Here is a 57,237-nt window from a genome sequence, read left to right on the forward strand (position 1 = left end):
ACTTCCTCGGGGAGGATCAGTTCGGGGTGGAAGCCCTCGAGCCCGAGCAGGATGGCGGTCATGGTGCCGTGGCCGTGGCCCGTGGCAGCGAGGGAGCCGTAAAGGTCCACCCGCACCGACGCCACCTCTGCCAGCTTGCCGAGGGACTTGAGTTCTTCGGCGAAGACGGCGGCGGCCCGCATGGGGCCCACGGTGTGCGAGCTCGAGGGTCCGATTCCGATGGAAAAAAGGTCAAAGACTCCAACTGCCATGATGCGTACCTTCCGCGGAGAAAGAGAATGATGGTCAATGACTAGAGGCGGGGCTCATCGCACCGGTCCCGGCCCCCCAATGACCCGGGACCGGTGCGATGATGCGCCCGTTGAGCCCTAGGCGAGGTTCGCAACCGAGGGGTAGAGCGGGTGGGCGGCGGCGAGGGCCTCCACCCTGGTGCGCAGGCCGGACAGGTCCGCGCCGGCGTCGGCGGTCAATGCCTCGGCGATGATGTCCGCCACCTCGGCGAAGGCCGCTTCGCCGAAGCCGCGGGTGGCCAGCGCCGGGGTGCCGATTCGAAGCCCGGAGGTGACCATCGGCGGGCGCGGATCGAACGGGACGGCGTTGCGGTTGACGGTGATGTCGATGTCCGCGAGGCGGTCCTCGGCTTCCTGCCCGTTGAGCTCGCAGTCGCGCAGGTCCACCAGGACCAGGTGCACGTCGGTGCCGCCGGAGATCACGTTGATCCCCTTCGCGGTCACGTCCGGCTGGACCAGGCGCTCGGCCAGGATCCTGGCGCCGGCCAGGACACGTTCCTGGCGTTCCCTGAACTCCGGGGAGGCGGCGATCTTGAACGCCACGGCCTTGCCGGCGATCACGTGCTCCAGCGGGCCGCCCTGCTGGCCGGGGAACACGGCCGAGTTGATCTTCTTGGCGATGCCGGCGTCGTTGGTCAGGATGATGCCGCCGCGCGGACCGGCGAGGGTCTTGTGCGTCGTGGAGGTGGTGACGTGGGCGTGCGGCACCGGTGAGGGGTGCAGCCCGGCCGCGACCAGCCCGGCGAAGTGCGCCATGTCCACCATCAGGTAGGCGCCCACGGAATCGGCGATCCGGCGGAACTCGGCGAAGTCCAACTGCCGCGCGTACGCGGACCAGCCGGCGACGATGAGCTGCGGCTTGTGCTCCAGGGCCAGGCGCTCCACCTCGGCCATGTCGATCCGGTGGTCCTCCTCGCGGACCTGGTACGGGATCACGTTGTACAGCCGGCCGGAGAAGTTGATCTTCATCCCGTGCGTCAGGTGCCCGCCGTGCGCCAGGTTCAGGCCCATGATGGTGTCCCCCGGACGGATCAGGGCGTGCATGACCGAGGCGTTGGCCTGGGCCCCGGAGTGCGGCTGGACGTTGGCGAACCCGGCACCGAACAGGGCCTTGACCCGGTCGATCGCGAGCTGTTCGACCACGTCCACGTGCTCGCAGCCGCCGTAGTAGCGCTTGCCCGGGTAACCTTCGGCGTACTTGTTCGTCAGCACCGAACCCTGCGCCTGCATCACGGCCCTGGCCGTGTGGTTCTCCGAGGCGATCATCTCCAGACCGTCCCGCTGGCGGGTCAGCTCGTCGTCGATCTTCGCGGCGATCTCCGGGTCCACCTCGGACAGCTCGGCGTCCAGGGACGGCGAGACTACCTGCTCAAAAACGAGTGTCCCTGTGCCGGCGGCGGCGCTCACAGCTCGCCGCCGTTGGCTGCTGCGTACTCTTCGCCGGACATCAGCGGCCCTTCTTCGGTCACGGCGACCTTGAACAGCCAGCCGGCACCGTACGGGTCGCTATTGATCAGCGCCGGATCCGAAACAACGGCATCATTGATTTCCACGACCTCGCCGGTCACCGGGGCATACAGGTCCGAAACGGACTTGGTGGACTCGACCTCACCGCACGTCTCCCCCGCGGTCACCGCGGAGCCGACCTCGGGCAGGTCCACATAGACAATGTCGCCCAAGGCATCGGCGGCGACAGCAGAGATGCCGATCCCGACAGCGCCGGATCCGTCAGCAGCAACCCACTCGTGCTCTGCGGAGTACTTCAGTTCAGCAACAACCTTGCTCATGCTTTTTTCCTTTGCGTTTTTAGAAATCTGTGGTGGTAGGAGGGGCCAGCTGACCGGCCCGGACGGGCCCCGGCAGCGCCGGTAGCGCCGGTAGCGCCGGGCTACTTTTGACGCTTGTAGAACGGCAGTGCCACGACTTCGAACGGCTCGGCCTTGCCGCGCAGGTCGATGTCCAGGGCAGTGCCCGGAGTTGCCTGTTCGACGTCGACATAGGCCATGGCGATGGGGTATCCCAAGGTGGGGCTCGGCTGGCCCGAGGTCACTTCACCCACAACGTTGCCGTCCTTGAGCACCGGGTAGTGGCTGCGGCCGGCGCGGCGGCCCAGGCCTTTGAGGCCCACCAGCTTCCGGCCCGTGCTGGCACCGGCGCCCGCCGCCTTCAGCTCGCTCAGGGCTGCCTTGCCGATGAAGTCCGACTCCTTGGCCAGCGAGACAACAGGGCCCAAGCCGGCTGCGTAGGGGTTCCCTTCGCGGGAGAGTTCGTTGCCGTACAGCGGCATCCCGGCTTCCAGGCGCAACGAGTCACGGCAAGCCAGGCCGGCGGGGATGAGGCCGCGGCCGGCACCGGTTTCCAGCAGTGCCTCCCACAGACCGGCTGCGTCCTCGTTGGGAATGTAGATCTCGAAGCCGTCCTCGCCGGTGTACCCGGTGCGGGCCAGCAGCAGCTCCTGGACAGTGCCGTTGACGGTGATACCTACCTCAACTGCAGCGTAGTACTTCAGTTCGGTGACCAGCGCGTGCTGCTCCGCCGGGACCAGCGTCAGCAGGATGGCCTCTGCGTTCGGCCCCTGGACGGCGATCAGCGACGTCTCGGCGGAAACGTCGTTCACCGACACGTCGAAGCCACCCTCTTTGCCGGACCCGGCCCGTACGGCCAGTGCTGCGGCGACCACCGCAGCGTTGCCGGCGTTCGGGACCACCAAGTACTTGTCAGTGCCGTCGGCCCCCGCCGGCCGGCGGTAGGAGATCAGGTCGTCGATGATGCCGCCGTCTTCCTGGCAGATTAGCGAGTACTTCGCTTTGCCTACGGCCACGGCCGACAGTTTGCCGGCCAGCGCGTAGTCCAGGAACGCTGCGGCGTCGGGGCCGGTGACCCAGACTTCGCCCATGTGGGAGAGGTCGAACAGCCCGGCGGACTTGCGGACGGCGTGGTGCTCGGCCAGTTCGGAGTTGTACTTCAGGGGCATCTGCCAGCCGCCGAAGTCGGTGAAGGAGGCGCCGGCCTTCTTGTGCTCTTCGTAGAGAGCGGTGTAGTTCTCAGTCATCAGAAATCCTTAGTTCTCAAACTCGGAGAGGGGCGGGCAGGAGCAGACCAGGTTCCGGTCCCCTGCCGCGCCGTCGATCCGGCCGACGGGCGGGAAGTACTTGTCCTGCCGGAGCGTGTGAACCGGGAACGCGGCCTGCTCACGCGGGTACGCCCGGTCCCAGCCGGAGGATACGACGGCGGCAGCCGTGTGGGGTGCGTTGCGCAGCGGGGAGTTCTCCACGGTGAAATCGCCGTTGGCCACCTGGTCGATTTCGGCGCGGATGGAGATCATCGCCTCTATGAAACGGTCAATCTCCGCGAGGTCTTCGGACTCAGTGGGCTCCACCATCAGGGTGCCGGCCACCGGGAATGACAGCGTGGGGGCGTGGAAGCCGAAGTCGATCAAGCGCTTGGCCACGTCCTCGGCGGTCACGCCGGTCCTGGCCGTGAGTTCACGCAAATCCAGGATGCACTCGTGCGCCACGAGTCCGCCCTCGCCGGTGTAGAGGACCGGGAAGTGCTCATCCAAACGCGAAGCGACATAGTTCGCAGCCAGCAGCGCTGACTTGGTGGCCTCGGTCAGGCCGGTGCCTCCCATGAGCTTCACGTAGGCCCACGAGATCGGCAGCACGCCGGCGGAACCGTAGCGCGAAGCGGAGATGGGAGCACCAGTTCCTGGTTCGATAGCGTCCGAGTCCGCCTTGTTCGCGTCACCTGGCATGAACGGTGCCAGGTGGGCCTTGGCCGCGACCGGGCCGACGCCGGGGCCGCCGCCGCCGTGCGGGATGCAGAAGGTCTTGTGCAGGTTCAGGTGCGAGACGTCGCCGCCGAACCGGCCGGGCTGGGCGAGCCCGACGAGGGCGTTGAGGTTGGCGCCGTCGATGTAGACCTGGCCGCCGGCCTCGTGGATCGCGTCGCAGACCTCGCGGACGTCGGCGTCGTACACGCCGTGCGTGGACGGGTAGGTGATCATGATGCAGGACAGTGCGTCCTTGTGGGCCTCGATCTTGGCGGCGAGGTCCCCGTGGTCGATCGTGCCGTCGGAGGCCGTGGCCACGACGACGACCTTCATGCCGGCCAGCACGGCGGAGGCGGCGTTGGTGCCGTGGGCGGAGGCCGGGATCAGGCAGACGTTGCGCTGGGCGTCCCCGCGGGAGTGATGGTAGCCGCGGATGGCCAGGAGGCCGGCGAGCTCACCCTGCGATCCGGCGTTGGGCTGGATGGAGACCTGGTCGTAGCCCGTGATCTCAGCGAGGTCAGCTTCGAGGCCGCTGATGAGTTCGCGCCAGCCCTCGGTCTGGGAGTCCGGGGCGAAGGGGTGGATGGAGGCGAACTCCGGCCAGGAGATCGCTTCCATTTCTGCGGTGGCGTTCAGCTTCATGGTGCAGGAGCCCAGCGGGATCATGGTCCGGTCCAGCGCGAGGTCCCGGTCCGAGAGCTTGCGGATGTAGCGCAGCAGCTGGGTCTCGGAGCGGTGGGTATTGAAGACCGGGTGCTGCAGGAATTCGGAGGTGCGCAGCACCCTCTCGGGCAGCTCGAAACCCTTGGCCTCCACAACTGGACCGGCACCGAAGGCGACGACGACCGCGGAGATGACCTCCGCCGTCGTCGTCTCATCGACTGACACGCCAACTGTGTCCGTATCGATGAGGCGCAGGTTGATGCCCCGGGCTTCGGCGGCGGTGATGACCTTGTGGGCTTTGCCGGGCACACGGACCGTAACGGTGTCGAAGAAGGAGTCGCTCACCAGTTCCCGGCCCGCGATCTTCAGCGTGGTGGCGAGGGTGCGGGCGTTGTTGTGGACGGTCTCGGCGATAGCCTTCAGTCCGTCGGGGCCGTGGTAGACGGCGTAGAACGAGGAGACGATGGCCAGCAGTGCCTGCGCGGTGCAGATGTTGGACGTGGCCTTCTCGCGGCGGATGTGCTGCTCGCGGGTCTGGAGGGCCAGGCGGTAGGCGGGGACGCCGGCGTTGTCCTTGGAGACGCCGACAATGCGGCCGGGGAGCGTGCGTTCCATGCCGCTCCGGACCGCCATGTACGCGGCGTGCGGGCCGCCGAAGAACAGCGGGACACCGAAGCGCTGGGCCGAGCCGACGGCGATGTCCGCGCCCTGCTCGCCCGGAGGGGTGATCAGGGTGAGCGCCAGGAGGTCGGCTGCCACTGTGACCAGTGCGCCCCGGTCCTTGGCCTCTGCGATCACGCCGGACTGGTCCCACACCCGGCCGGAAACGCCCGGCTGCTGCAGCACGACACCGCTGATGTCGCCGTCGGGCAGTCCCTTGGAGAGGTCCGCGACCTCCACCTCGAAGCCGAGGGCCTCGGCGCGGCCCAACACGATGGCGATTGTCTGCGGCAGGCAGTCGGCGTCCAGGACGGTCTTGCCGTGCTGGGCCGGCTTGTTCTTGTTGGCGCGGCGCATCAGGAGCACGGCCTCGGCGACGGCGGTGGCCTCGTCGAGGAGCGACGCGTTGGCTACCGGGAGCGCTGTGAGTTCCTGGACCATGGTCTGAAAGTTCAGCAGCGCCTCGAGCCGGCCCTGTGAGATTTCCGGCTGGTAGGGCGTGTAGGCGGTGTACCAGGCGGGGGCTTCGAGGATGTTCCGGCGGATGACGGCCGGGGTGATGGTGTCGTAGTAGCCCTGGCCGATCATCTGGACCGCGGTCTTGTTCTTCGCGGCCAGCATGCGCAGCTCGGCCAGTACCTCGACTTCGCTGAGTCCGCTGTCCAGGCTGAGCGGCTTTTCCTGGCGGATGGAATCGGGAACCGCATTGTCGACGAGGCCGTCAAGGCTGTCGTAGCCGACGGCCTTGAGCATGGTGTCGATGTCTGTTTGGCGGCGCGCGCCGATGTGGCGGTCTGCGAACGTGGACGGGGACGATTGAACCGTCATTGAGGAACTCCATAATTCAGGTGGCGCCAAAGCGTCACGATGATTCGGGTTCCTCCCCGCTCTGTATTGGACCTGAGAGTTTCCGCTTTGCCTGCTGTTAGCAGGGCGCCACTTGCACCGTCGGTGAGCCCGGTTTCCCGGACTGCTTTCCAGAGTTGCCTTGCCGCGGCGGTACGTGGGCCTGAGAGATTCCTGGGGAGGATTTGCTCCTACGGCGCCTGCTGAACGTACCGGCAGGACTCTCCCGCCGCAGATCATAAGCCGTGCCACTAAATGGGTGACACGGCTCACACTTTACCTGCTGCTTTGGCGGGATGCAACAGCGGGTCTCATAAGGCGGTAGTACCGCGGGACGATAGTTTTGGAGGATGACGGCTAGCTACAGGTATGACGTGGAGGTCCTGCACCTGCTCGTGTCGCCGGCGCACGCCTACTTCGGGCGAGCCCGGGAAGGCGCGGCCGATGTCCCTACCACCGATGCCGAGCACGTGGAGCTGGTGGCCGGCAAGGGCATCGTCGGTGATCGGTTCTTCGGCAAGGCAGCGCACATGGATGCCGCAGTGACAGTGTTCGCGATCGAGGCTCTCGAGGAGATCGCCGCGGAACTGGGCACGGTACCCCTCGACCCGCTCCTGACGCGCCGCAACGTGGTCCTCAGGGGAGCCCACCTGGCGCCGCTGCTCGGGCAAAATTTCGCACTGGAATCGCGCGGTGACCTCGTGCGGCTCAAGGCCGGGCGGCCTGCCCATCCTTGCGTCTGGATGGATGAGATGCTCGCCCCGGGTGCCCACAAAGCCATGCGCGGGCGGGGCGGCGTGCGCTGCCAGGTGCTTTCCGACGGCATCCTGCACCGCGGACCGGCAGTGCTGATCAGCCCCGTGCCGCTCGACCCCGGACGCGCAGGCGACGCGACCCTGTTGCGCCCGTCGCGGTTGCCCTAGCCTGCCGCGGCGCCTCGCTGATCAGGCGTGCTCAAAGGACGACGGCGGGAGGTCCCGCCGTCGTCAGCTACCCGCCGCTGGCTGCCTGCTCGCCGAGGTAGTCACCATGGCCGCCGGGGACCACCAGCAGTCGGGCGCCCGGGACGGCGCCTGCCATCCGCGCGGCATACTCGGCGGCGACAACGTCGCGGTCGGCGCTCACCACCAGCGTGGCGGCCGTGATGGTGCCGAGCTCTTCGTCGGGCCATCCGGGGGAAGTCCAGGATCCGCCGGCGGTCCAGCTCGAAGAGCCGCCCCAGGTGGCCGGGTTCGGGGTTGAGGCGGCGGTCGGCGTCCTTGTAGGTGTCCGGCATGTCATCGAGGGTGGCCTTCGCCATTCCGTCCCAGAACTCGGCCGGCACGGCGCCGCGGCTCGCAAAGGTGGAGGCGGCGATGAGCCGGCGGACGACGGCGGGACTCCCGAGTCCCAGCGCGATGGCGGTGTGGCCGCCGGCACTGAATCCCAGCACGTCCACGGTTTCCACGTTGAGTTGGTCCAAAACAGCGAGGACGTCGCCGGCGGAGTTCTCGGCGGTGAGTGGCCGGCTGGTGGGCTGGGTGCGGCCGTGGCCCTCCTCCTCGACGGCAATCACCTGGCGTTGGTCTGCCAGCAGCGGGATGAGTTCCGACCAAAAAAGCCAGGATTTGGCCTCGCCCCCGGGGCTTCTTGGCACCCCTTCCGGATTACCCTCGCGCGGCGGCGCGTACGTGTTGGACGTTTCTTGTGGCGGGCATCCCGATAACGGCGACGACGGTGAGTACGGCACCGATCATTACGGCCAGGAACACGGCGGCGGAGGCTGACACGATCGTATGGGGATCCGTGCCGCCGTTCGGAGTTCCGGAATAGACCGCGTTCGCTATCGCCCCGAAAACGGCGACGCCGATGGCGCTGCCGATCGATCGCGCGAAAAGGTTGGTGCCAGTGACCACACCGCGCTCGTTCCATTCGACGCTCGACTGGGCGGCAATAAGGGTTGGGGTCGCGACGAGCCCGAGCCCGAGTCCGACGATGAAGCAACTGGCCGCTACCAACCCAATGCTGGGGGCGGAAGCGGTGAGGGCAAGTACTGCTGTGCCGATGACCGTGACTGCAATGCCGATCAGGGCGGTCCTCCGGAACCCGATTCGAAGATACAGGCGGCCCGATTGGGACGCACTGATGGGCCAACCGATCGTGAGCGCAGCCAGGGCGAGCCCGGCCAGGATGGGAGAGGTGGAGAGCGCTCCTACGAGGAACGTGGGAACGTAAGAAGTGAGGCCTAGCATGACCGCTCCGACGCCGAACGACACCATCGCCGTCGTCGCGAGCAGCCGCCGAGACGCAACCCACGGCGGCAGGACCGGCTCCGTTGCCCTCCGCTCGACAAGGATGAACGCGGCGAACAAGACGGCACCGCCTGCGAACACTGCGTAGCTGATGGCGGAGTTCCATGCCCAGGCCTGGCCGCCTTCGAGGGCCCCGAGGATGAGCAGGGTGAGCGAGATCGTGAGCAGCGCCGCACCCAGATAGTCGACCCGGTGCTTCGCCCGCTCGATATTCTCGTGGAACGACCGGAGCAGCATCCACCCGGCCACCAGACACAACGGGATGTTTACGAGGAAGATGCCACGCCAGATGCCGAGTGCGGCAAAAACTCCCCCGAGCGTCGGGCCAACCACTGAGGAGACCGCCCACACGCTCGCAAGGTAGCCCTGAACTTTTGCCCGCTCTGTCAGCGTGTAGATATCGCCGGCGATGGTGATGGCCATCGGCTGGACTGCTCCGGCGCCAAGGCCCTGCACCACGCGAAAGGCGATGAGGACCGGCATGCTCCAGGCGACTCCGCACAGGATCGAGCCGAGCAGGAACAGCCCGATTCCGGCGAGCATGATGGGCTTGCGGCCGATGACGTCTGAGAGCTTCGCGTAGACAGGAACTGACACAGCCTGCGCCAGGAGGTAGGCGGAGAAAAGCCACGGAAACGATGTGAACCCGCCAATATCCGCCACGATTGAAGGCACCGCTGTCGCCACAACCGTGGCATCGATCGCCACCAGCCCCGTGGAGAGCATCAAGGCAATGAGGACCGGTCCGCGTTTGGAACGGAAGCCGACTCCTTCCGCAGGCGTTGTTGTCACGTCATCCCATTCCCATCGGCGTCCAAAACGCGTTGCTCGCGAAACCCGTTTCGGCTCCGACTGCATAACTGCACCGTTCGCCGGATTAGTCCGGGGCCTGCGCATCGTTCCGCCCGTCTTCCCTGGTTTCGAAACGGAACGGTGACTAGGGCGTCAATCGGCGGACCGGGGCGCCGGCCAGCCATGCCTTGACGTCCTCGAGGGCTCCGCCGTAGAACTGCGCGTAGCTCTCGTGAGTGACTTAGCCCAGGTGCGGTGTCAGGAGAGTGTTCGGACTCCCGGAAGAGTTCATCCTTACCGACTTTCCGGACCCCTGCAATTCCAGTCTGCATAGTCGCCCGAAATTTGCTGATAGTCATCCAGAATTGCCAGCCGATATTCGGTCATATGATTTCAGTCCCCTAATTCCAAACAGGTTTCCCGGGGAGGCACATGGACTTCTGGCTGTTGGCCAGGTCCACATCCTCCGGTGCGGTCCCAGTGTAGACGGGCGCAATACGTCAGTCGCCGGAACGGTGCAACGCGTCGACTTCGCCTCGCATCACGCACCCGATTGATGCTGCGGGGGCCCACTTCCACCGTCACGCCGGGGCACTTTAGCCCGTCACAACGGACACAGGAAGCGTGTCTGGCAGTTTTTTATAGGAGGATGTTACCCACGCCACACGAGACTCGGGGAAAGTTCCAATGAAAACGAAAAATGACGGCGGTGCGGGCTGGCTCTTCGTGGGATCGATCGGGCTCGCGTTGGTTGTGGCCCTGTCGGCCTGTTCAGACGCTGCAAATTCCGCAGAGTCTGTGGCGTCGCCCAGCGGCGGCGTCGACGGGGCAGCCGCCGCGGCGCTCCCAGCCAGATACAAGGCCGCCGGGGTCATCAATGTCGCCTCGGACATACCCTTCGCTCCGATGGAGATGCTGGACTCTGACAACAAGCTGACGGGCTTTGACTACGACCTCGCGCAGGCTATCGGGCTCAAACTTGGCGTCCAAATGGAATTCCGGACCCAGGCGTTCGACAGCATCATCGAATCCCTGCAGTCCGGGGAACATGACGTCATCATGTCCGGCATGAGCGAAACCCCGGTTCGGCGCGAGACACTCGACTTCGTCGACTACCTCCATGCAGGGTTTTCCATCCTCGTCGCAAGCGGAAACCCGCAGAAAATCACCAACGTGCTGGATCTCTGCGGTAAAGATGTGGCAGTCCAAACAGGCACTGTGCAGGCCGGTATCCTGCACGGTTTTGACGCGAAATGCCTTGAGGGGGGAGCCGCGCCGATGATTATCGCCGAGCTGCCGCTCGAAACGGACGTGCAAAGCGCGGTCCATTCCGGCCGGGCCGTCGCCGAGATCGTCGATTCGCCGGTCGCAGCCTACGCGGCCCAGACCGCCGGGAACGGCACGATGTTCGACGTCGTGGAGGACGCCCGCAACCATGCCGGCTACGCGCCGGCGCACACCGGGATCGGCGTCCTGAAGAAGGATTCAGAACTCCGCGATGCCCTCCTGCTCGCCCTCCGGTCCGTCGTCGCGGATGGCACCTACGACAAAATACTGCACAAATACGCCCTGAGCTTCTATGCCGAGGAAACTGTCGGCATCAACCTGGGGTCTGCAGGCTGATAAGACCGGCTATCGGCAAGGGCCCAGCGGTGGTGGCTGAGGACCCGTCTGCCGCCTGACCTGGAGCACCGGCACGTTCCCAGAACCACTGCCAGAGATCCTCCTCCGGCATGGGCCTGCCCAGGTGGAAGCCTTGTGCGGCATCTATGCCCAGGGATTTCAAGGCCCCCATGGTGCCCTCGTCCTCGACACCTTCGGCCACGACGGTCAGGCCAAGGTCGTGGCCCAGGTCCACGGCGCTTCTGACGATCGCCGCATCGTCATGGTCGCGGGTCAGATGCTTGATGAACGACCTGTCTATCTTCAACTCATGGACGGGAAGGTTCTTCAGGTAGGTCATCGAGGAGTAGCCGGTGCCGAAATCAACGGCCAGGCGGACCCCCATGTCTCGCAGCCTCCGCAAAATGTCCAAGGCAGTTTCCGGATAGGCCATGACCGCTCCCTCGGTCAGCTCGATCGTGAGTAGCCCGGCTGCGACGTCCGCCTCGACGAGGTGCCCGGAAACCACCTCGGGGAAGCCTGTGTCGAACAGGCTGCGGGCGCTGACATTGACTGCCACAGGCAGCCGCACCCCCTGATCGAGCCAGGTTCGGCAGCAACGGAGCGCACGGGCCATAACAAAGTCTGTGAGCCTGTGGATGAGCGTGCTCCCTTCGGCCACATGGATGAAGTCGCCGGCGAGGAGCAGCCCTCGGACGGGATGCTGCCAGCGCACAAGTGCCTCCAGCCCCAGCAGTTCGCCGCTGTCCACCGCGAGTTTGGGCTGGTAGAACACCACCAGTTCCTCGCAGTCGAGTGCTTGGCGCAGCTCGCCGATCAGTGTCAGGTGATCCGACGTGCTGTCGTCAGTGCAGGCGGAGAAATGCGCGTAGCCGGACCGGTCCGCCTTCGCCTTGTACATGGCGATGTCAGCTTGGCGGAGCAGCTCCTCCAACGTCGGGTCCTCATGATCCTGGGTTGCGGCCGCAATGCCGATGCTCGCCTCGATGCCGACGGTCGCCTCCCCGAGGGTGAACGACGCCTCGAGCGCCCGGCTGATGCGGATGGCGACACTTTCGCCGGCTCTCGGTCCCCCATCGCTGAGCAACAGGGCGAACTCGTCACCTCCGAACCGTGCCACCGTGTCGCCGGGCCGCAGTACATCCGATAGCCGCAGGGCGACTTGGCGCAGCAAAATGTCCCCGAATTGGTGGCCGAGGGTGTCGTTCACTTCCTTGAACCTGTCCAGGTCCAGCATCATCACGGCCGGCTGGCTGCCGTCCCGGCGGGCGGTGGCCAGCGCCTGGGCGGCCCGTTCGGCGAACAGCAGCCGGTTCGGCAGCCCGGTCAGGGCGTCGTGGGTGGCGAGCTGGGTGACTTCGCGTACGAGTGCCTCCAGCTCCCGGTTGGCCGCCTCCAGCGCGTTGGTTCGTTCCTGGACGGCCGCTTCCAGCCGGCTCACCTTCTCCTCCGCCCGCCGTGTCATTTCCCACTTGGTGGTCAGTGCAACTGCCAGCTGCGCGACCTCGATGTTGTCAAAGGGTTTCTTGAGGATGAGCAGCCGATCCTCTACGCCGAGCTGGCCGAGGACCTCGTCCCAGGAGTAGTCGGAGTGGGCGGTGCAGATCACGATCTGCAGCCGGGGATCGGCCCGCCAGATTTCCTGAATTGTCTCTACCCCGTCCCATCCCGGGGGCATGCGCATGTCGACAAAGGCCAAGGCATACGGATTCTCGGCCGCCATCGCCTCTCGGACCTTGCCCAGGCCTTCACGCCCTTGATAGGCGGAGTCGAGGTCAAAGCTGTCCGCGGCAGGCTTGCTCACCTCGCCGAAGAGGGCCGCCTCGGCGGCGTCCATTTCCGTTCCGGCCCCGGCGCCGGACAGTATCCTCCGGAAGTCCTCGTGGATGGAGGAGGTGTCGTCAATCAGCAGGATGCGGCGATTCACAGGTGTGCTCATGCCGTCACCGGTCCGTTCTCAAGGGGCACTTCCAGGGTGAAGGTGGCGCCCGCACCGGGTCCGTCGCTGTGGACGTCCAAGGTGCCGCCCATTTCCTGCGCCGCCAGCGCGGAACTATGCAATCCGAAACCGTGTCCATCAACATGGGTGGTGAACCCGTGCGCGAAGATCCGGGTCAGGTTCTCCGCCGGGATCCCTTCACCGGTGTCGGACACCATGATCCGGACCGCCTTCCCGTCCGCAACCTCGGCCCTGATGCTGAGCTGGCGGGGCCGTTCCGCATTCCGTTTCATCGCGTGCATCGCGTTGCCGATGATGTTGAGCAGGACGAGCAGGATTCTGTGACGGTCCAGCCACAGCATCGAATCTGCGGGGAAATCCCTGGCGACTACGACTGTGTCGTTGCCCAGGACCCCGGCCATGCGCAACGCGTCCTCCACCAGTTCCCCAACGTTCACCGGCTCAGCCACGCCGGACAGGCCAGCCAGCGACTGTTGGGCGCTGACGATTTTTTTGATGTGGTCAACGCCGTCTGTCAGGCGCAGCAGCTCCTCCGCGACGCTTGCCTGTTCGATCGCCAGCGTCTTCGCGAGCTCCTCCAGATAATGTGGGAGCGCCTTGCCGCGGGCGTCGGTCGTGAGGAAATCGGCCAGGTCATCGGGATGTTCCCGCATCAGGGCGACTGCCCTGCCAAGCCCGACGGATTTGGATCCCTTGACCTTCTGGACCGCCAGGTTGGCGGAAACGTTGACGCTGTTGAGCACGTTCCCGACGTTGTGCAAAACGTTCGTGGCGATCTCAGCCATGCCAGCCTGGCGGGCGGAATCAACCAACTGTGCCTGGGCGCCGCGGAGCTCAGCCGTCCGTTCCTGCACCAGACGCAGGGCCCGGGCGCGGCTTGTCCCCAACACCAACACCAGCACACCGAGCATGAGGCTCAGCAGGATGCCGCCGAGCAACAGCGCAAGGGCATTCCCGTCCGCTGCTACCCCGCCGCCGAGGACGGGGCCGGTGGTCAGCACCGTCCATCCGTTCTTTAGGTCGATCCTCGCCGACTGGGAACCCTGTGGCGCGGTGCCGCTGGAGAAGAGCACGGCCGAGGGCCCGGTCCCGTACTGGAAGGTGACGGCAGTATCCGGATGGCCCTGCAGTGCCCGGTCCAGGATCAGCTTCGGCACGGTTGTCATACTGAACCACCCCAGGAACGCGGCCCGGCGCCCCTCGAGCGTCGGCGGGACGAAGCCGCCGCGATAGTACGGGGTCGCCACGCCGAGTGCCGGATCGGCTCCGACGGTGAATGGAGCGTACGAGCTTCCGCCGGTGTCCCTGGCCTCCAAAAGCGCCGGCCCACGCCCGCCCGCACAAAAGTCCTGACCGACGGGGGCCCCTGTCTGGGCACTCCGCACCCGGCCTACCGTCCCGAGGCAGTAGTACGCGCGGTCGCCCGGAGGATCAACCTGGAATTTTCCCGTGGAGGTCAGCGACGCCCACGGGTCTGCCTGCGCCTGCTCCGCGAACGCGGCCAGGGCCTCGGCCGGGACAAAGACGGCGTTTCCGTAGTCGTGCAGCTCGGGGTAGCGTTCCAGTGCCCGGATCGAATCGGACCACTGAAGGAATTGGGCGTTGGAGCCGTCCGGGTTCCCGGCCAGATAGGCCGCGCCGCTGAGCGACAAGTCGTCCTCGTGCTGGACCGCCAACTGCAGGGTCGAGGCAATCTCATCCGAGGAACTCTCGAATGCCGTGCGGGATTTCTGCGCATTGTTATGGGCCTCCGTGACGGCCGCGAAGGCGGCACCGCACGTACCTCCGAGAATCAGGACCGCCGCGACCAGGGCCCACACAAGGCTCCGGCGCCCACTTCCCGCATCCGCGCGCAGGAGCGGCGGCACCTTTTTCGGCTCCTGCGGGGCCCCGGCCGCAGGCATGGCGGCTCCGCTCCCGCGCACACCGGGACCGGCGTTTTCGGAATCTCCCTGGTCGTGTGGACTTGGTTGTTCCGCCTGCTGGCTGCCCGTCCCCGGGGCGTGTTTTTGCAGGTTTCCTAGCATCTGGTCGGTCCTATCCCCCGGTAGGCCGGCTGCCCGAGGGCCTCGTGCCGTTCCGACGCCGCCTCACGACGGGCCTGCCTCTTGCTGCGACGTGAAGAGCCGGCGCGCCCGTGACCAGACGGCCACCCGGCATGCATGATACAGACCAGTAGTGCCAATTGATGCGCACGGGGACGGGATTGTCAAAAGCCGACGACGGCGTGGCGGAAGTGTGCTTCCGGATACGTCCGCGTTCGTTCCCCCCGGCGGCTGTTCCGGGAGCCGGCTGATGCTGGCCCCGGCCAGTAAATCGCCTTAGTGAGCCGTTACCTTTGGCTTCCGGCGCAGGGACGGCGTCGCTGCGATGAGGAGGCCTGCAATTGCCACGGCAACGCTCAGGATCAGGCCCGGGCGGTACTGTTCCAGCATTGCCGCAGCATCCAGGCGGGCGCCGCCGTCGGACGCGTTGCCGTGGCCGCTGACCATCGCCGTGGTGACGGCGAGAACCAGGGCGGCCCCCACCTGGGGCTTACTTCAGGCCAAGAATCACGACGGCGACCGCCACCGGTACCGAGACCAGGAACATCCACCGCCAGCTCATGGCAGTCATGAGGCCTCCGACGAGGAGGCCGAGTGAGAAGCCGCTCGCACCGAAGGTGGTGAAGATGTCTACGGCGCGGTTTCGTTCCCGCCCTTCCGCGAAGTTGGCGGTGATGATGGAGAAACCGGCGGGAGCGGTGAAAGCCGCCGCAAGCCCTTTGACGAACCGGGTGGCGATCAGCAGGGCAGGGTCATCCACCAGGCCGCCGGGCAGGGACGCGGCGGCGAAGACGCTGAGGGCGATGAGGAAGATGCGCCGCCGGCCGAGGAGGTCCGCCATCCGGCCGCCCAGCAGAAGGAGACTTCCGTAGCCGAGCACATAGGCGGGCACAATCCACTGGAGGGATTCGGTCCCCAGGTTCAGTTCGGTGCCGATCGAGGGCAGCGCCACGCCCACCATGGAGACGTCCAGCGCGTCGAGCGCCAAAACGGTGCACAGGACCATAAGCAGCATCCACTGCGCACGGGTCCGGCGGACCGGAGCAAGCCGAAGTTCAGCATCGGCCTGACTGAGTTTGAAATCCTGGATCTCGTGGCCGAAAGCGCCGACGCCGTTTGCCGGATGAAGCAGCTGGGTGAGCGCACGCCCATGACCCAGAGCGCCATGTCCAAAGTGGTGGACAGGCTCGAAAAAGCCGGACTCATCTCCCGTCACTCCTGCGAAGATGACCGGCGCTCACTCTTCCTGGAGCTCACCGACGCCGGCTGTGCGCTCCACAGGCAGGCCGTCATCGAACACCGGGCCCTGCTCAGGGAACACCTGGGCGGAAACTAGCCGTCAGCCGTGCCGTGGCCGGGCAGTAGCCCGCGGGCGCTGACTAAGGACCGAAAGCACGTAAGCGGACGACGGCGGGACTTCCCGCCGTCGTCCGCTTACGTCGAGAGCTTCTCCCCCGGTTTCCCATGGCTGCATCAACAGCTTGTTGACAACATGATGTTGATGCCAGAAGGTGGTGGTGCAGGCGGGCGCAGCGCCGTCGGGAAGTGGAGGCCGGAATGAACGACACCGACGGATCCGGTGGCGGGTCCAGCGACGCCGCGGAGGCGCTCCGCCACAGCCAGGCGACGCGGATATTGCTGGACAGGGGCGCTTCCGAGCTGCCGCCCCGGCCCTGGCTGGGTGAGCGGCAACCCCCTTCCGCGAGCGACCTGCTGCAGCACGTCCTGTGGCGGGCCAACGGGACCGGTCGCGGAGCGGCGGTGGACGGCGCGGACGTGCGGTCCGGCCTCACCCTGATTTCGGCCGCGCGGGCAGAGATGGATGGTCTGGAAAGCGCGCTCCTGTTCCTGGCACGGGCCGAGGGGCTGACCTGGGCGGAGATTGCCCAGACCCTTGGCCTCCGCTCGGCGCAGGCCGCGCAACAGCGGCTCGACCGGCTGTCCGGCAGGCCCGAGACGGGCGTGGTGGGCTGACGTGGATTTCACTTCCCCGGCCAAGACCGGAAGAGAAAATATGGATCATTTCAGCGCCGTGCTCACCGGAATCGGCGCCAGCCCGGGTACCGCCTCCGGGACTGCGCGGACCGTTCACAGCCTCGAATTCCCCGCGGTGAGGCCTGGCGACATCCTGGTCTGCCGCACCACTGACCCCGCCTGGACACCCCTGTTCGGGATGGCCGCTGCAGTGATCACGGAAACGGGTGGAATGCTTTCGCACGCCGCGATCGTGGCCCGCGGATACGGAGCGGATCCGTGATGAGCCCGCAGCAGCCATCGATGCTGCTCACCCTCCACGCCCTGCGGCTGCATGGCTTCGCTGACACAGAGTCAGTCGCGGAACGTTTCGGCCAGGATCCGCACCACGTCGAAGGTCTCCTGATTGAGGCCGGCGCGAAAGGGTGGGCGGTGCACTCCTCCTTCGGGGCAACCCGGGGCTGGTCCCTTACCGTCGCCGGCAGGACTGAAAACGAACGGCTCCTGGCGGCGGAGCTCACCAGCGCGGGCGGGCATGCCGAGGTCACTGCCGTGCACGCGAGGTTTGCGCCTCTGAACACGGAGGTCGTGGCCGCCTGCAGCAAACTCCAACTCCACCGGCTCTCCGACGACAATCAGGCGAACCATGGGATCGACGAGCAAACCCATCAAACTTTCACCCGGGCGGCGTCGTCCCTCAGCGATCTGGAGGTCCGCCTGACCGCGGTATTACCCCGGTTCAGCGGTTACGCGGAACGCCTCGGGCAAGCAGTAACAAATGCAGCCTCGGAGCCGGCCTGGCTCACCGCCACAGACCGCGACTCCTTCCACCGCATCTGGTTCGAACTGCACGAAGACCTGATCGCCACCCTCGGCCTCCGGAGATGACTCCTCCGGTACGACGCCGGGAGTGGCACGCCCCCTCGACTCCGTCCCCAACTGACCGGTAAGGTTCCAGCATCTGTCCCGAAACACTTCCTGGAGGTCATCGTGATTAGAAGAATCAGCAGGGTGACAGGTGCTGTGGCGGGGCTGGTGCTTTCGCTCGGCATGATCGCACCGCCGGTGATGGCAGCGGCCCCGGAGGGCTACGACATCAATTCCGCCTCCAGCCTGCAGGTGGTGGTCAACAAGCATCGGCAACTGAACCCGGCCGCGTACGTGCCGGCGTCGCTGGTCAGGGTCCAGGGGGAACGGTTGCGGTCGCAGGCCGCGGACGCCTACAAACAGTTTGCCAAAGCCGCCAAGGCAGCCGGCGTGAACGTCATGCCGATCAGCGGCTACCGATCGTACAGCGAGCAGGCCAGCCTCTATGACAGCTACGTGCGCCAATACGGGCAGGCGACGGCGGATACCATCGCTGCCAGGCCCGGGTACAGCGAACACCAGACCGGCCTGGCGATGGACATCGGCAATGCCAGCGGAACCTGCGCCCTGCAAGCCTGCTTCGCCAATACGCCGGCGGGGCAATGGGCGGCTGTGCACGGCTGGGAGTATGGATTCATCATCCGGTACCCGGCCGGGGCCGGGGCCACGACCGGGTACACGTACGAGCCCTGGCACCTGCGCTATGTGGGACGGGCCATCGCCGAGGACATGCAGATCAAGAAAATCGCCACCCTTGAGGACTACTTCAGCCTGGAAGCGGCCCCGGATTATCTCCCCTGAGTTTCTTCCCCGGCAACATCACAAAGTTGCGGTTTCTTCCTCCGCCAGCCTGATCAAACGAAGTTCGTCCTCCACCGCACGGGAAGGCCAATAGTCCTTCGCCAGCTCCGCTGCCCGGACCCTATCTGCTGCCGGGAAGAGCTTGCCGAACAGTCCGGCCGCCTGAAGCAGGGCCATCAGCGCGGTGGTTCTGTCATCGGGTGCCTTGGCAGCAGGCGTCGCGGGAGTGGGTGCCTGGGCAGCAGGCTTCGCGGTATCAGGCGCCGTGGAATCAGACGCCGCGGCACCGGTAGTCGCAGCATCAGTCGCCATGGACTTAGGCGCGGCATCGGGCGCTTTGACCTCAGGCTTCGCGGGTTCCCACGGGGCACCGCTGAGTGTGTCCTGGATTTTTTGCAGGATCGAAGCTTCCGGAGCGTGGTCCTTCTCCGGATATCGCACGGCCCTGAACCGGCCCAGATGTTTTTCGCCGACACGTTCCACGATGCCCAGGGACGCCATCCCCTCGTAGACACGCTGCACTGCGGCGCGGCCCTCCAGCATGGAGACCCACCCCTTGGGAGTGTGGGGCCGGGATTTGCCCCGGATGAGCTCCAACTCGTGCTGGAGGTCCGTTTGCGGGGCGGTGCCGGTAGCCCGGACGCGCTTCCCCTCCAGCCCGATTGCACCGATGAGGTCCAGTTCGGCCAATATTGCCCCTGCCAGAGTGGTCCTGAGTGCGAACACCGGCACTTCAGGTTTGCCGCTACTGTCGTTTGTTGCCAGAAGGAGAAAGGCCTGGGGAAGGTTCAGTTCCGCCGCCTTCGGTGTTTCAGCGTTCATACGCTCATGGTGGCGCAGTTGGGCAGCCGCCACAATGAGGATTTGCAAGCGTCGACGTCGGCGTCAGTCCGAATTTTTCAAGCTGAACGGTACCAGCGGGAGTTAGGCGGCTGACTGTTCGGTGGTTTCCTTGGGTTGGTTGATCCACGCCGGTCCTGGGAGGGCGAGCATTTTGGGATCAGTGGTTGTGGTGAAGCGTTCGGGGTGTTTCGTCCGGGCTGCAGCGAGGGTTGCCGAGCGTTCTTTGGCGACGCCGGCGGCGTGGCCGTAGTGGACGTTCGCGGGGGTGTGGAAGCCGCTGCCGGAGTGTTGGTGGTGATGGTTGTACCAGTCCACGAAACCGCTGATAAAGACTCCGGCGTCGTGGACTGAGGCGAAGCGTTCGGGGACTTCCGGACCGTATTTCAGGGTCTTGAAGAGCGCCTCGCTGTTATTCCGAATTCGGAATAACAGCGATTATCCGTGCTCGTGATTATGCCGAGTACGAGCCCCTTTCGGGATGTTTGTGCTGGTCAGAGGGCTACCGCGGCTTGAACTGTTCGGCATAATCATGTCGCCGATTGATGCTTGCTCTTGACGGGTTTTTCGTTCAGAGGAGGCCAAGATGAAGAAGCGGCAGTCGGTGGGCGTTGTTGGTCCACTTTCGTTGTATGTTGAGGGGTTTCGGCAGAGTCTGGAAGTCCGGGGCTACGCTCCGGACTCGGTTCGCTGGAGGCTGCGGCGATTCGCAGCGCTGGATCATTGGTTGCGTGGGCAGCGCCTGGCCGCCTGCGATCTCGACGCCTGCGTGGAACGGTTGGTCGCGGCTCGACGGGCCGAGGGGCGAACGACGTTCATCGCGGTAACGAACTTTGCGGTTCCGATTGCGTATCTGCGTGGGATCGACGTGGTGCCTGCGATCCCATCATCCGTTGATCGGGCCGTGCAGATTTTGGAGCAGTATCGCAGCTATCTGGTCACCGAGCGCGGCCTCGCCGAGAGCTCTATACCGGTCGCCCTGCATGTCGCCGAAAGATTCTGCAGGAAGTTGGATCATCGGCTCGAGGAGCTGTCAGCAGCCGAGGTCAGCGCATATATCGCAGCGTTGTCCGCACGTTCGAGTAGCGGGTGGTCGAAGAAGACGGTGAGCGCGTTGGCATCGTTTCTGCGATTCCTCCACGTCACGGGCATCACCGCCGAACCGCTCGGCGCAGCCCTGCCGAAACTCGCCGGATACCGTCAAAACGTGAGGGATGCGCCGGATACTTCCCTCGCTGCTTTCGCCCAGGTGGCGTGATCATCACGCGGCAGTGTGCGCAGTTGCTCGACCAGTGCGGTCGCGTTCCGGGTGTATTCCACCCACATCTCCGCCGGCGGTGTTCCGTTCTCGGGGCCGGTCCTGGACACGGTGCGCCTGTTCCGGGCCGCTGCTTCGCGTAGCGAGGACGAACCAGCATGCCGGTGTCCCGGGCGCGCCGGACGAATTCCCCTTCGGTCGCCGAGGCGCTGGCGCTGGCGCGGACTTTTCGAGCCAAAGAGGAGCGGTGCATTTCCCGCTCGTCCCGGACGGCTGTGGCTTTCTCGGCACGATTCCTGCGCCTTCTAGTAGTCGCCGTGGGTGGAGGCTTTGGTGCCGTCTTCGCGGACGAGGGAGACGGGCAGGTGAATGTGGTGGTTGCCGTTCTCACTCGTGCCGTGGTTGACCGCAACCCACCGGCAGCGGGCCTTTCCGCTGGTTTCGGTGAAGCCCATGGAGTCCACGAAGTCATTGGCGATGTCGCCCCACTGCTGTTCCGTCTGCGCGCCCTCTGCAGCGCGCAGACTCAGCGAGCAGTGCCACACGCTGGCCTCCTCGTAACCGACGTGGACGCGCTCCTTCTTGGCCTCGTCCCACTGCAAGTCCTTGATCTGTACCGATACGCCGTATGCCTTGCGCGGCTGGTCAAGATGCTTGGCAATAGCAAGCGCATCGTCACGGTCCAGAACACCGTCGTCATACCACGCCATGATCGCAGCGTCGCCTGCTACCAGGTGCGGATCGCTGTGTGCGTTTTTGGTCTTGTTGGCGTCCGTCGATGCCAGGTAAACCATGAGCCCGCCCATGCGCGAACCGCGGGTGATGTTCGGAATCATCCCTACATCAACCCCTCAATGGTGCGGTCAATGCGCATCGCAACTGACCGGAGGTGCTCTAACGCTTCGTGGGCCTCGGCGGGGAACTCGCCCGTGGCGTTCGCCTGCCGCGCAAGCTGGTTGGGAACCCGAACGCATCAGGCCGCTGTGAACGCAGATGCCGCGCGGTCCCGGAGCTTTGTTATTGCGGACCGCGGAAGGAGCCGGTTACACCGCCACCGGTGCAGGCCGGGGGCTGAGGTGGATGCCGGCGATCATGCATCTGACTGATCCACCGGCAAGTTCAATGGTGGGGACATCGACGGGTAGAAGGATGCAGCTTTGCTCGATGAGGTTTTTCTGCGAGGTGGTCAGACTGTCAAAGGCACGGCGGGACAGGGCCAGCAATCGTCGGTCCGGCGCCTGCAGTTCGATGGTGTTTCCTGCGAACTCTCTGACCTGGTGGTGCGTCAGTGCGATGACCTCACGTCCTGCGCTGGCCAGGCGTTCGGCCACCTCGCGGCGGCGGGCGTTGGAGCTGATCATTTCCAACCCCACCATCGCGAACTCGGTGCCCACGGACATCATGACGTTCGTGTGGTACACCGCGGTTCCTGAGTCATCCGTGGCATCGAACACCATGGGCTCGTAGCCGAAGTTTGTGCAGAACCTTTCGAGGGCTACCGGGTCGGCGCGGTGTGAGCGCACCGCATAGGCCACCCTGTCGACATGGTCCAGGACCATGGCCCCGGTGCCTTCGAGGAAGACATTGTCCCGTTCCAGTCCGGAGTAGTCGATGACGTCTTGTACCCGGTAGCGCTCCTTGAGCAGCTCCACGATGTCAGCACGGCGTTCATGCCGGCGGTTCGGAGCGTACATCGGGAACACGGCAACGTGGCCACCGGCGTGCGTGGAGAGCCAGTTGTTGGGAAAGACGCTGTCCGGACGGGTGTCTTCAGGGTCGTCGAACATGTGGACGGTGACGCCGGCTCCTTCCAGCGCCTGGGCAAGCGCGGTCACTTCCTGGTAGGCGGCCGCGGCGACTGAATCCGAACGCGGCGAGGTTTGCGTGACCTGGAAAGTGTTATCGGCCGCCGTGGCAGGGTTCGGTGTGAAGCGGTTCGGTCGGACGAGAACGACGGCCGACGGTGCCTGGACCGACACCGTGGATCAGGTCCCGACCGGTGACAGGGCACCCACGAGACCGAAGAGGTCCTTGGGGTCCTCCGGGTTGGCAACCAGATCGATCTCCTCGTAGTACTCCGAGCCGGCGACGGCATCACGGACGTAACGCAGGGCAGAAAAGTCCTCAATGGCGAAGCCGACCGAGTCGAAAATGGTGATCTGCTCCGGGGATACCCGCCCAGGTGCCTGCCCCCCGAGTACCTGCCAGAACTCGGTAACCTCGAAGTCGGCCGGCATCTGCTGGATCTCCCCTTCAATCCGGGTCTGTGGCGTGAACTCCACGAAGACGTCGCCGAGCTCGAGAATGGCGGCGTCGAGCTCCGTCTTTCCCGGGCAGTCCCCGCCGATGGCGTTGATGTGCACGCCGGGGGCGATAACGTCCGCCATGAGGATTGTGGCATTCGCCTTGTCCGCGGTGCAGGTGGTGATGATATGGGCGCCCTGCGCCGCGTCGGCTGCGGAGGAGGCTACCGTGACGTCAAAGCCGAGCGGGGTCATGTTGCGAACGAATTTCTCCACCGCGGCCGGATCCGTGTCCCAGATTTTCAGGGCTGTGATGCCCAAGGCGCTTCGGAAGGCGAGGGCCTGGAATTCGGATTGGCTTCCTGTCCCGATCATCGCCATGATGCTCGAGTCGGGGCCGGCAAGCTTCCTTGCCACCATCGCGGAGGTCGCGGCGGTCCGCAGCGCGGTCAGGACGGTCATCTCGGTGAGGAAGGTGGGGTAGCCGTTGTGGACGTCGGCGAGGACCCCGAAGGCGGTGACCGTTTGGAAGCCCCGGGCCGGGTTTGAGGGGTGTCCGTTGACGTACTTGAATCCGTAGGTTTCATGATCACTCGTGGGCATCAGTTCGATGACGCCGAACGGGGTGTGGCTCGCGACCCGTGGCGACTTGTCAAAGCTTTCCCAACGCCGGAAATCGCCTTCAAGGTATTCGATCATGCCGGCGATGATGTTTTCCGGACCACTGGCTGCAACCCAGCGGACCATGTTCTGAACATCCACAAAGCGCGTCATTGCGCCTCCTTCTCCAATTGGTAAACATTTGATGCTTCCAAGGTAGCGGGCGGCGATATGTAACGGCAACGGCAACATTGCGCCCTTTTTGCTCATTCAGCGCGCACAGTGATGATGAGAATTATGCAATCTGTAAAACCTCAGGTGAGGAGGTGGAACGACTACCGCAGAACGGAGCTCAGCAGCAGGCTCGTTTCGCTGTTGACAATGCCTTCCACTCCGCGGATCCTCCCCAGGAGCTGGTCGAACTCGACAAGGCTCTCTGTGCGCAGCTCGGCGACGAGGTCCCATCCGCCGTTGGTGCTGTGGAGCGCGCGGATTTCGGGGAAACCCCGCAAGTGGCTGATGACGCGGTCCGTTGTCCGCCCTTCCACGGCGATGAGGGCTACAGCATGAATGGCAAAAGGGTCCATTTCGTCCCTCACCCGGACGGTGAAGCCGACGATGGTTCCCGTGGCAATGAGACGCTCCAGGCGGCTGTTGACTGTCGCCCGCGCCACCCCCAGCTGCCGCGCGAGGCTGGCCACGGGCGCCCTTCCGTCCTCCCGGAGGGCGGACAGGAGCCTACGGTCAAGGTCAGTAAGGGCAGTCATCAACATAATGTAACATTCTTATCAGCAATGTGTTCTCTTTAAGGGCGAAATTCGCCTCTTTAGGCAATTGAGAATGCACATAGCTGATCCGTAGAGTTATAGGGACAGCAGTTCGCACGAACATCAACATTCTTAGCGCAACGACGCGCTGCAGAAGTATGAACCGCAGCTAACGATCCGGCAGTCGGACACCGACGTCGGATCTGTCACGCTGTCACCCTTGACCTGCCCCTGGCACATTTCCGTCCACGGTTACCGTGCCCGCTGAGCCCCCAGCGGTTCCCTTCACAAAGGTAAATATTCTGATGCCTACTTCTTCAACGATGACGATCAGGCTCGCGGTGGTTGCCACAACTGCACTACTGGCGTTGACCGGTTGCACCAATGCCTCGCAGACCGCCGCAACCCAGCAGGGCCCTTCCGGTTTGGACCCCGCATCGATCCAAAAGGATGAAACCTTGGCCGCGCTGGTTACCCCCGCGCTGAAAGCCAAGGGCGTCCTGACGGTCGGCTCCGACACGTCCTACGCCCCGGCGGAGTTCCTGTCAGCCGACGGGCAGACCCCTCAAGGCTATGACGTCGATATCGCCAAGGCGATCGGAGCCACTCTCGGGCTCCCGACCAAGGTGGAAACGGCCGAATTCACCGGGATTCTCCCGGCCCTGGGCCCCAAGTACGATCTGGGAATTTCCTCTTTCACGATCAACCCGGAGCGGGCGGAGACCGTGAACTTCGTCAGCTACTTCAATGCCGGATCGCTCTGGGCGGTGAAGAAGGGCAACCCGCAAAAGTTCTCCCTGGATGAGGTCTGCGGCAAAAAGGTCGGCGTTCAGACGGGCACTGTCCAGGAGAGCCCGGATGTCTCGGACCGTTCCAGCCAGTGTGTATCCGACGGCAAACCGGCGATCGACATCGTCACCCTGAAGACCCAGACGGATGTCACCACCCGCCTTGTCAACGGCAGCATCGACGCCATGGCCGCAGATTCCCCCGTGATCGGCTACGCACTCTCCCAAACCGACGACCAGCTGGAGGTCCTAGGCGACGTCTACGACTCCGCACCGCAGGGCATCGCCATCGCGAAGTCGGATCCTGAGCTTTCGGAACTGGTGGGCAAAGTCATGAACAAACTCATCAACGACGGAACCTACAGCAAAATCCTGGAGAAGTGGAACAACACCAAGGGCGCTGTCCCCGCCTCAGAAGTGAACCCGGTGGTGGGCAGTTGAGCACCATAACCCAAAGCGGACCCGCCGTCCGCCCACCAGCCCCAGCCACCAGCCCGCCGGAACTCATCAACGCCGTCCCGGTCCGGCACCCCGGCCGCTGGGCAGGGGCCATCGTCATCCTGCTTGTAGCCGCCGGCGTGGCGCAGAGCGTGGCGACCAACGCGAACTTCCGCTGGGATGTCGTGGGCACCTACATGCTGGACGTCCTGGTCATCCAGGGCATCGGCTGGACCCTGCTCCTGACGGTCCTGTCCATGGCCATCGCCATCGTCCTGGCCATCGCACTGGCCTTCATGCGCCAGTCCGACAACCCGCTGTTCCGCAGCGTCAGCTGTACTTGGGTGTGGTTCTTCCGTGGCACACCGGTCTACACCCAGCTCGTTTTCTGGGGACTGATCTCCGTGCTCTACCCCAAGATCGCGCTGGGTGTGCCCTTCGGGCCGGAACTGCTCAGCTTCAGCACCCAGGACGTCGTGACCGCATTCGTCGCCGCCGTCTTGGGCCTGGGCTTGAACGAATCCGCGTACCTGGCCGAAATCTTCCGAGCTGGGCTGAAATCCGTGGACCCCGGCCAGTCCGAAGCCGCCGAGGCGCTGGGCATGCGCAAGTCAAAGATCATGTGGCGGATTGTCCTGCCCCAGGCCATGCGCGTCATCGTTCCGCCTACCGGCAACGAAACCATCGGCATGCTGAAGACAACATCGCTGGTCCTGGCCGTGCCGTTCACTCTGGACCTCACGTTCGCCACCAACGGCATCGCGAACCGCACGTACCTGCCCATCCCGCTGCTGATCGTGGCCGCGATCTGGTACCTCATCATCACAAGCCTGCTGATGGTGGGCCAGTTCTACATCGAGCGCCACTTCGGCAAGGGAGTGGACAACCTGGCCCCCGCGCAGATCCAGCCGGCAAAGCCCGCGCCGGGAGCCGCCGTCCCCGCAACACATCACCGCACGCCGACCACAGAGGATGAAGTCCTGTGACCATCACCAGCGACGTCGAAACAGACAAAGCCCTCGTCCGCATCGACGGGGTCCACAAGTATTACGGAACCCATCACGTTCTCCGCGGCATCGACATGACCGTCCGCGAGGGCGAGGTCTCGGTCCTGATCGGTCCGTCAGGTTCCGGGAAATCAACCCTGCTACGCTGCATCAACATGCTGGAAACCATCAGCGCCGGCCGAATTCACGTCCGGGACGACATGATCGGCTACCGCGAACACCGTGGACGCCTCCACGACCTCACAGCCAGGGACATCGCCGCCCAGCGCCGCGAGATCGGCATGGTCTTCCAGAAATTCAACCTCTTTGCGCACCGGACAGCACTGGAAAACATCACCGAGGCACCCACCCAGGTCAAACGCCAATCCAAAACAGTGGCCAGGACCAGGGCCCTTGAACTCCTGGACATGGTGGGCTTGGCCCCTCACGCAAACCACTACCCCGCACAACTCTCAGGCGGCCAGCAACAGCGCGTCGCCATAGCCCGGGCACTGGCCATGGAACCCGAACTGATGCTCTTCGACGAGCCCACCTCGGCCCTGGACCCCGAACTGGTCGGAGACGTCCTCAACGTGATGAAAGACCTCGCCAAATCCGGCATGACCATGATCGTGGTGACCCACGAGATCGGCTTCGCCCGCGAGGTCGGCGACACCCTCACCTTCATGGACGGCGGCGTCGTGGTCGAAAGCGGTGACCCGCGGCAACTGATCGCCGACCCCCGACACCCACGCACCAAGGAATTCCTCTCCAAGGTCCTTTAACGCCCACGCTCGAGACCAGCGAAGCACACCCCCAAACCGCAGCGAGCGGATGCGGTTCCGGGTATATCAACCTGATTCAGGCCCACGGAGACGGCATGCTCCAGGAGCACCCACGCTCCTGCCCGCCTGGGGGCTCGGCCGTGTCGCCTCAAACCGCCGCGAGCCCGGTGGGCCCGGGGTTTCCGCGAATCAAGCAGACGGTGAACGAGCTGCCATGCTCTGACAATGCTGTTTTGAGTGCGATACGGCCAGACACACCCACATCGGAGCTGTTTGACCAGGCTGAATTCCTTTCGGCCGGATCGCAGCACCAAGAGACATCGCCGCCGCTGTTGCGTTTCTGCCCGGTCCCGCCGCTGATAAAGAGTAAGGAGAACACTCATGACCGAGACTCAACACGCAACCACGGGCAGCCGCCGGGTCAAGCGCGGCATGGCGGAGATGCTCAAGGGCGGCGTCATCATGGACGTCGTCAACGTCGAGCAGGCCCGCATCGCCGAAGATGCCGGTGCAGTGGCCGTGATGGCGCTGGAACGCGTTCCCGCCGATATCCGCGCCCAGGGCGGCGTGTCCCGCATGTCCGATCCGGACATGATCGAGGCGATCATCGCGGCCGTCTCCGTGCCGGTTATGGCGAAGGCCCGGATCGGCCACTTCGTCGAAGCCCAGATCCTCCAGTCGCTCGGCGTGGACTACATTGACGAGTCCGAGGTCCTGACCCCGGCCGACTACGCCAACCACATCGACAAGTGGAACTTCACGGTTCCCTTCGTCTGTGGTGCCACCAACCTCGGTGAAGCCCTGCGCCGCATCAACGAGGGCGCGGCGATGATCCGTTCCAAGGGTGAGGCCGGAACCGGCGACGTTTCCAACGCCACCACCCACATGCGCCAGATCCGCGCGGAGATCAAGAAGCTTGCCGGCATGGCCGAGGACGAGCTCTACGTCGCCGCCAAGGAACTGCAGGCCCCGTACGAACTGGTCAAGGAAGTTGCCGCCAGCGGCAAGCTTCCCGTGGTCCTGTTCACTGCCGGCGGCATCGCCACCCCGGCCGATGCTGCGATGATGATGCAGCTCGGCGCCGACGGTGTGTTCGTCGGCTCGGGCATCTTCAAGTCCGGCAACCCGGCCCAGCGCGCCGCCGCCGTCGTGAAGGCCACCACCTTCTTCGACGACCCGGACGTCATCGCCAAGGCCTCCCGCGGCCTGGGCGAAGCCATGGTCGGCATCAACGTGGACGAGATCCCGCAGCCGCACTGCCTCGCCGAGCGCGGCTGGTAAGGGGAACCCGCTCGATAATCACAGTCATGGAGCCTGGTCGCTATTTCCACATCACCGCCCAGAGCCAACACCAGATCGACGACGACCTCAGTGCTGCAGCAGAAAGCACTCGGGCACACGCCGCCAGTGAAGGCTGGATGGGTGTCCTCGTCACGAGGCACGGCCCTGACACCTATACGGTGGCGCTAAGTGCGTCGGTTCCATACGGTGTCACGCTTAAACGTGACACCGGGGAGCTCACAGGCGACGCGCTAGTACCTTAAGTTATCCGCACCGGTAGTCATAGTGCGCCCCGCCCGCCCGTGTGGCAGTCAGGTGTCTTTAAGGCGTTGATGCGTCACAGGCACGACGCGGCGCGTGCAATGCCGTCCCCAGACTCGGTCCTCGGTGCCGGCTGGCGGAGCCTAGCCGGGCACGCGGGTGAGTTCGTCGTAGTTCGGGGCCGGCAAAGACTCGGTGCTACGGTCCGGTGCAGCGGCCGGGGCGGCGTGGCGTTCGGCTTCGAGACGCTCGGCCTCCTCGCCGCCTACGACATCGCCGCGGGCCACCATGCCTGCGATGTCCGAGAGAGTGGAATCTGCTTCAGCGTTAGCGCCAGGATCAGGGCAATCCCGAGGAAGGGCAGAGGTACCAGAACACGGGCGCCAGCAACTTTTACCGAGCTTGGCTGCTAAACGGACGTTCGGCGACGAGATGGCACGCTGCAACGAGGACGCCGACGGCGCGGTCCAACGCGGCGGCCTCGAAGCTCATGGCCGGGTGGTGGAGCCCCGGTTGAACGTTCGCACCGACGGCGAGCATGGCAGCCTGGAGCGCGGGGTTCCGCTGGGTGTAGAAGTGAAAGTCGTCCGATCCGGAAGTCACGATTCTCGAGCTCAGCTGGGCGCTGCCCAGTTCCGCTGTGACCGCAGTTGTCAGGGCAGCCTCAGCCCGGGCTCCGATGATTGCTGCAGGTACTGCATCCCGGTAGTCGAGGTGAATCTCCGAGCCGGTGGAAGCTGTTACCGATCTGCAGACGCTGATGAGGCCGGTGTGGAGGATCGACATCGCTTCGTTAGTTTGGGCTCTGAGGTCCACACCGAAGGTTCCGCTTCCCGGGATTACGTTGAGGTTCCCCCCGCCGGCATGAAGCAGGGTCATCTTGGCCGAGCTTGGGATTTGCGGATCCACCTTAAGGCGCCGCAGCCCTTCCGAAATTTCGAGCGCGACCTCTACGGCGTTGGCCCCGAGGTGCGGCCTCGCCCCGTGATGGTCTTCACCTGTGATCGTGCCGTGTGCGAAGAGGCATGCGCCGTGGGAGATGGACGGCGCCAAGAATGGTGCCGGAAGCTCACTTTGCGGGCGCAAGTGTACGCCGAACAGGTAGTCCAACCCGTCCGTGACGCCAAGCGCCGCCACCAGGTCCGCCCCGTTGCCCAGTTCTTCGGCTGGTTGGAAGATGGCCCGTACTGGGCCTTTCAGCCGGTCTTCCAGTTCGGACAGTTCAAGCATCACGGTGGCGATTATTGCCATATTCGCGTCGTGTCCACAGGAGTGCACCGCTGTGGTTTTTCCTGCTACTTCCTGGACCAGGGCGTCCATATCGGCTCTGAGCCCGATCTGGGGGCTGCCTTCGCCAATGTCGGCGGTGAATCCGGGAAAGCACTTGAACTTTTCGATCTTTAGGCCTGCTTCTCCCAGCATCTCGGCCAAATAGTCCGAAGTGCCGTACTCCTGCATGCTCGGTTCAGGGTTGTTGTGCAGGTGCGTCCATATCTCGTCAAGGCGGCGTCGCCGTGTCCCGCCCCCGATCATAGGCTGACCTCACATTCGCTGACCGTCAGTTCAGTGAGAACGCTCCGGTCAACGTCGATGCCCAGGCCTGGCCCCTCGGTGATTTGGACTTCGGGCAGAACGTATTGGAGGTTACCTGGTTCCTTGGTGAATTTCACGGGGCCGGATAGTTCGGTAGAGACGATGTTGGGGTGGCTGAGTGCGAGATGGAATCCGGCGGCGGAAGCGATGCTGGTTTCGAGCATGGAGCCGATCTGGACCTTGAGCCCGCCGAGTTCGGCTTGGGTGGCCAGGCGGTGGCAGGGGGTAATCCCGCCGCTTTTCATAAGTTTGAGGTTGACCATGTCAACCGAGCGGTCGCGGACGAACCGTGCCAGGTCACCGGCGTCGACTACGGACTCGTCGGCCATGAGGCAGGCGCTGGTGTCCTGGCGGAGAAGCCGGAAACCGTCGATGTCATCGGCCCTAATCGGCTGTTCCACCCAGTCGATCCGGTAGGGCTCCAGGGCACGGATCATTGCCCGTGCAGTGGCGGGATCGGCCCAGCCCTGGTTGGCGTCCACCCGGATGGCAAGATCATCGTTAATCGCCGATCGGACCGCGCGCACCCGTTCAATGTCAAGGCCGTCGTTTCCGCCAAGTTTCATCTTGAGGTGGCGGTAGCCCTGGCTCCGGGCTTGGACCGCCTGTTCGGCCAGAACCCCTGGCGGAAGGATGCTCATGACCTTCGCAATGACGGGCTGTTCCGGCCGGCGTCCGCCCAGTAGACCATAAATGGGCCGACCCGCGGCTTTGCCTGCCAGATCCCAGCAGGCGATGTCCACGGCCGCTTTCGCGGCCCCGCAGCCCTTGAGTGCGCGGTCCAACTGCTGGTGGACCGCTGTGATATCGCGCGGGTCCATCCCCAGGATGGCCGGGATGAGTTCGGTTTTTAGTGCCTCGACCACTCCGCCGGGCGTCTCGCCGGTGATGTGTCCATCCGGGACACTCTCGCCGTAACCGATCACCCCGTCGTCCGTTTCAAGAGTAAGTACGATGCTCGGCATTGAGTCGTAGGTGGCATAGGAGACCACGAAGGGTTCCAACAAGGGGACATCGATGAGGGTGATGGTGGCTCGGTAGATTTTCACTGGGGCTCACTGTTCGTGGGATGCGGACCGATGCTGGTATGCAGCAATTGGTGAAGAATTACGGATTCCTACATGACGCTTTCGAGGAAGGCGATGGTCCGCGGGTTCTGCGGGTTATCCAGCACGTCGGCGGGGGCGCCTGATTCGACCACCACGCCGCCGTCCATAAAGACCACGCTGTCCCCGGCGCCGCGGGCGAAGCCGATCTCGTGCGTGACGACGATCATGGTCATCCCGTCGGCGGCCAGGGTGCGCATGACGTCCAGGACGTCGCCGACCAGCTCTGGATCGAGGGCACTTGTGGGCTCATCGAAGAGCAGGAGCTGGGGATCCATGGCAAGTGCCCGGGCGATGGCAACGCGCTGCTGCTGTCCGCCGGAGAGTTGCGCAGGATAGGCCTTGGCCAGCGGTGCGAGCCCGACACGTTCCAGTAGCTCCATGCCTCGTTGGAGGGCTTGTTGCCTTGGCACTTTTTTGACCCCTACCGGGGCTGCCCAGATGTTTTCCAACGCTGTCATGTGGGGAAAGAGATTGAAGCGCTGGAATACCATCCCGATGCCGCTGCGTTGCTTCGCGACTTCGCGGGGGTTCATTTCAACGATGCGGTCCTGGCGCTGCGCGTAACCGATTAACTCTCCTCCCACAGAAATCCTGCCGCCATCGATCCGTTCGAGGTGGTTGATGCAGCGCAGGAAGGTGGACTTGCCGGAGCCGGACGGGCCGAGGAGGCACATAACTTCGCCGGCATTGACCGTCAGTGAAATTCCTTTGAGTACTTCGATGCCGCCGTAGTGCTTACGGACGTTGGTGGCAACGAGGAGCGGCGCGGAAGACGCCGGGTGATCTTGTTGCCGGGAGAAGGCGGGTGCCTCGGTCATGGCTGGAGTCCTTTCGGTGCTGCGGGAGCCTGGGCTTTGCGCAGCGCTGCCCTGATCCTGCCCAGGGGGGTGGGAGCCTGCTGGCGGGCGTTGCCCCTGCCGTAGTGGCGTTCCAGGTAGTACTGGGGAACGGATAATACCGAGGTGAGGAAGAGATACCAGCAGCTGACCACTATCAGCAGCTCCACCTGCCGCAGGTTTTGGGAGGAGATCTGGGTGGCCACGGTGTAGAGCTCCAGTACCGCGATAACGGAGAGCAGCGACGTGTTTTTCAGCATCGAGATGGTCTCATTGCCCATGGGCGGGATGATGACGCGCATGGCTTGCGGAAGCACCACCCTAAAGAGGGTGAAGGCCGGGGACATCCCCAGGGACGACGCAGCTTCGTGCTGGCCGGCGTCGACAGAGAGCATGCCGCCGCGGATAATCTCGGCCGAGTATGCGGCCTGGTTCAAAGTCATGGCCAGGAGACCTGCGGTCAAGGCGGGCACCAGCGTGTTGGTATCGACGGAAAATACCGTGAAGTCGGTAAAGGGGACCCCTACGGTGATTTGCGCGTAGAGCAGTCCCAGGTAGCCCCAGAAAACGACCTGGATCAGCAGCGGTGTACCGCGGAAAACCCAGACGTAGAACCAGGCGAAGGCATTCATCACAGGGTTCCTGGAGAGCCGCATCACGGCCAGCAGGACGCCGAGGATGGTCGATACCACCATGGAGACCACGGTGAGCAGGAGCGTGAGGCCTACGCCGCCGAGGATTCTCGGATGGAATAGGTAGCTGCTGATCGTACGGTGGTCAATATTGGTGTTGGTCCACAATGAAGATGCCAAAGCTCCGAAGCTGATGGCAAGCAGGGCGGCTCCTACCCACCGCCAGGGGTGACGGAGTGGAACGGCCACGACGTCATCTGAACCGGTGCCGTAGACGGGGGGAGGGTACGCCGCTGCTGGTCCTTCCCGCCGCGGCGCCGTTGCGGTGCCCTGCCTCATTGCTTGCCACCCAGGTTCAGCCCTGCATCCTTGACCGTGTAGTCGGAGAGGTCGTACTTGGCCAGGATGGTGTCATAGGTTCCGTCGGCAATGAGTGCCTGAAGCGCTGTCAGCAGGGCTTTCGAAAGCTCCGCGTCTTTCTTCAGCACACCGATTCCGGTGTAGACAGGGTGGTAGCCTGCCGGGTTTGCCGGGTCCTTGACGATGTCAAAGATATTGCCGCCACCGGCGGTCTTCGCGGCATACGCCGCCACCGCCGAGTCAACGACGTCCGCGGCGGCCTTCCCGGAACGGACCGCCGTTTGCACGTCCGTTTCCAGAGGGAGCTCCGAAACACGGATCGGGCTGGAACCCTTGTCTGTGCACTGTTGGTCGTAGCTGTGCAGAATCTCGGCCTGCACGGTTGCTTTCTGCACCGCGACGTCCATGTCGCATAGGTCAAGCGCCGTGGTGATGTTCTTCGGATTGCCTTCGGGGACGAGGATGGAGAATCCTGCATGGAAATAGTCGACGAAATCTAGGGATGCCTGCCGCTCGGGAGTGTCGTTCATCCCCGACATGATGATGTCGTTCTTGCCCGACTGCAGTGAAGGAATGATGCTGTCAAAAGCCTGGGTCTGCAGCTCAAGCTTGACCCCCAGCTTTGCCCCCAGGGCCTGGGCAAGATCGAAATCAAGGCCCGTGAGCTGCTGGTTTTCGTCGAACATTTCCATGGGCGGATACGGGATGTCGGAGGCCACTTTGATGACCCCGGCCGCCTTGTAGCGCTCGGGGAGCGCGGCAGCGGCGGCAGGGTCGACGTCGGCTGCCGACAAGGTCTTGACCTCCGCGGCCGGAGTTGATCCCGCCCCGCAGGCTGTTAGTCCTGAGGCGAGGGCCAGTCCTGCGGCAGCGAACACTGTTCGTGCTTTGACTGCACGGTAATTGGTACTCATGGGTGCTCCTTCGAAGTGGTTTATGCCTGGTCAGTTGCGGTCAGCCGGTACCAGCCGCTGCGGGTGACACCGGTTGCCAGATAGCCGGAGGCGAGGGCGGGTTCCAAGATCGCGCGGAGCACGCTGCGCCACTGGCTGGCTTGTTCGGGGTCCGCGGCCCTCATCGCGACGATGTCCCGGGGTGCACGACACCAGATGGTGCCTTCATCCTCAAGGAGAACCGGCTGGTGATCTGGCCCGTGCTCCAGCACGTTTCCCAGGGCGGCTGCGCTCAGTTCCAGGTCCTGAACGAGTCCCTGGCTCGCTTCGATGCTCCGCGGCGACGACAGCGGCCACAAAGCCACGAGGCGGTCGCTCTCGTCATTGGCGTTGATCTCGTCCTGCATCGCGCCATAAAAGTTTTGCGCGTAGTCGGACGCCACTGCCCCGAGTTTCGTCAGGTTGAAGCGGGCGTTCCGGCTGACCAGCGGGTCGAAAGTCCACGTCATCGACTCGATCCCCCGGGCCAGGGACCACGCCCGCTGGTGCTGTTTCAGGGCGAACCCGACGCCTCTGTCGCCGGTGCCGGGAAGGACTCCGGCGATCAGCGAATAAGTCGCTCTGCCGCCGGGTGACATAATCCCCACAGCTGCCCCGCAGAGTTGTCCTCCCGGGCCGTAGGCGGCGGAAACGTTACATCCGGCATGCGAAATACTGCGCAACAGGTCGAAAGGGATCGGCGCTCCGTGGGGGGACATGCCCCAGATCGCGATGAGAAGCCCCTCGACGTCGCGGAGCCGGTCGCGGTTGTGTTCGTCCACCACCAGGACCCCGGCCTTGGCCGCTGCTGCTGTTGCGGCCTCTGCAGCCTGGCGGGCGACCGGACCTGCTTCAAGAATAAGTGACATGCGTCAACTATGGGTTCACCGTGAGGGGTATTGCTTCGGCGTGCACCACCAGCTTCCGACCGAAGTCTTGTGCTCTGCCACAAAGACAGGCTAGTTTTGTCCCTCGTGGCCCCCTCTTCCGGAACCCCTGATAGCGTCACCCTCCATGGACTCCTGCGGGGGTTAGCGAGCCCGGCAGTGGCGCTCCGCTCCCACGGCAAACCGCCGGAGCTTTCGCTGAACAGCCCTGCCTTTTACGATCCCCACACTTTGATGGAGGCACTCCCAGGCGCAATTCTCTTGGGCATTGGGCTTCACCCGGCAGAACCGGGTACGGCCGACGTCGTCCGCAACGCGGCCAAGGCGGGCTTCGGTGCGCTGGTGCTCAAGCAGTTTTCCCAGGACCTGGGGCAGATCATCGCCGCCGCCGACCAATCAGGTATCGCCCTGCTTGTGGTTGACGACGACATGGGGTGGCGGCAGTTGGACGCGCTCTTGGACTCAGCCCTCCATGCCTCAGCCGAGGCCGGCAGTTCGCTGTCCGCGCTCGGAGTGGGCGATCTTTTCGCTTTGGCCAACGCCATCGCCGCCATGGTGGGCGGCGCCACGGCCATTGAAAACCTGCAGGAGCAGGTGCTGGCCTATTCCACCCTCGCGCACCAGCCGATCGATGAGGACCGGCGTGAGGGAATTTTGGGGCGCCAGGTTCCCCACCTGCCGGAGAACGCGGGCCAGTACGCCTCGGTCTTCCGCTCCCGGGGCGCGGTCCGGATCCAGGGGGTCCGTCCGGCATTGGACCGGCTCGCCATCGCCGTCCGGGCCGGCAAGGAGCCGCTCGGTTCCATCTGGGTGGTGGACCCCAACGGCGACCTGGACTCGGCCGCCGAGCGGGCATTGGAGCGGGCTGCGGATATTGCTGCCCTTCATATGCTGCGGGCGCGCAGTGCCTACGACCTGGCACGCCAGCAACGCGCGGAGCTTGTCCGCCGGCTCCTGGAAGGCGGGGATGACGTCACCCTGATTGCAGAACAGCTGCGGCTGCGGAACTCCGGCCCGTTCGTGGTCATCGCGTTCCAGCCGGACATCGGGCAGACGGCCGAGACGACTCTGGTCCGGCTCCTTGACCTCATAACCACCCAGTGTGAGGCGCACCGCCAGGGGGCGCACTGCGTTCTGGTCGGCACAACCATCTACGCGATTTTCGCCGGCGTTGATCCCGCATCCTTTGGACCTGTCGAAGCACTGGCGCGAAGACTCTCCGAGCGTGCCCGCGTGTCCCTCGCCGTTGACCTGCGGATTGCGGCGGGGTCCACTGTCAATGCAACATCGGAAATTCGCCGGTCAAGGCGCGAGGCTGATTTGGTCCTGCTCATGCTCGCCTCCGGCCCGGACCTGTGCACCTATGCGAGTGCGCAGGAAGTCCGCAGCCGCCTAACCCTGCTCGAACTGGCTGCCCATTTCCGCAAGACACCGCACCTCACCTCAGCTGCCGCTGAACAAATGAGGGCGCACGACGCCAGGTCTGGCACCGAGTACGCCAAAACTCTGCGGACCTACCTTGATTGTTCTCGTGACTCCGCCCGAACAGCGGCGGCCCTGTCGTTGCACCAGAACACCCTGCGGTACCGTCTCAAAAGGCTTCGTGAATTGTTCACCATTGACCTGGACCAGGCGGAGGACACCTTGGTGCTTTGGCTGAGCCTTCATGTCCTGGAGTTCAACTAAATGCCCGATCGCTGCGCGGGCGAAACGTCCGTGGACCCTAGAAACCCACCGGAGAAAGCGCAGCGACCAGCCCGAAGAGGTCCTTGGGATCTTCCGGGTTGGCTACGAGGTCAATGTGTTCGAAGAATTCCGAGCCCTCGACGGAGTCGCGGACCTAGCGGAGGGCCGCGAAATCCTCGATCGCGAAGCCGACAGAGTCAAAAATCGTAATCTGTTCCCGGATTGTGCGCCCCGGGGCCAGGCCATCCAATACCTTCCAGAACTCTGTGACGGCAAAGTCAGCAGGCATCTGCTGGATTTCACCTTCAATCCGCGTCTGCGGCGTGTACTCCACGAAAACGCTCCCGAGCTCCAGGACGGCGGCATCGAGTTCGGTCGTTCCCGGGCAATCCCCGCCGATGGCGTTGATGTGGACACCGGGGCGAATGAGGTCAGCGGTGAGGATGGTGGCGTTGGCCTTGTCCGCCGTGCATGTGGTGATCACATCTGCTCACTGCACCGCGTCGGCCGCCGAGGATGCCACGGTGATCTCGAACCCCAGCGGCGCGGCCGGACAGGCGGCACTGAACGCTTCCGCCTGCCGCTGGACCCTATCGTTCGAGTCCGCCCCGTTCCACTGTTTTTCCTTTGCTACCCCCGCCGGTCACCTTGGGTATCCCGGCTGATGAGGGCTTCTGTGCGCGTTGATCCTCTATTTGGCCCAGTCGGCGTCGTCGTAGGGGCGGCCGCGGAAGTGTGCGCGGAGGTATTCCCCCACCACGGCAGCTCCCAGATCCCCCGCCTCAGGTGCCACCACGCGGCCGTCGATTCGGCGGGCCATCCGCTGGACGAACCGCTCCAGGCCCGGGTCGTTGCCGAGCCGGAAGAACGTGGCCTGCGTGCCGGCACGCCCCAGACGGTCCAGCTCGGCGACGGTCACGCGGATGGTCTCCGGGTCCGGCGGCCAGGAGAACCACGACTCGCCATCGGCCAGCAGGTGCGCGGTGGGTTCACCGTCGGTCACCACGAGCAGGACGGGCTCCATCGACGGGTGCTGGCGGAAAAACCGGCTGGCCAGCAGCAAGCCGTGGTGCAGGTTGGTGCCCTGTTCCCGCAGGGCCGGCAGGGCGGTGAGCTCGCCGATGTCCATGGACTGCGCGTAGCGGCCGAACGTGATCAGCTGCAGCCGGTCGCCGCGGAACCGGGTGGTGAGTAGGTGGTGCAAGGCCAACGCGGTGCGCTTCAGGGGCACCCAGCGTCCCTCGGCGGCCATCGAAAAAGACACGTCCACCAGCAGGGCGACGGCGGCCTGCGTGCGCGCCTCCGTCTCCGTCACCTCGATGTCGCCTACGGCGAGGCGTAATCCGCGGCCCGGATCGCCGCCGTCGGCAATCGTGCGGCGGATCGCGTTGGTGATGGTCCGGGTGACGTCCCACGGTTCGGCGTCCCCGAACTCCCACGGGCGGCTGGAGCCGGTCTGCTCCCCGGCCGCCCCGGCAACCCGGGTGTCCCGGCGGCCCTGCCGGCCGGATAGCTGCTTGGCGGTGTCCCGCAGCAGCGACCTGCCGAGCCGCCGCATGGCCTGTGGTGACAGGCTGAGATCGCCGTCGGCCCCGCGCCGGAGGTAGCCGCCGTCGTGCATGGCCCGCTCGATCTCCGCGAGGGTGCGGGCCGAGACCGCGGCATCCTGCCCTAGCTGGCGGGCGAGGGCGTCCAGGTCCAGGTCGTCCAGGCGCGAGCCGTTGTAGGACTGCGAGAGCTGCTCGGCCAGCTCGTCCAGTTCGGCGAGGTCCTGGAGCACGCCGGTGCCGTCGCCGAGGCCCAGTCCCTCCTCACCGTCGAAGCGTTCGGAGCCGGTCCAGTCCTCGCCGGGGCGCAAGGCCTGCAAGTTGGCGTCGAGTTGGACCAGCTGTGCCATAAGCTCGGGCGAGCCGAACGCCTGCGCGGAGAGCCGCATCAGTTCCTCGCGCTGCTCCGGGGACATGGACTGCAGGAGCCGCTGGGCGGCGGCCGCGCGCTGGGCGAGCGCGTCCACCAGCTCCTCGACGGACTGCGGGTTCTCCGGAAAGAACTGACCGTGCTTCGCCATGAACTCCTGGAAGTCCGCCTCGGTGTCCTCGCCGCGTCGGTGTTTGTCGAGGAGCTCGTTCAGGTCGCTCAGCATCTCGCTGACGGCCGCGCGGTCCTCCTCCGTAGCGCCCTCGAGTGCTTCCTTCATGCCGGCGAAGCGCTGGTCCAGGACTTCTCGGCCCAGCAGGTCCTTGATCCGCTCGTAGGCCTCCCGCGCGGTGCTGGACTGCCAGTCATAGGAGGCGAGGTCGTTGACCGCCGCCGCCGTGGACTTCGGCAGGTTCTGCAGCTGCATCTCCCGGAAGGCGCGGTCGGTGTTGTCCATCATGGCGTCGCGGGCCAGCTGCTTGCGCTCCTCCAGCACCGCAGTGTCGAGCAGCTTCTGGACTTCGTCGAGGGTGCCGTCCAGCCGGTGGCGGCTCAGCAGTTCACTCCGCCGCTGCTGAACGCGGCCGGCGAGGTTGTCCAGCCCGTCCCGGTTGCGGCCGCCGCGCCGCAGGAACTCCTGGAGGGCATGCCGGGGCGAGTAGCCGGCCATGACGTCCTCCGCGACGGCGTCCAGCGCCTCCGCCAGGTCCACCGGCGGGGCGAGCGGATCCGGCCCGCCCGCGTACCGGCCGTACCGGGACCGGTTGTGCGTGCTCATGAGGCCTCCCGTACTGAGCTGTGGAACTACTTAGCCGTAGATCGTCGCCTCGTCGTCGGACTCCTTGGAGATCCGCCGGGCGAGGTAGAGACCTTCCAGCGCAAGTTCGACGGCGGCGGCGCGCTCCCCGTCGTTTGTCGCGCCCAGGCGCTCACTGATCTCGTCGTAGAGGCGGGATCCGTTGAGGGAAGGAAGGTTCTGGAGGAACTCCCGCGCGGTGACCAGTTCGCCGGTGGTCACGGTGGAGTGGCCGTCGAGCGCGGCCACGAGTGCACCCATGTCGATGCCATGGAGGTGCGCCCGCACGGCTTCCGCGGTGGCCATGCGCAGGAGGTGGTCCAGGATGTCCTGTTCCCGTCCTTCCTCACCCGACTCGAACTCAATCTTCCCTGCCAGCACGTCCACGGCGGCGTCCAGGTCGATGATCCGGGCGACGGCCTCGTCCTCTCCGCGCACGCTGGCCCGGCGCAGGGCCGCCGCGGCGACGGTTTCGGCACCCGCGATGCCGAACCGCGCGGACACGCCGGAGGTCTGGTTGATCGCCGGGGACTGCCGCAGCGCGCGGGTGTAGCGGGCCAGGATCTCGAGGATGACGGGCGGGACGCCGGCCACCAGCTGGCCCTCCTGCCGGATGACGGCGACCTCGTCGTCGAGCTCTATCGGGTAGTGGGTGCGGATCTCGGCACCGAAGCGGTCCCGCAGGGGCGTGATGATCCGGCCGCGGTTCGTGTAGTCCTCCGGGTTGGCGGACGCGACCACCAGGACGTCGAGCGGCAGCCGCAGCACGTAGCCGCGGATCTGGATATCGCGTTCCTCCATCACGTTGAGCATCGAGACCTGGATCCGTTCGGCGAGGTCGGGCAGCTCGTTGATGGCGATGATTCCGCGGTTGGAGCGTGGGACCAGGCCGTAGTGGATGGTTTCCGGGTCCCCGAGACGGCGGCCCTCGGCCACCCGCATGGGGTCGACGTCGCCGATCAGGTCGGCGACGGAGGTGTCCGGCGTCGCGAGCTTCTCGACGTACCGTTCCGAGCGGTGGCGCCACGCCACCCGCAGCCGGTCCCCCTCGGTGAGGGCACGGGCGCGGGAGTGCTCCGTGACGGGTTCGTACGGGTGTTCGTTCAGTTCCGAGTCCTCGATCACCGGCGACCACTCGTCCAGCAGCCCGGCCAGGGTGCGGAGGAGCCGGGTCTTGCCCTGTCCCCGTTCGCCGAGCAGGACGACGTCGTGCCCGGCGAGCAGTGCCCGCTCGAGCCGGGGCAGGACGGTGCGGCTGAAGCCGTACATCCCGGGCCAGGGGTCGCGGCCGGCGGCGAGCGCGGCGAGCAGGTTGTCGCGGATTTCGCGGCGCAGGTCTTTGTGAACGTGGCCGGAGGCACGCAGTTCACCAACAGTGAAGATATCGGGGCGATCACTCACTCCTCTACCGTAGACCTCCGCTGGACGGGGAATCGAGGGATTTCTTCAGATTCCTGCGCGGTGGTCTGTCGGTGCAAGAGAGCCGCCCGGGGTCCCCGTCCGAGCTTGCGAGGGACGGGGCAGGCGGTGAACGATAGGCTGGATGCTGATGACTGCAGCCACGCCGGCACCGTCGGCACCGCCACCGGAGCCCTCTCTGACGCAGCAGGGCACGCTCCTGCTTCTGGTGCGCCACGGGGAGACGCCGACGACGGGCACGGTGCTGCCGGGCAGGGCGCCGGGACTGCATCTTTCCGACCGGGGCCGGGCCCAGGCCGAACGGGTCGCGGAACGGCTCACTGGCCTTCCGGTTGACGCCGTCTATTCCTCCCCGCTGGAGCGCGCGCGCGAGACAGCAGAACCGGCGGCGGCCCGCACCGGACTGGCAGTGAAGCACGACGACGGCCTGCTCGAATGCGACTTCGGCGACTGGACCGGATCCGCGATCGCCGACCTGGCGGCCCTGCCAGAGTGGCAGACCGTCCAGCACAGCCCGTCCGCGTTCCGCTTCCCGAACGGCGAAAGCTTTCCGGAGATGCAGGCGCGGATCGTCGGAGCGCTGGAGGCGCTGTGCGCAGCCCACGCCGGCGGCGTTATCGTGTGCTTCTCCCACGCCGATCCGATCAAGGCCGCCGTCGCCCACGCCCTGGGCACGCCCCTGGACCTGTTCCAGCGGATCGTCATCAGCCCGGGCTCGGTTTCGGTCATCTCGTTCGTGAAGGGCCAGGACCCCGCCGTGCTGATGGTGAATTCGACCTCGGAGCCGCTCAGCGGGCTGAGGGGGCCATGACATGGGCAGCCGGTGTCCGGCCGGGAGCTGACGCTGCTCACCGAGGGCGGCATCGAGCTGCTCGGGCTCATCCCGCGCAGCAGCAATGAGACGTTCCTCGTCGAGGTCTCCTGCGGGGACGACTCTGCGTACGCGGTCTACAAGCCGGAGGCCGGGGAACGGCCGCTGTCCGATTTCGAGCCGGGGCTCTACCGGCGGGAACGCGCCGCCTACCTGCTCAGCGAGTCCCTGGCGTGGGGCTTTGTGCCGCCGACGGTGATCCGCGAGGACGCCCCCTTGGGGATCGGTTCGCTGCAACGGTTCATCGACTGCGACTTCCGCGAGCACTACTTCACTTTGTACACCGATGCCCCCGAGACCCATCGCGAGCTGGCGAGGATCGCCTTGTTCGACTACGTCGCCAACAACACCGACCGCAAGAGCGGCCACGTGCTGCGCGGCGATGACGGGCGAGTGTGGGGCATCGACCACGGGCTGTGCTTCTCCGCAGCTTTCAAACTGCGCACCGTGATCTGGGACTTCGCCGGAGATCCCATCCCCGATGCCCTGCTCCAGGACATCGCTCCGCTCGCAGAGGCCGCGCCTCCCGAGGTGGCCGAACTCCTCGACGACGACGAGGTCACCGCTCTGCAGCACCGCGTCCAGCGCCTGCTGCACACACGGGTCCTGCCGGTCGACCGCACCGGCAGGCGATACCCGTGGCCGCTCATCTAGCATCCGCCGGTACGGGCCCCTCCCTCAAGGCCTGACCGACCGGTCCGGCAACCACGCCCGGAGCCTTGAGTCGAATAGCTGTTCGGCAAGCCGGATGAGGTGCGCGGGGGCGCTTGATTCTTCCCCATGGGGCCCGTGGCCCATGAATACGGCCGTCCCGTTGAAAGCGTCATCAAGATCGGTGCCTGCTTCGCGCATGAGCACTTCGGCGCGATCGTTCTGGGGCAGGCGGCCGCCCTGGTCGTTCAGGTAGACGTGCCAGCCCCTGCCGGTAAGTGACTCCACGTTCCCTCCAACCAGCTTCTGCAGGACATCGACGTAGGTGTCCACCCTTTCAATGCACACCGGCTGGGTGAGCTGGGCCGGGACGATCAAGGCGTCGTAGGTGGTGTTCATGGTTCAGATACTTGTCCTTGTGACTTACAAAAAGGGTGCGGGTCTCGTCGGGCCCGGTGGCTGTCCGGGGCGCGGCGGTCTGAATCGCAACAGATGTGGTGCGGGCGGCCGACTGGGCTAGGAGGCTCGTATCCGGCCGCCCGCAGCATATCAGCGCTGATTCTTGCGCGGTTTCACGAACTGAATGTCACTAGTTTCGTTCTTAGCTCATTTGTCGACTCTCTTTTCAAGAATCGTCTTTCCCGCTTTTTTGACATTGCCGCTCTTAGGCGATTTCCCGGACACCGAAATCACACCCTTCTGTGCTAGTGTTCACCAATTACCATACACACTTATATTTTTTATGCCAGTTCCCGAAAAGCCCCACATCCCGGGGCGAAGGGCCAGGCGCTGCAACCGTCCGCCGGGACATCAGACCAGTACCTGGGCGGCGTATGGGCACCTGGAGCCAATCACAGATTGATGCGTCCTTCAGAATTAATTTCCGGGCAGGATTTCGCATAGGCCTTAGCTTGCCAAGCTTCAACCCGACTTAAATTCGGAAAAGGCTCAGCTGTTTTGTTTACCTAAGGGCTACCCGCAAATGCTTTTAGGAAACGACGGCGGACAAATTTTCCCCGGCTGGGCAAAAGGCCACCGTTGCCCGCGCAGCCGTAGGCTACGGTTCCACGGCATCCAAACGGCGGCACCCAAACGGCGGCTGCGGCCGCCATGGCTTCGGGTCCAACGCACGGCGGCACGTTATCGTTGAGCCACCACATCAAACCAGGAGGGCACTTGCCGTACGTAGTTGACTTCAAAGACGTTTCCACTATCGGCCTGGAATCGTCGCCGGTCGCTGACGCCCTCGCCGGGCTGCGCGCCAACGAGGCCCGCTACTACAGCAACAAGTACGGCCACGCCTTCGCGTTGAGCCCTGCAAGCGAGGTTCCGGAGGTGGTTGACAGGGTAAGCCGCATCCTCAAGGACGAGCGCGACCTCGTCATCGGCTCCCGCCCCCTCGAAGCAACCAGCTTCGAGGTCGACGGCTTGCGGATGGATTACGTGTTCTACGAGTCGGGGCTGTCCATCAACGTCATGTACAGCGTCGACGCCGGTGGAAAGCGCGCGGTCGGGTTCAAACTGGCCGACGGCATGGATGTCCCGCAGGAACTGGAAACCCGTTTCAAGTTCGCCCGCCAGAAATCAAAGCTCGCAGGCGTCATCCGCGGCTCCTACTTCGTGATCAAGGGCGAGTACTGAGTCGCTGAGCTTCCATTGTGCCGAGTACCCAGCGAGTTGGGCCGCAGGTCCGGCCGGAGCTGACGCTGCGGCCGTCGGGTTGCTTCGGATGCCGGCACGAGGTGGCCGGAGCTAGTCCAGCTGACGTGATCCAATTCCAGGACGACGGCACGGACCAGCAGGCATTAAACCTCCGCCACGGGAGCAGCGAACTGCGCCGCGTACAGCGCTGCGTACGCCCCGCCCGCCTCCAACAATGAAGCGTGCGTCCCCTGCTCCACGATCTGGCCGGCCTCCATCACCAGGATGAGGTCGGCGTCGCGGATGGTGGAGAGCCGGTGCGCGATCACGAAGCTGGTCCTGTCGGACCGCAGCGCGCTCATCGCCTTCTGCACCAGCACCTCGGTGCGCGTGTCCACGGACGACGTCGCCTCGTCCAGGATCAGCACCGACGGCCGGGCCAGGAACGCCCGGGCAATCGTCAGCAGCTGCATCTCGCCGGCCGAAACGTTGGAGCCCTCGTCGTCGAGCACGGTGTCGTAGCCGTCCGGCAGGGACCGGACGAACCGGTCCACGTACGTCGCCTTCGCCGCCTCCATAATCTCAGCCTCCGTAGCCGTCGGCCGGCCGTAGGCGATGTTGTCCCGGATGGTCCCGCCGAACAGCCAGGTGTCCTGCAGCACCATGCCCATCCGCGAGCGCAGCCCGTCGCGCGTCATCGCGGTGACATCCACACCGTCGAGGGTGATCCGCCCGGCGTCGAGCTCATAGAAGCGCATCATCAGGTTCACCAGGGTGGTCTTGCCCGCCCCGGTCGGGCCCACAATGGCCACGGTCTGCCCCGGCTCGGCCACCAGGCTCAGGTCCTGGATCAGCGGCTTGTCCGGTGCGTAGGCGAAGGAGACGTCCTCGAACACCAGCTTGCCCCGGCCGCCGTTCGGCGCCACGGCAGGAGAAGGATCCGCGCTCTGCTCCTCGGTGTCCAGCAGCTCGAACACCCGCTCGGCCGAGGCCACACCGGACTGCAGCAGGTTCGCCATGGACCCCAGCTGGGCCAACGGCTGGGTGAACTGCCGGGAGTACTGGATGAACGCCTGCACATCGCCGAGCTGCATGGCCCCGGAGGCCACCTGCAGGCCGCCCACCACGGCGATGCCCACATAGACCAGGTTCCCGATGAACGTCATGGCCGGCATGATCAGTCCGGAAATGAACTGCGCGCCGAAGCTGGCCTGGTACAGCTCCACGTTCTTCTGCCGGAACCGTTCCTCCACCTCGCGCTGCCGGCCGAACACCTTCACCAGTGCGTGCCCGGTGTAGGTCTCTTCGATCTGGCCGTTGAGCTCGCCGGTGTGCTTCCACTGCGCCACGAACAGCTTCTGTGAGCGCTTGGCGATCACCGCCGTCGTCACGAGCGTCAGCGGAATGGTCACAAGCGCAATCAGCGCCAGCGTCGGCGAGAGGATGAGCATCATCACCAGCACCCCGGCCACCGTCAGCACCGACGTGACCGCCTGGCTGATGGACTGCTGCAGGCTCTGGGAGATGTTGTCGACGTCGTTGGTCACCCGGCTGAGCAGCTCGCCGCGCTGCACGGAATCGAAGTAGCGCAGCGGGAGCTTGTTGATCTTGGCCTCGATCCGCTCGCGCAGCCGGAACACCGTGCGCTGCACGACGCCGTTGAGGATGTACGCCTGCATCCAGCCGAACGCCGAGGCCAGCACGTACAGTGCCAGCGCCCACAGCAGCAGGGAGGCCAGTGCGGCGAAGTCGATCCCGGTGCCGGGAGTGAGCGTCATGGCGCTGAGCATGTCCGCCTTTTGGTTCTCCCCGGCGGCGCGCAGCTGGGCGATCAGCTGCGCCTGGCTCACCCCGGCCGGCAGCTGCTTGGACACGACGCCGGCGAAGATCAGGTTGGTGCCCTCGCCCAGCAGCCGGGGCCCGATCACCGAGAACGTCACGCCCACGACGGCGAGCAGCAGGACCAGCGTCAGCCACAGCCGTTCGGGCCGCAGCTCCCCCAGCAAGCGCTTCGCTGACGGTCCGAAGTTCATGGCCTTCTCCGCCGGGATGTTCATCCCGGCAAACGGGCCGCCGCGGCCAGGGCCGCCCGCCGGGCGGGGAATCCGCAGCGGGGCCTCTGCCGCGGGTGCCCCGGCGGCGGGGGCCGGGGTGGGCGCCTTGTCCGTGCGGCTCATGCTGCCTCCTCCGCCGCGAGCTGGGAGTTCACGATCTCCTGGTAGGTTTCGGAGGTCTCCAGCAGTTCCTCGTGCGTGCCGTGCGCGACGATCCTGCCGCGGTCCAGCACCAGGATCTGGTCCGCGTCCGCAATGCTGGAAACGCGCTGGGCGATGATCACCATGGTGGCACCGGCGGTGTTGCGCTTGAGCGCCTGCCGCAGCCGGGCGTCCGTGGCGGTGTCCAGCGAGGAGAAGGAGTCATCAAAGATGTAGAGCTCCGGCCGTTTCACGAGCGCCCGGGCGATTGCGAGCCGTTGCCGCTGCCCGCCGGAGACGTTGGTGCCGCCCTGCGAGATCGGCGCGTCCAGCCCGCCCTCCATCTCCTGCACAAAGTCCTGCGCCTGCGCAATGCTGAGGGCCTCCCAGAGCTCGGCCTCGGTGGCGTCGGGTTTGCCGTAGAGCAGGTTGCTGCGCACGGTGCCGGAGAACAGGTAGGGCTTTTGCGGGACCAGGCCGATGTGCCCCCACAGCAGGTCTGGGTGGAGCTCGCGCACGTCCACGCCGTCGATCCGCACCGAGCCGGACGTCGCGTCGAAGAGCCGCGGCATGAGGTTCACCAGGGTGGTCTTGCCGGAACCGGTGGCCCCAATGATCGCCGTCGTCTGCCCCGCTCGGGCGGTGAAGCTGATGTGCGAGAGCACCGGCTGCTCGGCACCCGGGTAGGCGAACCCGACGTCGTGCATCTCCAGTTCGCCCCGCCGCGCAGCGGTGGTGATCGGGTGCACCGGCGGCCGGACGCTGGATTCGGTCCCGAGCACCTCGCCGATCCGGTCGCCGGAAACGGCGGCGCGCGGGATCATGATCGCCATGAACGTGGCCATCATGACGGACATCAGGATCTGCATGAGGTAGCTCAGGAACGCGATCATGGTCCCCACCTGCATGGAGCCGTCCTCAATCCTGAACGCGCCGAACCAGATCACGGCCGTGCTGGAGACGTTGAGCACCAGCATCACGGTGGGGAACGCGAGCGCCATGAGCCGGCCGGCGCGCAGCGCGGTGTCCGTGACGTCCTCGTTGGCGCGGGTAAAGCGGGCGGTCTCCACGTCCTCCCGGACGAAGGCCCGCACCACGCGGATGCCGGTGAGCTGTTCGCGCAGCACCCGGTTGACGGAGTCGATCCGGGTCTGCATGAGCCGGAACAGCGGCACCATCCGGATAATGATCGACCCCACCCCGACCAGGAGTAAGGGCACGCTGACGGCGATCAGCCAGGACAGCTCCAGGTCCTGCCGCATGGCCATGATCACCCCGCCGATGCAGAGCATGGGCGCCGTCACCATGAGCGTGGCGGACATCAGGACCAGTTGCTGGACCTGCTGGACATCGTTGGTGGAGCGGGTGATGAGGCTGGGCGGGCCGAAGCGGGTGACTTCCTGCTCGGAGAACTCGGCCACCCGGCCGAAGATGGCGCCCCGGACGTCCCGGCCCAGGCCCATCGCGGCCTTCGCGCCGAAGTACACGGCGGCGATGGTGCAGGCGATCTGGAGCAGCGTGATCATGAGCATCATGCCGCCGATGCGCAGAATGTAGTCCGTGTCCCCCGTCGCCACGCCATGATCGATGATGTCTGCGTTCAGGGTGGGCAGGTACAGCGAGGCAATGGACGCCGCCAGCTGGAAGACGACGACGGCGAGCAGCAGGCGCCGCTGCGGCCGCAGGTATTCGACGAGCAGTTTCCAGAGCATCCGTACTCCCAGCCACGTGTCCCGCACACTGATCCGAACGCCAGTTTACGTCCGCCCGGGGGCGGCGGCTGGAGGCGGTTGCTGGGAGTTTGCCCAGAGCCTCGGAGGATCCCCGGCACGGTTTGGACATGCCTGGTCCCCCGGCATACCGTTCAAGTGCCCCCTCCCCCGCTTTATCCGGAAGATCCCCCGCCATGAACACCCCTGGACCGCAGCCGGCGCGCGGCGTCCTCCGTCCGTTCCTCGTGTGGGCCACCGCCGCCCTCCTGCTGATCGCAGCCGTCACGACCGCCGTCGTCCGCACCGGACCGGACGCCAAAACCGACTTCCTGGCATCCCTGCAGAGCATGTTCGAGCAGGAACCGCCGGCGGGCGCTGAGGGGCCGGCCCCGGACGTCCCGTGGAATGCCGCGGCCCTTGACGCCGAGGTCCAGCGGATCCTGAGCGAAAACAGCGGGTACAGGATCGGCGTCGCGCTGGTGGACAACGACGGCGGGGACCCCACCGTGTACGGCGACGCGAGCCCCTTCGTGGCCGCCAGCACCGCCAAACTCATCACCGCGGCCGCCTATTACCACCTGATGGAAACCGGCGAGAAGTCCCTCGACGCGCCGCTGGGCAGCTTCGACGCCGCGTTCCAGCTCCAGGCCATGGTCAACACCAGCAGCGACGATTCCTGGCTTCTGCTGATGCAGGACGTCGGCTACCCCCGGCTGATCGAGTACGCGGCGTCGGTGGGTATCCACTACGACCCCGAAGAGAACCGCGTGTCGCCGTCGGAGATGGCGCTGCTGCTCCGGCAGCTCTCGTCCGGGACGCTGCTCAACGCCGAGCACACCACGGAGCTGCTGGGCTACATGCAGCAGACCAACAACGAGCGCCTCATCCCGGCTGCGGTGGATCCGGCGCTGACGCTGCAGCACAAGTACGGCGAGGTGGAGGGCTACATGCACGACGCCGCCATCCTGAGTTCCGGCGGCCGCTCCTACTCGCTCGTGATCTACACGTGGGGTGAGGACCCGATCGAAAGCGAGGCGCGGCTGACCGCGGTCCATGACCTGGCCCGCGCCGTCAGCGGGGCAATCTTCGCGCCGTAACGCTGCGGAAGATTCATGCCCACAGGATGGTTGTACTAATGAGCGGGAAAAGCGATCCGGAAAGGGGCCCGCCATGATTCGTATAGCTGTGATCCTAGGGAGCACCAGGCCGGGGCGGCTCGGGAAGCCCGTCGCCGACTGGGTGCTGGCACGGGCATCGGAGCGCGGCGACGCCGTTTTCACTCTGCTCGACGTCGCCGATTTCGAGCTTCCGCTGCTTGACGAGCCGGTGCCGCCGTCCTTGGGCCGCTACGGCCACGAGCACACGAAGGCCTGGTCCGCCGCAGTGGACGCCTTCGACGGCTACATCTTTGTCACGGGCGAATACAACCACTCGATCCCGGCGGCGCTGAAGAACGCCCTGGATTACCTGTACAGGGAGTGGAACAACAAAGCCGCCGGGTTCGTCAGCTACGGGAGCAGTGGCGGAACGCGGGCTGTGGAACACCTGCGGTGCGTGGCCGGGGAATTGCAGCTGGCCGACGTCCGGGCGCAGGTGGCACTGCCGCTGGCCACCGAGTTCGAGCACTACCGCAGGTTCATCCCCTCAGAGGCCGCGGAAACAAACCTGCAGGCCCTGCTTGACCAGCTGATCGCCTGGGCCGGCGCCCTAAAGGTCCTCCGCCCGAACGCGGCCCCCCACAAAACGGTTCCCCGGAAAGAGGGCGGCCTGGCCGCCTGAGTGCGTTGCCGGGCTGCCTTTTCTGGGCCGCCGTTTCTGGATTCTGCCTACGCCGGACTCCCCGTCCTGCGGCGCTTCCGGCGGGCGGGATGGGAATCAAGATGGGGATCAACGGAGCGAGCTGTCCGCAGGCCGGGGCCGGCCGGGATGCCCCGCAGGTCCTGATCGGCTGCCGGAACAAGGACCTGCAACGGGCCGTCCTCGGGGCGCGGAAGGTTGCCCGCCACCAGCCGAAGATAGTCAAGGGACGCCTCGACACTGAACCCGTGTTCCCGCACAAGCGTCCGCACCACCAGGCCGGCCAGCGTCCGGGACAGCTGGGCCGAGGAAAGCTCCGCCTCGCTCTGGGCCCCCAGCGCCAGCCCTTGGGCCAGACGCAGGTCACGGGAAAGCTCACGCGTGAACCTGACGGCCGCAGTCATGTCATCGCTCGTGAACACATGCGGCCACGGTGCATACAGGCCGAGGACGGCATGAAAAACATCCGTGGGCACCAGTGGGACGGCCATGAGCGAGCAGACTCCCAGACCGGCAGCGGTGCTGGCGTAACCTGGCCACCGCCGCTCCAGGCCGATGTCCGGCACAAGCACCAGCTCTCCGTCGCGGAGCGCCGTCCGGGACGGGCTGTCTTCGAAGGAAATCTGTGCTTCATCCACCGCGCGCGCCGGTGCACTGCCCGCTGCCAGGGTGATCACCTGGCCGGCCCGGAAAATCGTGAGCGCCCAGCTGATGCCCCTGCTCGAACCGCCGGTGTCCTCGACGAACTCCCCCACGACTTCATGCAGGAAGGCGCCGACGTCCCGGCTGTCGAAAGGCATTTCCCAGGCGGCGGCCCGACGTTCCGGCCCGCTGGCTGCAGCAATATCTTCGGTCACGTTTCACGCTCAAGGTCCGAACCCGGCGGCTCATGGCTGAACCGATAAGTTCAGAATACGACCCGGAGACGCGCGTTCCCAGAGCCGCCCTCCGCAGTCGTCTCCACCGGATTATTTCAAAATGGTTTCGGTGAAAGGTAGCGCCAGCCCCGCCGCAGGGGCAGGATAAAAACTACCGGATCCCACGCAAATAGAGGACGCCGGAAACTTGCTCACGGACGCTCAACGGCGTCCGCACCACGCCCGTCGTCGGGCACATCGATGCTGCTGGGGCCTCGGAATACCTCCCAGCCCACGTGCAGGAGACGCCGCAGTTTTGGAGTAGACCTGAAGTCCGGAACCCGTGCCACGAGCGCCGCTGCGCGCCCGACTGGACGGTTCCTCGGCACCGGACTTTTCTAGGGGTCACTGTGATCCGCATACTCATTGCTGAAGACGAAGAGCGCATCTCCCGGTTTATCGAGAAGGGACTGCGGGCGGAGGGCTACGATCCCACAGTCGTGGCCGATGGCGTCAAGGCCGTGGATTACGCCTCCAGCGGTGAGTTCGATCTCCTGCTCCTCGACGTCGGGCTCCCCCGGCTGGACGGATTTGCCGTCCTGTCCGTGCTGCGCTCAGCGCATGTGCACATCCCGGTCATTTTCCTGACGGCGCGGGGCTCGTCCGCGGACACCGTGGCGGCGCTGGAGGGCGGTGCGGACGACTATATGGTCAAGCCGTTCCGCTTCGAGGAGCTGGTGGCCCGCATCAGGGCACGTCTGAGACCCGGGGAGAACGGCGATCCGCCGGCGGGTAACGTGCTGCGCTACGGCGCGATGGAACTGAACCTTCACACCCGCACCGTGAGCATAGGAGACAAGACCGTGGAGCTCTCGGCCCGCGAGTTCGCGCTCGTCGAGATGTTCCTGCTCCACCCGGGGCAGGTCCTGAGCCGTCAACAACTCCTCAGCCGCGTGTGGGGCTACGACTTTGACGGCACATCCAACGTGGTGGATGTGTACGTACGACAGTTGCGCCGCAAGCTCGGCGCAGACCACATCGTCACCACCCGCGGCGCCGGATACCGTCTGGGCTAGCAAGGAGCAACCGTGACCGCCACCATCAGCCGGCTTCGTGAAAGCGCACGGGCCGCGCGCGCCACACCGCCGGTTCCGCTTGCCGGAGGTGACCCGGAGCGGCCCGGCTGGAGCGCCAGGGCCCATTCCGTGCGGTTCCGCGTGGTGGCCGCCATGCTGCTCATGATGTTCATGGGGCTGGTGGTCGCGGGCATCATCACCTTCGTGGTCCAGTTCCAGGACTCCGACGCCCGCGTGGACCAGGCCCTCCTGGACAAGGCCCGCGCCGTGGTCAAACTGGTGCCAAGCGATCAGCGGGCGGACCGGGAGGCCCTCGAGCATGGTCTCCACGAGGCCGCCGAGGACATCGAGCCGCGCAGCAACGAACTCATGGCCGGCATCACGGGCGGGAAAGTCGAATGGACGGTGGACGGCAGCCCCGACCAAAACCTCCTCGACAAGGACATGTACCCCGCAGCCGCAGCACTGACCAACGCTTCCGGCACGGCCTTCGGCGATCTCACCGCCAACGGGCAGCCTTTCCGGGCCGTCGTCGTCCCGGTCAAGGGTCCGCCAGGTCCGGTGACGTATCTGCTGGTCGGTCGGGAAACCGAGGACATCCGGGAACACCTGGTGACCTCAATCCAGACCTATTCCCTCGTGGCCGTCAGTACGCTGGTCGCTGCCGCCCTGCTCGGAAGCATGGTGGCCGGCCGGCTGCTGAACCCCCTGCGCCGGCTGCGCGAAGCAACCGAGGGGGTCACCCCGGAAGACCTGACGCAGCGGGTGGAGGTCCGCAACGGCGCAGACGACGTCACTCTGCTCACGAAGACCTTCAACACGATGCTGGAGCGGCTCGATGAGGGCGCCCAGGAGCAGCAGAAGTTCCTCGACGACGCCGGCCATGAGCTGCGGACGCCGCTGACGATTCTCCGCGGACACCTGGAACTCGTATCCGTGGACGACCCCGCGGACGTGACGGCCACGCGGGACATGTTGCTCGAGGAAGTGGAGCGCATGCAGCGCCTCGTGGAGGACCTGCTGGTGCTCGCCAACGCCGGCCACCCTGATTTCCTCCGGAAGGAATCCGTCCGGATCCCCGAATTCCTCTCCCAGGTGATGGACAAGGTCCATGTCCTGGCTGAGCGCCGCTGGCAGCTCGACGAAACAGCCGATGCCGTGCTGGAAGCGGACCCGCAGCGGCTCACCCAGGCCCTCGCCCAGCTGGCAGCCAACGCGGTCAAATACACCGGGCCGTCCTCCACAATCGCCCTCGGCAGCCGGGTGGAGAGCTCGACGGCACCGGACGGCTCGCCGCTGCCAGGACCGGACACCCTGCTGCTGTGGGTGCGGGACACCGGGACCGGCATCGCCACGGAAGACCAGTACCGGATCTTCCAGCGGTTCGGCCGCGCCCACCCCGGCCGCGGGCAGGAAGGCTCCGGCCTCGGTCTGGCAATCGTCACCGCCATCGCCGAAGCGCACGGTGGAACCGCCAGCGTGGAATCTGAATATGGTGATGGATCCCGCTTCATGATCCGGGTCCCGCTGCAGCCGGCCGGCGCGCGGCTCTGAAAACCCCCGGTTCCGGTTCATGAAGAATCATTAATCTCCCCCTCATCCGTTCTTCACTCTGCCGTCGCAGGCTGGTAGCAGTACAGGTCGGGAGGATGGCCGTGGAGCCGCTGCGGATAGTGCTGTATTCACACGATTCAGTGGGCCTGGGCCATGTGCGCCGCAATCTGGTGCTGGCCCACGCGCTTGCCAATCAGCTCCCGGGACTGACCGGCCGCCCGGTCACCGGGATCCTGATCACCGGCACCTCGCACGCCCCTGGATTCCCGGCCCCGGAGGGTTGGGACTGGGTGCTGCTGCCCGGCGTCGGGAAAAGCCCCCAGGGCTACCTGCCGCGAAACCTCAGCCTGCCCATGGACGAGCTGGTGTCCCTGCGGTCCCGTTTGCTGCAGGGGGTGCTGGCCGGCTTCCGCCCGGACCTGGTGATCGTGGACCGCCACGCCACCGGGGTGCACCGGGAACTGGAGAGCGCCCTGCGGCACGCCCGCGCCGACACTGCCGTGCGTGTGGTGCTGGGCCTGCGTGAAGTTCTCGACGCCCCGGACGCCGCTTTCACCGAATGGGCCCGCTTCGGCGGCGCCCGGGTGGTCAGGAATCTGTTTGACGCGATCTGGGTCTACGGCGACCCTGCCATCCACGACCCCGTGGCGTCCGGCGAGATCCCGTTCTCGCTGCGCAAGCTCATCCGGTACACCGGCTACCTCGCCGCCGGGCGTCCCTCGATCTCGGGCACGAGCTGCATGGACGGCCCCTACGTGATGACCACAGTGGGCGGCGGTTCGGACGGCCACGCCTTGGCGAGGTTAGCAGTGGCGGCGCAGGTCCCGGCCGGGCTGGGCCACCTGGTTGTGGCCGGTCCGCAGATGCCCGCCGAGCAGATCCAGGACCTCGAACGCAACGCCCGCCCCGGGGTCCGGGTGGTCCCTGCCCTGGACGACATCGTTTTCCACCTCCGGCACGCCGCAGCAGTGGTCGCGATGGGCGGATACAACACGGTCTGCGAGATCATGAGCACCAACGTCCCGGCCCTCATTGTTCCGCGCACCGAGTCGCGGGCCGAGCAGCGCATCCGGGCCACGTGCCTCGCCGATGCCGGCTACCTGGAACAGCACGAGATCGGCACACTGACTCCGGAAATCCTGGCCGACTGGCTGGCCACGCGGCTCGGCAGCACTGTGGACAGGCGGCGCGCGGTCCTGGACGGGCTGATCCGGGTTCCGCAGCTGGCCGCCGCGTTGCTGCAGAGCGCCGTCGTCACCGGAGTGGCGGCAGACGAAGAAGAAGCAAGCATCGTGGACGTTCCCGCAGCAGCGAAGGGAAGTGCCGCCCGTGTTGCCGTCTGAGCCGGGGACCGCCTACGTCCTCAAGATGTATCCGCGCTTCTCCGAGACGTTCATCGTTTCGGAGATCCTGGCCCGCGAAGCCGCCGGGGACCGGATCGAGATCTTCTCCCTCCGGCCCACCACCGACCCGCGGTTCCACCCGGAGCTGGCCCGGGTCCAGGCCCCGGTCACCTACATCGACCGGCCCATCAAGACCGTGGCGTTGTGGGAGAGCCTCCAGCAGGCCGGGGCGGCCGGGCTCACGGCCGCCCTGGGCCGGAACCTGGCGGAACTCGCCGCCGCCACTGCGGACGACGCCGTCCAGGCCATCAACCTGGCCACCGCCCTGCAGGGCCGGAACATCCGCCACATGCACGTGCACTTCGCCTCCGGCGCCACCACCGTGGCGCGGCTGACCTCGGCCATCACCGGCATCCCGTTCTCCTTTACCGCCCACGCCGTGGACATTTTCCACGAGTCGGTCCGCGACGAGGACCTCCAGCTGAAGCTCGACCAGGCCCACCACGCCGTGACTATCAGCAGCTACAACCTGCGCTACCTGCGCCGCCGCTTCCCGGCCTCCACGTCCCGGCTGCATCTGGTGCGCAACGGTCTGGAGCTGGAGCGCTTCCCGTACCGGGACCCGCGCCCGCTGGAAACCCCGCTGCGGATGGCCGCCGTGGGGCGCCTGGTGGAGAAGAAGGGCTTCCAGTATCTGCTGCCGGCGGCCGCAGAACTCCTGGAATGGGGTGTCAAGCTGGACCTTCGCATTGCGGGAACCGGCATCCTGGCCGAGGACCTGGAGGCGGGCATCGGGCAGCTCGGTCTCGAGGACCACGTGCACCTGATCGGCCCCCAGACCCAGGACCAGATCCACGAGCTCCTCGACTCCGCCGATGTCTTCGTCGCTCCCTGTGTGGTGGGTGCCGACGGGAACGCTGACGGCATGCCCACCGTCCTCCTGGAGGCCATGGCCACCGGCGTCCCCTGCGTCAGCACGTCAGTCACCGGGATTCCGGAAGCCGTCCGTAACGGCTCCACCGGTGTCCTGGTCCGCCCGGGCAACTCCCATGCGCTCGCCCGGGCTGTCGAGACGCTCGTCTCCCCCGCCACCGACCGGGTGTCCCTGGCCCGTAACGCCCGCGCCCTGATCGAGGCGGAGTACGACGTCCGCCGCCAGGTGGAGCTCCTCCGCTCACTCTCTATCCCGGAGAGGCAAGTCGCATGACACGCGTGGCCTACGTTTGCGCCGACCCTGGAGTGCCCATCTTTGGCACCAAGGGCTCCTCGGTCCATGTCCAGGAAATCGTCCGGGCCTGGCGCGGGTCCGGGGCTGACGTCACGGTCTACTGCGCCCGGCGCGGAACCGACCGGCCCGCCGATCTGGCCGATCTCGACGTCATCGAGGTCAGGCCGGAGCCTGCCCCCGCCGGTGCCGCCCGCGAACAGGCCGTCCAGGAAGCCGCGCTGGCCCTCGTCGATGAGGTGCTCCACCGGGGTTGCGGCCTGGTCTACGAACGCTATTCGCTGTTCAGCCCGGCGCTGTCCGTGCTCGCGCCCGTGCTGGATATTCCGTCCGTCCTCGAGGTCAACGCCCCGCTGATCGAGGAGCAACAGCGGTACCGCCAGCTCGTGGACATCAAGAAGGCTGAGACCGTGCTGCGGCGCAACGCCGGCACTGCCGACGTCGTCGCCTGCGTCTCGGAGCCGGTGATCCGCTGGGTGCGGGACCGGGTGCCGGCGGCCCGGACGGTGCTGGTGCCCAACGGCGTCAACGTCGGCCGGATCACCCCGCGGATGGCAGGCAGGCGCAGCCCGGACCACCTCACTGTGGCCTTCGTCGGCACGCTCAAGCCGTGGCACGGGGTGCCGGGCCTGCTGCACGGCGTGGCACTGGCCAACGCGCAGACGACCGATGCCAGCCGCCGCTGGCGGGTGCTGGTGATTGGCGACGGCCCCGTCCGCGTGGACCTCGAACGGCTCGCCGCCGCACTCGGCGTGGAGGCGGAATTCACCGGGGCGGTGACGCCCGACGCCGTGCCCGGACTCCTCAACGCCGCCGACGCCGCGGCCGCCCCGTACCCTCCGGACGTCGCCGGCCAGGACGACTACTTCTCGCCGCTGAAGGTTTACGAATACATGGCGGCCGCGATGCCGATCATCGCGAGCTCCGTGGGCCAGATCCCGTACATCCTCGACGACGGACGGACCGGGATCCTGGTGCAGCCCGGAGAGCCGGCCGCCATTGCACAGGCCCTCACCCGGCTCGGCGAGGACCCCCTCCTGCGGGAAGGGCTCGGCCGTTCCGCCCGCGATGACGCCGTGACGCGTTTCAGCTGGGACGGCGTACTCGCGCGCATCACTGCCTCGCTTCCTCCCCTCCGAAGGGTCGCCGCCCCATGACCCACACGTCCAGGCATTCGCAACCCCGTAGCTGGCGGACCCTGTGGCGAAGGACCCGCGCCAGCGCACCGGCTGAACCCTCACCGTTGCGGCGGACCTTGCGGTGCGTCCGCCCGCATTTGCGCGGGCACAGGCTGCTCATCACCTGGGGATTCATTGC

51 protein-coding genes, 4 pseudogenes and 2 riboswitches are annotated in these 57,237 nt (G+C 65.7%); of the genes and pseudogenes, 23 read left to right on the forward strand and 32 right to left on the reverse strand.

Annotated features, from left to right (window positions below; translation table 11 throughout):
• From ABIB51_RS18580 to gcvP, 5 genes are all read right to left on the reverse strand, one after another.
• Positions 1–251 (reverse strand): serine dehydratase beta chain (locus ABIB51_RS18580; protein ID WP_354190689.1); only part of this gene is annotated, 251 nt, incomplete at its 3' end.
• Between the two features lie 117 nt (positions 252–368).
• Positions 369–1,697, reverse strand: coding sequence for a serine hydroxymethyltransferase (gene glyA / locus ABIB51_RS18585; protein WP_354190691.1), 1,329 nt, complete (start codon positions 1,695–1,697; stop codon positions 369–371).
• Positions 1,694–2,077: a glycine cleavage system protein GcvH gene (gcvH, locus tag ABIB51_RS18590; RefSeq protein WP_354190693.1), complete on the reverse strand. Its 384-nt coding sequence runs from the start codon at positions 2,075–2,077 to the stop codon at positions 1,694–1,696. The genes glyA and gcvH overlap by 4 nt, the downstream gene beginning before the upstream one ends.
• Positions 2,078–2,178: 101 nt before the next feature.
• Positions 2,179–3,342: a glycine cleavage system aminomethyltransferase GcvT gene (gene gcvT, locus ABIB51_RS18595; protein WP_354190695.1), complete on the reverse strand. Its 1,164-nt coding sequence runs from the start codon at positions 3,340–3,342 to the stop codon at positions 2,179–2,181.
• Between the two features lie 9 nt (positions 3,343–3,351).
• Positions 3,352–6,213, reverse strand: coding sequence for an aminomethyl-transferring glycine dehydrogenase (gcvP, locus tag ABIB51_RS18600; protein ID WP_354190697.1), 2,862 nt, complete (start codon positions 6,211–6,213; stop codon positions 3,352–3,354).
• 51 nt (positions 6,214–6,264) lie between these two features.
• Positions 6,265–6,371, reverse strand: a riboswitch (glycine riboswitch).
• 1 nt (position 6,372) lies between these two features.
• A riboswitch (glycine riboswitch) is annotated at positions 6,373–6,470 on the reverse strand.
• 111 nt (positions 6,471–6,581) lie between these two features.
• Between gcvP and ABIB51_RS18605 the strand changes: the two genes are divergently transcribed.
• A complete protein-coding gene (locus tag ABIB51_RS18605; protein WP_354190699.1) occupies positions 6,582–7,154 on the forward strand; it encodes an MOSC domain-containing protein in 573 nt (190 codons plus the stop codon).
• A gap of 101 nt (positions 7,155–7,255) precedes the next feature.
• Here the strand turns inward: ABIB51_RS18605 and ABIB51_RS18610 are convergent, their stop codons facing one another.
• Both ABIB51_RS18610 and ABIB51_RS18615 read right to left on the reverse strand, forming a co-directional pair.
• Positions 7,256–7,867, reverse strand: coding sequence for an alpha/beta fold hydrolase (locus ABIB51_RS18610; protein ID WP_354190701.1), 612 nt, complete (start codon positions 7,865–7,867; stop codon positions 7,256–7,258).
• Between the two features lie 10 nt (positions 7,868–7,877).
• Positions 7,878–9,314, reverse strand: a complete 1,437-nt coding sequence (locus tag ABIB51_RS18615; protein WP_354190703.1) for an MFS transporter — start codon at positions 9,312–9,314, stop codon at positions 7,878–7,880.
• A 687-nt stretch (positions 9,315–10,001) separates the two neighbouring features.
• Between ABIB51_RS18615 and ABIB51_RS18625 the strand changes: the two genes are divergently transcribed.
• Positions 10,002–10,937: an ABC transporter substrate-binding protein gene (locus ABIB51_RS18625; protein WP_354190705.1), complete on the forward strand. Its 936-nt coding sequence runs from the start codon at positions 10,002–10,004 to the stop codon at positions 10,935–10,937.
• On the opposite strand, the gene ABIB51_RS18630 is transcribed toward ABIB51_RS18625, so the two are convergent.
• From ABIB51_RS18630 to ABIB51_RS18645, 4 genes are all read right to left on the reverse strand, one after another.
• Positions 10,915–12,876, reverse strand: a complete 1,962-nt coding sequence (locus ABIB51_RS18630; protein WP_354190707.1) for a putative bifunctional diguanylate cyclase/phosphodiesterase — start codon at positions 12,874–12,876, stop codon at positions 10,915–10,917. The genes ABIB51_RS18625 and ABIB51_RS18630 overlap by 23 nt on opposite strands.
• Positions 12,873–14,801, reverse strand: a complete 1,929-nt coding sequence (locus ABIB51_RS18635; protein WP_354190709.1) for an ATP-binding protein — start codon at positions 14,799–14,801, stop codon at positions 12,873–12,875. The genes ABIB51_RS18630 and ABIB51_RS18635 overlap by 4 nt, the downstream gene beginning before the upstream one ends.
• A gap of 417 nt (positions 14,802–15,218) precedes the next feature.
• On the reverse strand, positions 15,219–15,425 hold the full coding sequence (locus ABIB51_RS18640; RefSeq protein ID WP_354190711.1) for a hypothetical protein: 207 nt from the start codon (positions 15,423–15,425) through the stop codon (positions 15,219–15,221).
• 7 nt (positions 15,426–15,432) lie between these two features.
• On the reverse strand, positions 15,433–15,948 hold the full coding sequence (locus tag ABIB51_RS18645; protein ID WP_354190713.1) for an MFS transporter: 516 nt from the start codon (positions 15,946–15,948) through the stop codon (positions 15,433–15,435).
• A 60-nt stretch (positions 15,949–16,008) separates the two neighbouring features.
• Between ABIB51_RS18645 and ABIB51_RS18650 the strand changes: the two genes are divergently transcribed.
• From ABIB51_RS18650 to ABIB51_RS18670, 5 genes are all read left to right on the forward strand, one after another.
• Complete coding sequence (locus ABIB51_RS18650; RefSeq protein WP_354190812.1) at positions 16,009–16,278, forward strand: MarR family winged helix-turn-helix transcriptional regulator; 270 nt, start codon at positions 16,009–16,011, stop codon at positions 16,276–16,278.
• Positions 16,279–16,499: 221 nt separating this feature from the next.
• Positions 16,500–16,916, forward strand: a complete 417-nt coding sequence (locus ABIB51_RS18655; RefSeq protein WP_354190715.1) for a hypothetical protein — start codon at positions 16,500–16,502, stop codon at positions 16,914–16,916.
• 40 nt (positions 16,917–16,956) lie between these two features.
• Complete coding sequence (locus ABIB51_RS18660) at positions 16,957–17,199, forward strand: PEP-utilizing enzyme (RefSeq protein WP_354190717.1); 243 nt, start codon at positions 16,957–16,959, stop codon at positions 17,197–17,199.
• Entirely contained in the window at positions 17,199–17,804 is a 606-nt protein-coding gene (locus ABIB51_RS18665) for a hypothetical protein (protein ID WP_354190719.1), read from the forward strand. Before ABIB51_RS18660 ends, ABIB51_RS18665 begins: the two co-directional genes overlap by 1 nt.
• A 123-nt stretch (positions 17,805–17,927) precedes the next feature.
• Positions 17,928–18,584, forward strand: a complete 657-nt coding sequence (locus tag ABIB51_RS18670) for a M15 family metallopeptidase (RefSeq protein ID WP_354190721.1) — start codon at positions 17,928–17,930, stop codon at positions 18,582–18,584.
• Positions 18,585–18,602: 18 nt separating this feature from the next.
• Here the strand turns inward: ABIB51_RS18670 and ABIB51_RS18675 are convergent, their stop codons facing one another.
• Positions 18,603–19,406: a GOLPH3/VPS74 family protein gene (locus ABIB51_RS18675; protein WP_354190723.1), complete on the reverse strand. Its 804-nt coding sequence runs from the start codon at positions 19,404–19,406 to the stop codon at positions 18,603–18,605.
• Between the two features lie 102 nt (positions 19,407–19,508).
• Positions 19,509–19,835 (reverse strand): annotated as a pseudogene (locus ABIB51_RS18680) (integrase core domain-containing protein); the annotation flags it as partial.
• Between the two features lie 175 nt (positions 19,836–20,010).
• Between ABIB51_RS18680 and ABIB51_RS18685 the strand changes: the two are divergent.
• A complete protein-coding gene (locus tag ABIB51_RS18685; protein ID WP_354190725.1) occupies positions 20,011–20,682 on the forward strand; it encodes a site-specific integrase in 672 nt (223 codons plus the stop codon).
• Here the strand turns inward: ABIB51_RS18685 and ABIB51_RS23270 are convergent.
• From ABIB51_RS23270 to ABIB51_RS18710, 5 genes and pseudogenes are all read right to left on the reverse strand, one after another.
• Positions 20,640–21,518, reverse strand: a pseudogene (locus ABIB51_RS23270) (relaxase/mobilization nuclease domain-containing protein); the annotation flags it as partial. The gene ABIB51_RS18685 and the pseudogene ABIB51_RS23270 sit on opposite strands and share 43 nt — an antisense overlap.
• 2 nt (positions 21,519–21,520) lie before the next feature.
• A pseudogene (locus ABIB51_RS18695) lies at positions 21,521–21,628 on the reverse strand (plasmid mobilization relaxosome protein MobC); the annotation flags it as partial.
• 97 nt (positions 21,629–21,725) lie between these two features.
• A complete protein-coding gene (gene ctlX / locus ABIB51_RS18700) occupies positions 21,726–22,661 on the reverse strand; it encodes a citrulline utilization hydrolase CtlX (protein ID WP_354190729.1) in 936 nt (311 codons plus the stop codon).
• Between the two features lie 6 nt (positions 22,662–22,667).
• Positions 22,668–23,699 (reverse strand): ornithine cyclodeaminase, encoded by a 1,032-nt coding sequence (gene ocd, locus ABIB51_RS18705; protein WP_354190731.1) that lies wholly within the window; start codon positions 23,697–23,699, stop codon positions 22,668–22,670.
• Between the two features lie 161 nt (positions 23,700–23,860).
• Complete coding sequence (locus ABIB51_RS18710) at positions 23,861–24,292, reverse strand: Lrp/AsnC family transcriptional regulator (protein WP_354190733.1); 432 nt, start codon at positions 24,290–24,292, stop codon at positions 23,861–23,863.
• A 305-nt stretch (positions 24,293–24,597) separates the two neighbouring features.
• Here ABIB51_RS18710 and ABIB51_RS18715 point away from each other — a divergent pair, with 305 nt between their 5' ends.
• From ABIB51_RS18715 to pdxS, 4 genes are all read left to right on the forward strand, one after another.
• Positions 24,598–25,521 (forward strand): ABC transporter substrate-binding protein, encoded by a 924-nt coding sequence (locus ABIB51_RS18715; protein ID WP_354190734.1) that lies wholly within the window; start codon positions 24,598–24,600, stop codon positions 25,519–25,521.
• 5 nt (positions 25,522–25,526) lie between these two features.
• Entirely contained in the window at positions 25,527–26,504 is a 978-nt protein-coding gene (locus tag ABIB51_RS18720; protein ID WP_502916175.1) for an amino acid ABC transporter permease, read from the forward strand.
• The gene (locus ABIB51_RS18725) at positions 26,501–27,289 is read left to right on the forward strand and encodes an amino acid ABC transporter ATP-binding protein (RefSeq protein WP_354190736.1); all 789 of its coding nucleotides are present in this window, start codon (positions 26,501–26,503) and stop codon (positions 27,287–27,289) included. Before ABIB51_RS18720 ends, ABIB51_RS18725 begins: the two co-directional genes overlap by 4 nt.
• A gap of 381 nt (positions 27,290–27,670) precedes the next feature.
• Entirely contained in the window at positions 27,671–28,570 is a 900-nt protein-coding gene (gene pdxS, locus ABIB51_RS18730; protein ID WP_354190738.1) for a pyridoxal 5'-phosphate synthase lyase subunit PdxS, read from the forward strand.
• A 404-nt stretch (positions 28,571–28,974) separates the two neighbouring features.
• Here pdxS and ABIB51_RS18735 read toward each other — a convergent pair.
• The 7 genes and pseudogenes from ABIB51_RS18735 to ABIB51_RS18765 all read right to left on the reverse strand — a co-directional run.
• A pseudogene (locus tag ABIB51_RS18735) lies at positions 28,975–29,218 on the reverse strand (MFS transporter); the annotation flags it as partial.
• A 6-nt stretch (positions 29,219–29,224) separates the two neighbouring features.
• Positions 29,225–30,364 carry an amidohydrolase gene (locus ABIB51_RS18740; RefSeq protein ID WP_354190740.1) on the reverse strand — a complete coding sequence of 380 codons (1,140 nt, stop codon included), beginning with the start codon at positions 30,362–30,364 and terminating at the stop codon, positions 29,225–29,227.
• A complete protein-coding gene (locus ABIB51_RS18745; RefSeq protein WP_354190742.1) occupies positions 30,361–31,473 on the reverse strand; it encodes a mandelate racemase/muconate lactonizing enzyme family protein in 1,113 nt (370 codons plus the stop codon). The genes ABIB51_RS18740 and ABIB51_RS18745 overlap by 4 nt, the downstream gene beginning before the upstream one ends.
• Before the next feature lie 68 nt (positions 31,474–31,541).
• A complete protein-coding gene (locus ABIB51_RS18750) occupies positions 31,542–32,351 on the reverse strand; it encodes an amino acid ABC transporter ATP-binding protein (RefSeq protein ID WP_354190744.1) in 810 nt (269 codons plus the stop codon).
• Positions 32,348–33,181, reverse strand: a complete 834-nt coding sequence (locus tag ABIB51_RS18755; protein WP_354190746.1) for an amino acid ABC transporter permease — start codon at positions 33,179–33,181, stop codon at positions 32,348–32,350. Before ABIB51_RS18755 ends, ABIB51_RS18750 begins: the two co-directional genes overlap by 4 nt.
• A 155-nt stretch (positions 33,182–33,336) precedes the next feature.
• On the reverse strand, positions 33,337–34,275 hold the full coding sequence (locus tag ABIB51_RS18760; protein WP_354190747.1) for an ABC transporter substrate-binding protein: 939 nt from the start codon (positions 34,273–34,275) through the stop codon (positions 33,337–33,339).
• A gap of 20 nt (positions 34,276–34,295) precedes the next feature.
• Positions 34,296–35,162: a hypothetical protein gene (locus ABIB51_RS18765; RefSeq protein WP_354190749.1), complete on the reverse strand. Its 867-nt coding sequence runs from the start codon at positions 35,160–35,162 to the stop codon at positions 34,296–34,298.
• 279 nt (positions 35,163–35,441) lie between these two features.
• On the opposite strand from ABIB51_RS18765, the gene ABIB51_RS18770 reads away from it, so the two are divergent.
• On the forward strand, positions 35,442–36,866 hold the full coding sequence (locus tag ABIB51_RS18770) for a PucR family transcriptional regulator (protein WP_354190750.1): 1,425 nt from the start codon (positions 35,442–35,444) through the stop codon (positions 36,864–36,866).
• Positions 36,867–37,020: 154 nt separating this feature from the next.
• Here ABIB51_RS18770 and ABIB51_RS18775 read toward each other — a convergent pair whose 3' ends face one another.
• The 3 genes from ABIB51_RS18775 to ABIB51_RS18785 form a co-directional block, all read right to left on the reverse strand.
• Positions 37,021–37,350 (reverse strand): Rossmann-fold NAD(P)-binding domain-containing protein, encoded by a 330-nt coding sequence (locus ABIB51_RS18775; RefSeq protein ID WP_354190752.1) that lies wholly within the window; start codon positions 37,348–37,350, stop codon positions 37,021–37,023.
• Between the two features lie 207 nt (positions 37,351–37,557).
• Entirely contained in the window at positions 37,558–39,561 is a 2,004-nt protein-coding gene (locus ABIB51_RS18780) for a vWA domain-containing protein (protein ID WP_354190754.1), read from the reverse strand.
• Positions 39,562–39,591: 30 nt separating this feature from the next.
• Positions 39,592–40,980: a sigma 54-interacting transcriptional regulator gene (locus ABIB51_RS18785; RefSeq protein WP_354190755.1), complete on the reverse strand. Its 1,389-nt coding sequence runs from the start codon at positions 40,978–40,980 to the stop codon at positions 39,592–39,594.
• Positions 40,981–41,122: 142 nt separating this feature from the next.
• Between ABIB51_RS18785 and ABIB51_RS18790 the strand changes: the two genes are divergently transcribed.
• Positions 41,123–41,809, forward strand: a complete 687-nt coding sequence (locus ABIB51_RS18790) for an MSMEG_4193 family putative phosphomutase (protein ID WP_354190757.1) — start codon at positions 41,123–41,125, stop codon at positions 41,807–41,809.
• A gap of 12 nt (positions 41,810–41,821) precedes the next feature.
• Positions 41,822–42,523: an SCO1664 family protein gene (locus tag ABIB51_RS18795; RefSeq protein WP_354190759.1), complete on the forward strand. Its 702-nt coding sequence runs from the start codon at positions 41,822–41,824 to the stop codon at positions 42,521–42,523.
• Positions 42,524–42,547: 24 nt separating this feature from the next.
• On the opposite strand, the gene ABIB51_RS18800 is transcribed toward ABIB51_RS18795, so the two are convergent.
• A complete protein-coding gene (locus tag ABIB51_RS18800; RefSeq protein WP_354190761.1) occupies positions 42,548–42,919 on the reverse strand; it encodes a DUF3846 domain-containing protein in 372 nt (123 codons plus the stop codon).
• Between the two features lie 777 nt (positions 42,920–43,696).
• On the opposite strand from ABIB51_RS18800, the gene ABIB51_RS18805 reads away from it, so the two are divergent.
• Positions 43,697–44,161: a DUF8821 family protein gene (locus tag ABIB51_RS18805; RefSeq protein WP_354190763.1), complete on the forward strand. Its 465-nt coding sequence runs from the start codon at positions 43,697–43,699 to the stop codon at positions 44,159–44,161.
• Between the two features lie 164 nt (positions 44,162–44,325).
• Here ABIB51_RS18805 and ABIB51_RS18810 read toward each other — a convergent pair whose 3' ends face one another.
• Positions 44,326–46,338, reverse strand: coding sequence for an ABC transporter ATP-binding protein (locus ABIB51_RS18810; RefSeq protein WP_354190765.1), 2,013 nt, complete (start codon positions 46,336–46,338; stop codon positions 44,326–44,328).
• Positions 46,335–48,068, reverse strand: coding sequence for an ABC transporter ATP-binding protein (locus tag ABIB51_RS18815; RefSeq protein ID WP_354190767.1), 1,734 nt, complete (start codon positions 48,066–48,068; stop codon positions 46,335–46,337). Before ABIB51_RS18815 ends, ABIB51_RS18810 begins: the two co-directional genes overlap by 4 nt.
• A 194-nt stretch (positions 48,069–48,262) precedes the next feature.
• On the opposite strand from ABIB51_RS18815, the gene ABIB51_RS18820 reads away from it, so the two are divergent.
• Both ABIB51_RS18820 and ABIB51_RS18825 read left to right on the forward strand, forming a co-directional pair.
• Complete coding sequence (locus ABIB51_RS18820; RefSeq protein ID WP_354190769.1) at positions 48,263–49,165, forward strand: serine hydrolase; 903 nt, start codon at positions 48,263–48,265, stop codon at positions 49,163–49,165.
• 73 nt (positions 49,166–49,238) lie between these two features.
• On the forward strand, positions 49,239–49,847 hold the full coding sequence (locus ABIB51_RS18825; RefSeq protein WP_354190771.1) for an NADPH-dependent FMN reductase: 609 nt from the start codon (positions 49,239–49,241) through the stop codon (positions 49,845–49,847).
• 47 nt (positions 49,848–49,894) lie between these two features.
• Here ABIB51_RS18825 and ABIB51_RS18830 read toward each other — a convergent pair whose 3' ends face one another.
• Positions 49,895–50,722 carry a GAF domain-containing protein gene (locus ABIB51_RS18830; protein WP_354190773.1) on the reverse strand — a complete coding sequence of 276 codons (828 nt, stop codon included), beginning with the start codon at positions 50,720–50,722 and terminating at the stop codon, positions 49,895–49,897.
• A gap of 410 nt (positions 50,723–51,132) precedes the next feature.
• On the opposite strand from ABIB51_RS18830, the gene ABIB51_RS18835 reads away from it, so the two are divergent.
• From ABIB51_RS18835 to ABIB51_RS18855, 5 genes are all read left to right on the forward strand, one after another.
• Complete coding sequence (locus tag ABIB51_RS18835; RefSeq protein ID WP_354190775.1) at positions 51,133–51,798, forward strand: response regulator transcription factor; 666 nt, start codon at positions 51,133–51,135, stop codon at positions 51,796–51,798.
• Between the two features lie 12 nt (positions 51,799–51,810).
• Positions 51,811–53,352, forward strand: coding sequence for a sensor histidine kinase (locus tag ABIB51_RS18840; protein ID WP_354190777.1), 1,542 nt, complete (start codon positions 51,811–51,813; stop codon positions 53,350–53,352).
• Positions 53,353–53,447: 95 nt separating this feature from the next.
• Positions 53,448–54,695, forward strand: a complete 1,248-nt coding sequence (locus ABIB51_RS18845; RefSeq protein WP_354190778.1) for a glycosyltransferase family protein — start codon at positions 53,448–53,450, stop codon at positions 54,693–54,695.
• Positions 54,682–55,902: a glycosyltransferase gene (locus ABIB51_RS18850; protein ID WP_354190780.1), complete on the forward strand. Its 1,221-nt coding sequence runs from the start codon at positions 54,682–54,684 to the stop codon at positions 55,900–55,902. Before ABIB51_RS18845 ends, ABIB51_RS18850 begins: the two co-directional genes overlap by 14 nt.
• Positions 55,899–57,077, forward strand: coding sequence for a glycosyltransferase family 4 protein (locus tag ABIB51_RS18855; RefSeq protein ID WP_354190782.1), 1,179 nt, complete (start codon positions 55,899–55,901; stop codon positions 57,075–57,077). Before ABIB51_RS18850 ends, ABIB51_RS18855 begins: the two co-directional genes overlap by 4 nt.
• Positions 57,078–57,237 lie beyond the last annotated feature (160 nt).

The sequence above is a fragment of the Arthrobacter sp. UYCu712 genome (assembly GCF_040547005.1).
Lineage (GTDB): Bacteria > Actinomycetota > Actinomycetes > Actinomycetales > Micrococcaceae > Arthrobacter.

Coding starts and splice junctions, on each gene's coding strand:
- ABIB51_RS18845 (WP_354190778.1), top strand. CDS start 53,448: ATGGCCGTGGAGCCGCTGCGGATAGTGCTGTATTCACACGATTCAGTG.
- ABIB51_RS18660 (WP_354190717.1), top strand. CDS start 16,957: ATGGATCATTTCAGCGCCGTGCTCACCGGAATCGGCGCCAGCCCGGGT.
- ABIB51_RS18675 (WP_354190723.1), bottom strand. CDS start 19,406: ATGAACGCTGAAACACCGAAGGCGGCGGAACTGAACCTTCCCCAGGCC.
- ABIB51_RS18715 (WP_354190734.1), top strand. CDS start 24,598: ATGCCTACTTCTTCAACGATGACGATCAGGCTCGCGGTGGTTGCCACA.
- ABIB51_RS18710 (WP_354190733.1), bottom strand. CDS start 24,292: ATGACTGCCCTTACTGACCTTGACCGTAGGCTCCTGTCCGCCCTCCGG.
- ABIB51_RS18625 (WP_354190705.1), top strand. CDS start 10,002: ATGAAAACGAAAAATGACGGCGGTGCGGGCTGGCTCTTCGTGGGATCG.
- ABIB51_RS18825 (WP_354190771.1), top strand. CDS start 49,239: ATGATTCGTATAGCTGTGATCCTAGGGAGCACCAGGCCGGGGCGGCTC.
- ABIB51_RS18810 (WP_354190765.1), bottom strand. CDS start 46,338: ATGAGCCGCACGGACAAGGCGCCCACCCCGGCCCCCGCCGCCGGGGCA.
- gcvH (WP_354190693.1), bottom strand. CDS start 2,077: ATGAGCAAGGTTGTTGCTGAACTGAAGTACTCCGCAGAGCACGAGTGG.
- ocd (WP_354190731.1), bottom strand. CDS start 23,699: ATGACGCGCTTTGTGGATGTTCAGAACATGGTCCGCTGGGTTGCAGCC.
- ABIB51_RS18605 (WP_354190699.1), top strand. CDS start 6,582: ATGACGGCTAGCTACAGGTATGACGTGGAGGTCCTGCACCTGCTCGTG.
- ABIB51_RS18765 (WP_354190749.1), bottom strand. CDS start 35,162: ATGTCACTTATTCTTGAAGCAGGTCCGGTCGCCCGCCAGGCTGCAGAG.
- pdxS (WP_354190738.1), top strand. CDS start 27,671: ATGACCGAGACTCAACACGCAACCACGGGCAGCCGCCGGGTCAAGCGC.
- ABIB51_RS18750 (WP_354190744.1), bottom strand. CDS start 32,351: ATGACCGAGGCACCCGCCTTCTCCCGGCAACAAGATCACCCGGCGTCT.
- ABIB51_RS18800 (WP_354190761.1), bottom strand. CDS start 42,919: ATGAACACCACCTACGACGCCTTGATCGTCCCGGCCCAGCTCACCCAG.
- ABIB51_RS18630 (WP_354190707.1), bottom strand. CDS start 12,876: ATGAGCACACCTGTGAATCGCCGCATCCTGCTGATTGACGACACCTCC.
- ABIB51_RS18685 (WP_354190725.1), top strand. CDS start 20,011: ATGAAGAAGCGGCAGTCGGTGGGCGTTGTTGGTCCACTTTCGTTGTAT.
- ABIB51_RS18780 (WP_354190754.1), bottom strand. CDS start 39,561: ATGAGCACGCACAACCGGTCCCGGTACGGCCGGTACGCGGGCGGGCCG.
- ABIB51_RS18645 (WP_354190713.1), bottom strand. CDS start 15,948: ATGGTCCTGTGCACCGTTTTGGCGCTCGACGCGCTGGACGTCTCCATG.
- ABIB51_RS18790 (WP_354190757.1), top strand. CDS start 41,123: ATGCTGATGACTGCAGCCACGCCGGCACCGTCGGCACCGCCACCGGAG.
- ABIB51_RS18665 (WP_354190719.1), top strand. CDS start 17,199: ATGAGCCCGCAGCAGCCATCGATGCTGCTCACCCTCCACGCCCTGCGG.
- ABIB51_RS18820 (WP_354190769.1), top strand. CDS start 48,263: ATGAACACCCCTGGACCGCAGCCGGCGCGCGGCGTCCTCCGTCCGTTC.
- ABIB51_RS18815 (WP_354190767.1), bottom strand. CDS start 48,068: ATGCTCTGGAAACTGCTCGTCGAATACCTGCGGCCGCAGCGGCGCCTG.
- gcvT (WP_354190695.1), bottom strand. CDS start 3,342: ATGACTGAGAACTACACCGCTCTCTACGAAGAGCACAAGAAGGCCGGC.
- ABIB51_RS18855 (WP_354190782.1), top strand. CDS start 55,899: ATGACACGCGTGGCCTACGTTTGCGCCGACCCTGGAGTGCCCATCTTT.
- ABIB51_RS18635 (WP_354190709.1), bottom strand. CDS start 14,801: ATGCCTGCGGCCGGGGCCCCGCAGGAGCCGAAAAAGGTGCCGCCGCTC.
- ABIB51_RS18655 (WP_354190715.1), top strand. CDS start 16,500: ATGAACGACACCGACGGATCCGGTGGCGGGTCCAGCGACGCCGCGGAG.
- ABIB51_RS18760 (WP_354190747.1), bottom strand. CDS start 34,275: ATGAGTACCAATTACCGTGCAGTCAAAGCACGAACAGTGTTCGCTGCC.
- ABIB51_RS18740 (WP_354190740.1), bottom strand. CDS start 30,364: ATGATCGGGGGCGGGACACGGCGACGCCGCCTTGACGAGATATGGACG.
- gcvP (WP_354190697.1), bottom strand. CDS start 6,213: ATGACGGTTCAATCGTCCCCGTCCACGTTCGCAGACCGCCACATCGGC.